The 57,671-nt window shown below is 46.4% G+C and carries 35 protein-coding genes (2 of these 35 only partly in view); 8 read left to right on the top strand and 27 right to left on the bottom strand.

Annotated features, from left to right (window positions below; all coding sequences use genetic code 11):
- The 3 genes from V8Z93_RS04780 to V8Z93_RS04770 form a co-directional block, all read right to left on the bottom strand.
- A protein-coding gene (locus V8Z93_RS04780) for a beta-L-arabinofuranosidase domain-containing protein (RefSeq protein WP_439432541.1) crosses the window boundary here: on the bottom strand, positions 1-1,281 show its 5' portion. Its footprint begins 1,104 nt before the window's first position; 1,281 of the gene's 2,385 nt are visible here — the first part of the coding sequence; its start codon is at positions 1,279-1,281; its stop codon lies beyond the left edge, outside the window.
- Between the two features lie 233 nt (positions 1,282-1,514).
- The gene (locus V8Z93_RS04775) at positions 1,515-4,037 is read right to left on the bottom strand and encodes a cellulase family glycosylhydrolase (RefSeq protein ID WP_439432540.1); all 2,523 of its coding nucleotides are present in this window, start codon (positions 4,035-4,037) and stop codon (positions 1,515-1,517) included.
- Positions 4,038-4,334: 297 nt separating this feature from the next.
- The gene (locus V8Z93_RS04770) at positions 4,335-5,588 is read right to left on the bottom strand and encodes a 6-bladed beta-propeller (RefSeq protein WP_439432539.1); all 1,254 of its coding nucleotides are present in this window, start codon (positions 5,586-5,588) and stop codon (positions 4,335-4,337) included.
- A 435-nt stretch (positions 5,589-6,023) separates the two neighbouring features.
- Between V8Z93_RS04770 and V8Z93_RS04765 the strand changes: the two genes are divergently transcribed.
- The 3 genes from V8Z93_RS04765 (at position 6,024) to V8Z93_RS04755 (ending at position 7,566) form a co-directional block, all read left to right on the top strand.
- On the top strand, positions 6,024-6,329 hold the full coding sequence (locus tag V8Z93_RS04765) for a hypothetical protein (RefSeq protein ID WP_439432538.1): 306 nt from the start codon (positions 6,024-6,026) through the stop codon (positions 6,327-6,329).
- A 555-nt stretch (positions 6,330-6,884) separates the two neighbouring features.
- On the top strand, positions 6,885-7,070 hold the full coding sequence (locus V8Z93_RS04760) for a type II toxin-antitoxin system HicA family toxin (RefSeq protein ID WP_439432537.1): 186 nt from the start codon (positions 6,885-6,887) through the stop codon (positions 7,068-7,070).
- Between the two features lie 97 nt (positions 7,071-7,167).
- Positions 7,168-7,566, top strand: coding sequence for a pilus assembly protein HicB (locus tag V8Z93_RS04755; protein WP_264958433.1), 399 nt, complete (start codon positions 7,168-7,170; stop codon positions 7,564-7,566).
- Positions 7,567-8,257: 691 nt separating this feature from the next.
- On the opposite strand, the gene xyl3A is transcribed toward V8Z93_RS04755, so the two are convergent.
- The 18 genes from xyl3A to V8Z93_RS04665 all read right to left on the bottom strand — a co-directional run bounded on the left by xyl3A (position 8,258) and on the right by V8Z93_RS04665 (position 43,059).
- Complete coding sequence (gene xyl3A, locus V8Z93_RS04750) at positions 8,258-10,864, bottom strand: xylan 1,4-beta-xylosidase (protein ID WP_439432536.1); 2,607 nt, start codon at positions 10,862-10,864, stop codon at positions 8,258-8,260.
- A gap of 50 nt (positions 10,865-10,914) precedes the next feature.
- Positions 10,915-12,405 carry a family 43 glycosylhydrolase gene (locus V8Z93_RS04745; protein ID WP_439432535.1) on the bottom strand — a complete coding sequence of 497 codons (1,491 nt, stop codon included), beginning with the start codon at positions 12,403-12,405 and terminating at the stop codon, positions 10,915-10,917.
- Positions 12,406-12,425: 20 nt separating this feature from the next.
- Positions 12,426-13,130 carry an acetylxylan esterase gene (locus tag V8Z93_RS04740; protein WP_439432534.1) on the bottom strand — a complete coding sequence of 235 codons (705 nt, stop codon included), beginning with the start codon at positions 13,128-13,130 and terminating at the stop codon, positions 12,426-12,428.
- Between the two features lie 12 nt (positions 13,131-13,142).
- Positions 13,143-15,662 carry a glycosyl hydrolase family 8 gene (locus tag V8Z93_RS04735; protein WP_439432533.1) on the bottom strand — a complete coding sequence of 840 codons (2,520 nt, stop codon included), beginning with the start codon at positions 15,660-15,662 and terminating at the stop codon, positions 13,143-13,145.
- Positions 15,663-15,778: 116 nt separating this feature from the next.
- A complete protein-coding gene (locus V8Z93_RS04730; protein ID WP_439432532.1) occupies positions 15,779-17,584 on the bottom strand; it encodes a RagB/SusD family nutrient uptake outer membrane protein in 1,806 nt (601 codons plus the stop codon).
- 18 nt (positions 17,585-17,602) lie between these two features.
- A complete protein-coding gene (locus V8Z93_RS04725; RefSeq protein WP_439432531.1) occupies positions 17,603-20,635 on the bottom strand; it encodes a SusC/RagA family TonB-linked outer membrane protein in 3,033 nt (1,010 codons plus the stop codon).
- 325 nt (positions 20,636-20,960) lie between these two features.
- The gene (locus V8Z93_RS04720) at positions 20,961-22,835 is read right to left on the bottom strand and encodes a sialate O-acetylesterase (RefSeq protein ID WP_439432824.1); all 1,875 of its coding nucleotides are present in this window, start codon (positions 22,833-22,835) and stop codon (positions 20,961-20,963) included.
- A 57-nt stretch (positions 22,836-22,892) separates the two neighbouring features.
- Positions 22,893-23,072 carry a hypothetical protein gene (locus tag V8Z93_RS04715; protein ID WP_439432530.1) on the bottom strand — a complete coding sequence of 60 codons (180 nt, stop codon included), beginning with the start codon at positions 23,070-23,072 and terminating at the stop codon, positions 22,893-22,895.
- A 43-nt stretch (positions 23,073-23,115) separates the two neighbouring features.
- A complete protein-coding gene (locus V8Z93_RS04710; protein ID WP_439432529.1) occupies positions 23,116-24,639 on the bottom strand; it encodes a hypothetical protein in 1,524 nt (507 codons plus the stop codon).
- A 288-nt stretch (positions 24,640-24,927) separates the two neighbouring features.
- Positions 24,928-27,162, bottom strand: a complete 2,235-nt coding sequence (locus V8Z93_RS04705) for a sialate O-acetylesterase (RefSeq protein ID WP_439432528.1) — start codon at positions 27,160-27,162, stop codon at positions 24,928-24,930.
- Positions 27,163-27,165: 3 nt separating this feature from the next.
- On the bottom strand, positions 27,166-28,092 hold the full coding sequence (locus V8Z93_RS04700; RefSeq protein WP_439432527.1) for a hypothetical protein: 927 nt from the start codon (positions 28,090-28,092) through the stop codon (positions 27,166-27,168).
- A gap of 387 nt (positions 28,093-28,479) precedes the next feature.
- The gene (locus V8Z93_RS04695) at positions 28,480-30,663 is read right to left on the bottom strand and encodes an endo-1,4-beta-xylanase (protein ID WP_439432526.1); all 2,184 of its coding nucleotides are present in this window, start codon (positions 30,661-30,663) and stop codon (positions 28,480-28,482) included.
- Positions 30,664-30,677: 14 nt separating this feature from the next.
- Positions 30,678-31,661: a DUF5627 domain-containing protein gene (locus V8Z93_RS04690; RefSeq protein WP_439432525.1), complete on the bottom strand. Its 984-nt coding sequence runs from the start codon at positions 31,659-31,661 to the stop codon at positions 30,678-30,680.
- A 33-nt stretch (positions 31,662-31,694) separates the two neighbouring features.
- On the bottom strand, positions 31,695-33,488 hold the full coding sequence (locus V8Z93_RS04685) for a RagB/SusD family nutrient uptake outer membrane protein (protein WP_439432524.1): 1,794 nt from the start codon (positions 33,486-33,488) through the stop codon (positions 31,695-31,697).
- A gap of 22 nt (positions 33,489-33,510) precedes the next feature.
- Positions 33,511-36,345 carry a SusC/RagA family TonB-linked outer membrane protein gene (locus V8Z93_RS04680; RefSeq protein ID WP_439432523.1) on the bottom strand — a complete coding sequence of 945 codons (2,835 nt, stop codon included), beginning with the start codon at positions 36,343-36,345 and terminating at the stop codon, positions 33,511-33,513.
- Positions 36,346-36,400: 55 nt separating this feature from the next.
- Positions 36,401-38,362, bottom strand: a complete 1,962-nt coding sequence (locus V8Z93_RS04675; RefSeq protein WP_439432522.1) for a RagB/SusD family nutrient uptake outer membrane protein — start codon at positions 38,360-38,362, stop codon at positions 36,401-36,403.
- A gap of 16 nt (positions 38,363-38,378) precedes the next feature.
- The gene (locus V8Z93_RS04670) at positions 38,379-41,534 is read right to left on the bottom strand and encodes a SusC/RagA family TonB-linked outer membrane protein (RefSeq protein WP_439432521.1); all 3,156 of its coding nucleotides are present in this window, start codon (positions 41,532-41,534) and stop codon (positions 38,379-38,381) included.
- 127 nt (positions 41,535-41,661) lie between these two features.
- Positions 41,662-43,059 (bottom strand): cellulase family glycosylhydrolase, encoded by a 1,398-nt coding sequence (locus tag V8Z93_RS04665; RefSeq protein WP_439432520.1) that lies wholly within the window; start codon positions 43,057-43,059, stop codon positions 41,662-41,664.
- Between the two features lie 533 nt (positions 43,060-43,592).
- On the opposite strand from V8Z93_RS04665, the gene V8Z93_RS04660 reads away from it, so the two are divergent.
- Both V8Z93_RS04660 and V8Z93_RS04655 read left to right on the top strand, forming a co-directional pair.
- Positions 43,593-47,681 carry a hybrid sensor histidine kinase/response regulator transcription factor gene (locus tag V8Z93_RS04660; RefSeq protein WP_439432519.1) on the top strand — a complete coding sequence of 1,363 codons (4,089 nt, stop codon included), beginning with the start codon at positions 43,593-43,595 and terminating at the stop codon, positions 47,679-47,681.
- A gap of 249 nt (positions 47,682-47,930) precedes the next feature.
- Entirely contained in the window at positions 47,931-49,601 is a 1,671-nt protein-coding gene (locus V8Z93_RS04655) for a glycoside hydrolase family 43 protein (RefSeq protein ID WP_203048926.1), read from the top strand.
- An 85-nt stretch (positions 49,602-49,686) separates the two neighbouring features.
- On the opposite strand, the gene V8Z93_RS04650 is transcribed toward V8Z93_RS04655, so the two are convergent.
- Positions 49,687-50,583: a bifunctional metallophosphatase/5'-nucleotidase gene (locus V8Z93_RS04650; protein ID WP_439432518.1), complete on the bottom strand. Its 897-nt coding sequence runs from the start codon at positions 50,581-50,583 to the stop codon at positions 49,687-49,689.
- Positions 50,584-50,602: 19 nt separating this feature from the next.
- Positions 50,603-51,340: a 5'-nucleotidase C-terminal domain-containing protein gene (locus V8Z93_RS04645; protein ID WP_439432823.1), complete on the bottom strand. Its 738-nt coding sequence runs from the start codon at positions 51,338-51,340 to the stop codon at positions 50,603-50,605.
- Positions 51,341-51,651: 311 nt separating this feature from the next.
- Between V8Z93_RS04645 and rplS the strand changes: the two genes are divergently transcribed.
- Entirely contained in the window at positions 51,652-52,017 is a 366-nt protein-coding gene (rplS, locus tag V8Z93_RS04640) for a 50S ribosomal protein L19 (protein WP_203040777.1), read from the top strand.
- 132 nt (positions 52,018-52,149) lie between these two features.
- Here the strand turns inward: rplS and V8Z93_RS04635 are convergent, their stop codons facing one another.
- Positions 52,150-52,410, bottom strand: coding sequence for a hypothetical protein (locus V8Z93_RS04635; protein WP_203040776.1), 261 nt, complete (start codon positions 52,408-52,410; stop codon positions 52,150-52,152).
- 197 nt (positions 52,411-52,607) lie between these two features.
- Here V8Z93_RS04635 and V8Z93_RS04630 point away from each other — a divergent pair, with 197 nt between their 5' ends.
- Both V8Z93_RS04630 and V8Z93_RS04625 read left to right on the top strand, forming a co-directional pair.
- Positions 52,608-53,792: a phosphoribosylaminoimidazolecarboxamide formyltransferase gene (locus V8Z93_RS04630; protein ID WP_203040775.1), complete on the top strand. Its 1,185-nt coding sequence runs from the start codon at positions 52,608-52,610 to the stop codon at positions 53,790-53,792.
- 21 nt (positions 53,793-53,813) lie between these two features.
- The gene (locus tag V8Z93_RS04625; protein ID WP_153086019.1) at positions 53,814-54,014 is read left to right on the top strand and encodes a hypothetical protein; all 201 of its coding nucleotides are present in this window, start codon (positions 53,814-53,816) and stop codon (positions 54,012-54,014) included.
- A 172-nt stretch (positions 54,015-54,186) separates the two neighbouring features.
- Here V8Z93_RS04625 and V8Z93_RS04620 read toward each other — a convergent pair whose 3' ends face one another.
- The 3 genes from V8Z93_RS04620 to obgE form a co-directional block, all read right to left on the bottom strand.
- Complete coding sequence (locus V8Z93_RS04620; RefSeq protein WP_439432517.1) at positions 54,187-55,401, bottom strand: peptidoglycan DD-metalloendopeptidase family protein; 1,215 nt, start codon at positions 55,399-55,401, stop codon at positions 54,187-54,189.
- A 425-nt stretch (positions 55,402-55,826) separates the two neighbouring features.
- On the bottom strand, positions 55,827-56,669 hold the full coding sequence (gene pgeF / locus V8Z93_RS04615) for a peptidoglycan editing factor PgeF (protein WP_439432516.1): 843 nt from the start codon (positions 56,667-56,669) through the stop codon (positions 55,827-55,829).
- A 19-nt stretch (positions 56,670-56,688) separates the two neighbouring features.
- Positions 56,689-57,671 carry the 3' portion of a GTPase ObgE gene (gene obgE / locus V8Z93_RS04610; protein WP_203048922.1) on the bottom strand. 178 nt of this gene lie beyond the right edge of the window, so 983 of the gene's 1,161 nt are visible here — the last part of the coding sequence; its start codon lies beyond the right edge, outside the window; its stop codon occupies positions 56,689-56,691.

Genomic DNA, 57,671 nt, shown 5'->3' with positions numbered 1-57,671 from the left:
GTTCTCCGCCTTCACACCCTTTTCGTGCGTCCAGACAAACTGTCCATACTTACCGTGGTCTTCCATTCCTGTTCCCACGCAGCACCACATCGCCTCATTAGGGGCAGAATAGTTGCGGTAATGGCGAGGACGGGCGGGAGTGAAATAGACATAGCCGCCATGTTGCGGATGCTGGGCAGAGAGGATATGGTTGAACATCGCAGTCTCGTAAAAGTCGCCATACATGCCATTAGGCTTTACTCGGTTCAAATCCTCGGTAAGCTTCAGCATATTATAAGTATTGCAAGACTCCGGTCCATCTATGTCGTTGATATAGTCGATGCAATTTTCCTTAGTCGGAAAGTGCTCACGCCTGCTGTTACCTCCCAAAGCCAGCGAACGCTGACGTGTCACAATTTCCCAGAAATACTCACTGGCATTGTGATACTGCACATCATGAGCCAACTCAGCGATGCGCTGATAGCCGATAACCTTCGGAATCTGCGTATTGGCATGCATATTGTCAAGGCAGTCCTTGCCGTTTTCCAGAGGAACAAGCAACATTCTGTGGGAGAAGCGGCGGGCACAATCCAGATATTTCTGCTCTCCGGTAATGGCGTATGCATCAGCAAGCACCTCGTTCATGCCTCCATGCTCGTTGCCGAGCATTTTCTCCATCTGTTCGTCGTTCAGATCATGCGTAATGTCCACAGCCCAATCGCAGAACTTCAGAAAGAGATTCTTTGCCTGTTCATTTCCGCAATAGAGCCATGCATCACGAAGACCTGCATACATCTTATGAATGTTATAGAAAGGTGCCCATGTTCCAAAGTAAGGTCCGAAATCGCCCTTACTGAAAGCCGTCCACATCTTGGCACTATTCGGAACACCACCTATATAGTTATGACACCAGGCTTCAGGACGCTGATTGTTGGCATCAAGCACCAGCTGGAGTTCGGATATCATATATTCCATGCGCTTGCGGCACTCCTCATTGCCTGTGGCTGCATTGATGGCAAGAGCCGACAGATAATGTCCGCCCACATGTCCGTCCAGTCCATCCCAGTTGGGATAAGAAGGTTTGCGAGGCTGCAAGCCTGCCTCCTTGCGATAAGGGGCAAGCATACGGTCGCAATCATATTTCAGGAGCACCTGCACGTTCAAGTCGCGAGCATGCTTCAATGGTCCGTCCAGAAGGGTGATGTCGCCCAGCGGGAACTCATCCTTATAAAGTTTATCTTGCGCCACAACACCCAAGGCAGGCGCAATACTCAGCAGAGCAATCATCAGTTGTTTCTTCATAATTTGATGTCAGTTGATTAAATTGTTATTTGTGGATGCAAAGTTAAGCCAAAAAACAGAATTCTACTTTTTCACATGTTTCAAATAGTTTAAATGAGGTAACACATAAGAAGAGGGTGCGTCATAATATGATTTAAATACTTGATATATACAGAAAAAAAACATCAATGAAACGTCTCGGTTTTAGTGCCGGGAAGTCTCATTGATGTATCATGGAAGTCTCACTTAATATTCTATCTCAAAACCACCTTCTTGCCATTATGGATATAGATACCCTTGGTTGGGTGTTCTACCCGCTGACCCTGAAGCGTGTACCAGCCGGAGTTCTCTTTGGTCTCCTGACCGCTGATATGCTCAGCACTCTCAACCTGCCCGATGCCCGTAGTGCCATCGTTCCAACCACCATCGATGCTTCTTGAACGAGAAGCACTGGCCATGGAAATCTTCAGATGACCTACCACTACCTCAAGCCATGAACCACTGCCACCCCAGCTGTTTGCCACAGGAGTGAAGCGGAAGTGATAGTAACCCGTGCGGGAAGCGGTGAATCGTACCTGACCACTATTGCTGCCATAAGTATTTGCACCGGTGTTCTTGTTCACATTCTTGGTACACTGGATAATCTGAGAACCCAGCACGTTGTTGCTCTCGTCGAGAACCTCACACTTCAGATAAGGAGACCCCGACCACGCCACGGCATTATAAGAGAATACATAGCTGCCCTGCTTCAACGAGAAGCCATAGCCCCAAGTAGAACCAAACTCAGCGTAGCCTGCCTTGCTGGCATCGCTCTGACGGATGTAAAGACCCGTAGAAAAATCACCACCGGCAAACTGGAAGATGCGTGGACCGCTGCCAGCTGCACCAGCCGCTTTCTGCTCTCCAGCATCAACAATCTTCCATCCGGCAGGAACCTGTCCCACGGCATTCAGTGCCAGCGGATTTCCCTTGAAGTAAAGAGCCACATTGCCTACCAGAGCCTCAACCCAGGCACCACCTGTGCCCTTGGCATCTGCCACAGGGGTGAAACGTACACGGTAATTGCCCTTAATCATGGAATAGAACGAGAGAGAAACCCTGGTGGTACCCGAGAGATAAGCACCCGCCTTGCCATTGGCATTGCCATTTGCCTTGACGATGGTAGAAGCAAGAACAGCATTCTGAGGGTCGAACACCTCTACCTTCATATATGGAGCACCCTTCCAGGCAGCCACATTGCAACTCAGCTCATACTCGCCATATACCAGAGGCAGGGTATAACCGTTGGTATTACCATATTCTATATAGCCAGCCTTATCGGCAGAAATACTTCTCACATAGAAAGCATTCTTGAAATCACCAGAGAAATTCATGATGCGTGGACCGCTCGACTTATTGCCGGCATAAACCTGGCTACCATTGTCTGCCACCGTCCAGCCCGAAGGAACGAATCCGCTGCCATCGCCCCATGACTTGATGATGTTCTCGCCCTGGGTATTGCCAGAAGTAGAAGAACCGGTAGAAGGCTGAGTATTCTGGTTAGAAGAAGACGTACCAGCAGACTTATGAGCATAGTCTTTCTTGGAATACTCGTAATACCAGTAGAAGCAGGTCTGACCGCAAGCCTCCGGATTAGCCTCCAATCCAGCCTTGATTTGACCAGTTTTCAGGAAGTTGTCAATATCAAGATAATCATCAGTACTGGTCAGCGTCATGCTGATGTTTCCGAAATGATCCATCACCTTCTTCCAGGCATTACCCCATTTGCTGGTAGTGGCAGTTCCCCATGAACCCAGGTTGCTGGCCACCCACTGTCCAAACTCATTATACTTACCTGCACCAGGTCTCTCCGGACTCCAGTCTATCTCAGAAACAAGAATCGGTTTATTCTTTACCACAGGCACCTGCTTCTGGAAATTATAGATGAAAGCATTGGAATCATAGTTCTTATCACTTGCCCCATACCATCCCGGATACACATGCACGGCATAGCCGAAGTTGCTGTCGGAAACAGGATAAGAGGCATAATTCTCATACTGGCTCTGATAACCAGTGCCAGGAATCCAGATAATACCCTTGAAGCCATTCTTACGAATCACATCAACCACTGGCTGGAAATAATCTCGCATGGCTGTGGCAGAACTCTGACCATACCTATTATATATATGAACAGGCTCGTTGGCAAGTTCCAGGGATACGATGCCGGAATTATTCTTCACCCAACTGTTGCTGGAAACAATGTTCCACACCGTTTTAAGATAATTCTGATAAGCATCGCCTACCTTCAAATCCTTAGGACATACGCCTGGAGGACGAATCACTACATACAAGCCATGATTGATGGCCTTCTGCGCAATAGGCAGATAAAGGGCATCAAGATACTTCTGCAAACGGGTAGCACTGAAACGCGATATATTAGCCTCTCCAGTATCAGAACCCGTTGACTTCTTGTTGGGATCATTGGTCCAGCCTGGTTCGAGATGAAGACGGAAGATATTACAATAAGTGCCTTTAGCAGGATTTTGGAGTGCTCCGAAAATCTTGTCGTAATAGCTAATGCATGGCTGAATATTGTTATCAGTACAAGTATTACCCCAACGGTATTTGTTGAAGTAAGGACTCGGTGTATCCATCACACCATGCAAAACCACTTTGTTGCCATAGGCATCATTCAACTGATTGCCATTCACATGAAGCGGCGAAACCACTCCAAACTGGGCGAACAGACATGACGGTAGCAACGCAGCCGCCAATATCGCCAAAAATCTCTTTTTCATTTGTTTTTAGGTTGAATTATAAAAGTTTAAAATTGTTATGATGCCGATGATTTTCACCGGCTTTTGTTATTTAAGTTGTTAAAACACCGCAAAAGTAGCGATTTATTCAATTCATAACTTTATTTCATGTAACAAATGCTTTGTGATGGCTATCATGTCGAATAATTATCTAAAAGTGTCTGTTTTATAAAACAGAAAAGATGCCCTCGCATCTTTTGCTAGGACATCTTTTCTGTAATCAAGGATTATCTGTCAATAGAGCATGCCAAACATCCATAACTTCTTATCTACAAAATCTTACTTCAATGTATATTTTACTATAAATCCATCTCCATTCTGTACATTGCCTTCAACATTACATCCCATCTGCTTCCAGCATTCCAGCATTGATGGCAAATCTTGCTTTTCTACATAAGCATAAAGCGATTGAGCATCTACATTTTTAATTAATGGGAAAATTTTCTTTTTGCCAGAGTACAAATTTATCTTTTTAAGTTCACCCGATGCCTTGTCATACAAGACAGAATACCAATCAGACAAGCGATTTCCCTTTTTGACATGAACAATGATAGCTTTGTCCACTTCCATTTTAGACACAAGAATTTCCTTGTCTGTATTCATCAAAAACAGATTCTTTTTATTCTCATTTGAGCCAAATGCCTCTAAGTCATTTTTAGTAAGCATATTTGAGCCTCCTTCGAACTTATATTTTCTCGAACATTCCATAGTCGTAGCGTCAAAAGTGTAAATATAGTCACTATAAATTGGAGGGACAAAAGTTACTGCAGAGCCTTTCCTCAGAAAGAAGCAATCGCTTTGCATATTTATTTTATCAATTTCATCCATCTCATAATCTATATTCTTCAAAATCTTAGACGAAGAGGAATCAAAAACTAACATACCTGTCGACTCACCGCTCACTGACGTAGGTATTAAGACGTGAAGATGTTTTGATAAATCGTAAATACGGTCAAACATTAAACCCGTATCTTTACTTTTCGCTAGTTTAGTCGGGAGTTTCACTTTTTTCAATAAGTTAAAATTCACATCATAGCACAACAAATGAGTAGGAGTCAATATCTCAATATTATTATTATATGGATTATAAGAATAACCCATAACTATGGAATATTCTTCGTGCCCATTACCTATCTTAGCCTCTGATGAAGACACAAACTTTCCTGTTTTGTCAAAAACAGTCAATATCTGTCTTGAATCAGATACAACATAATAATTATCAGAAATCTGCACACGGTCTACATTCCCCAAAAAGTTTCCCTCACGCATAGCTAAGGGAACTATCTCTATCTTAGAAAACAAATCAGAGACAGAACATTCCTTTACATTCCCGAGATTGATAACCGGACACACCTTTTCCTGCTGATGTTGGCAAGAGGACAATAATGAAAGATAGCTTATTACTATCACTGTACAAAACAGTCTAAAAAATACTTTTTTCATAACTTTTATATTTTGGATTTTACGCTGCAAATTTAAGGAAAGAAATCCAATCAGATCCATTATCTTGTTCACTTTTTGTTTGTTTATCATTATTTTCCATTATAAACAGCAAAGTAAACAAAAAGTAAATTTTCATAATTACGTAGCACAAATTGAAAAGACTTTATTTCATGTAACATAAACTTTAGATTTTAGCTAATAATTGCCTTATTAATATTGCCCAAGACTACAAGACTTTGGGCAACGATGAGAAATATTCCGCATTTATTAATCTCGCTAAAAATAAGATTTCAGCAACAAAAGATACTGTCAACTTAGCTCGCTTCATCATTGTCAAAGGTCAAATTGCCATTCAAGAAAGAAACAATAAAGAGCTAAAAACTTGAAACAAGAAACAACGAACTATCGAAATACCAGCTTACATCATCTGAGCATTGTATCAACAAACTGTCAAAGAATATAAAACTTGATGATGACAGATGGAACCAATTTAGAATGTCCGAATCATATTATAAATTGCACAAAATGATAAAAAACGGACTCGATCATTATACCAATTCAGAACAAAAACAAGCCCTTATAGATATCATGGCAACCATCGACAACTTGTTCAATGAATATGGCAAACGCCTTACTGCATTCCTTCCTGGTCTCAAAGACTCACAGTTGGAATTTGCTTATCTAATAAAAGCAGAAATAAACTTTTCCAACATAGCTATCTTGCTAAGAAAGAGTAAACCTAGCATCACAAAGATTAGCAAAAGTTTCGATGAATACCTTGAAAAGAATATGAAGGGATTGGATATCAAAACGTTCTTACATGACTTCTAAACTTTTTATACAGAAGTTTCGCATGTGACTTCCCCACATGCGAAACTTCAGAAAAATACGATCGTCTTATCTTCATCAATCATAAAGTTCATACCAATTACGGAGACTTAAAATCTCTTTTATGAAATATTGGAGTAGAAAAAAGAATGCTAAAAAAAGAAAAACACTGATTATCAGCTTAATATATGATTTTAACAGTTTTTTATTTTTCAGACCTTTTTTTTTATGCCATTATTTTACTGTAATGAAAGTATGTGAAATGAAGCCTTACTTTTGGCAATCACTATAGATAGGCATCGACCACATACGTGAAAAAAGTTTTTTAGCGAAAAAAGTCTCATAGTCTCATTTTTGTTAAAAAAATATAGTTTAAGCACTTGTTATATAAAGAATTAGCAACAATGAGACTTCTCGCTAGATGTTTTTTGCCCCCAAATGTTAAAGTTTAGTTAACGTAGCGGAAAAGCTACCTAAATATTTGGTATTTTATAGCTTTTTAGCTACCTTTGCAGTGTCATTCAGACAAAGAGTTCTTTAACATGTTTAATTACAACAATGAAACACAATCAATTGTACCATGAGTTGACTAAAGCGGGATGCTTTATCACTCGACATGGTGCCGAGCACGATGAATGGTTCAATCCCAAGAATGGGATGAAAATCAGAATTCCAAGACATGGTAGCCATGAGGTTAAGACAGGGTTGCTTAGACGCATTAAAAAGACGTTGCTCGGACAATAGTCCGGGCAACTGCCCTTACCTTAACCTTGCAATTGAGCGTGTGTGTGATAGACGTGTGGAGAACTCTTTTTGTAGGGAATTTAAACAAATAAGATATATGGCAAAGAATGTAGTGCTGATTTTAGAATATGGTGATGGCGGATACTCTTGTTACAATGATGAGCCATTGGGTAATTATGGTGTCATAGATGGCGATGGTGCGACCGCTGAGGAAGCCAAGGCCGACTTCATGAAGGCTCTTCAGGAATGTAGGGATGATGACCCTAACAACAAGGACTTGCAAGACTTAACGTTTACATATAAGTACGACGTGCAAGCTTTCTTCAAGGAGTTCTCCTTTCTCAACGCTACCGAGATTGCCAGACGTGCAGGCATCAACCCATCGCTCATGCGCCAGTATGTAAGTGGAGTCAAGACCGCTGGAGAGAAAACATACCAACGACTCAACGCCTGTATGGGTAATATTAAAGCGGATTTACAAGCAGCCGTCTTTTGATGGTTGTGTTTTCATAAAGTAATTAAATGAACTCTTTAAGCCCCTGGTGCGTGACGCATCGGGGGCTTTTTGTGCCCTTCGGTTGGTCTGCTTGTGCCCGTTACACGGGCATCCGTAGCCCACCAAGTGGGCATCGACAGCCCCTGTGCTGGGCAACCACTGCCCATAAGGCGGGCAACGAGTGCCCAAATATCGGACTCATTTTTGGGCAATATTCTTTTGATTCTTTGCGATATTTAAAATGCCTTTTTGCTATGCTTAAAATGACTTTTTCTGATGTTTAAACAGGTTAAACAGGTTTAAACAGGCTTTTCTTAACGTTTAAACAGGCTTTTCTTAACGTTCAAACTGGATTTTCGCATGCTTTGTATTATCTTTAATGATACTTCTATGATTTTTAATGATACTTCTATGATACTTCTTTCTACTTTTCGCAAGAAGTCTCATTAGTTATAAATGTCTTTATATCAACGATATAACGTGATATTTGCGGCTAAAAATGAGACTATGAGACTTTTTTCTAAAAAAAATATATACGTGTGCGTAAAGAAGGATTAATTGCACCCATAAAGAACAATATGGATGCTCTATTGATTGAGAACCCTTGATTACAGAAAGAGGGTGTGTCAAAAGTCCAAGACACACCCTCTTTCCATATTTACTCAGCTCCTTGATGATTTTCTCAAGTTACTTAATATTCAATAGAAACATCCAGTTTCTTCAAATCCTTATCAGCCGAACTGCTGCCGTAATAAACCTCATACTTTCCTGCCTTGGCACGAACGGTATTGGTTGCAGCATCGAAGAGTTCGAAGTTTCTGCTATCCAGCGTAATGACAGCCTCAGCAGTCTTTCCTGCCTTCACCTCCACTCTCTCGAAAGCCTTCAAGCTCTTCAATGGTCCTTCGGTATCGACAGGATCCTTCACATACACCTGCACCACCTCGGTTCCATCCTTCTTTCCTACATTGCTTACCGGTACCTTCAGCGTAATCTTTTCACCCTTCTTCAGGATAGAGTTGGAAAGTGTAGCATCACCCATACGGAAAGAAGTGTAGCTTAAACCATATCCGAATGGGAAGAGCGCATCGTTCATATAACGATAGGTTCTGCCCTTCATGCTGTAATCCTTGAAATCAGGCAACTGCTCAGAATTCTTATAGAACGTAATAGGCAACTTGCCGGCAGGATTGTACTCTCCGAAGAGTACACGAGCCACTGCCTCTCCACCTTCCTGACCAGGATACCAGGCCTGGAGAATGGCATCGCAACTCTCTGTCTCTGGAGTCAAGGCGATAGCCGAACCCGAACAGTTGACAAAGACAACCTTTTTGCCCGCCTCCTTCAAAGCCTTCAGGAAATTGCGCTGAACCTTAGGCAATTCGATGTTGGTGCGGTCACCACCCTTGAAGCCAGAAATCTCGATAGGCATTTCCTCACCTTCCAACTGTGGAGAGATGCCACCTACGAAGACTACTGTCTCGCAATCCTTCAACTGCTTGAGCGAAGCCTGATAGTCGATAGGATTCTCATGCCCGATATTGAACTTCATGTCCGCATTATAGTTAGGCATCTCGTGATAGCGAATCTCTATCTTATACTCCTTGCCCTTCTCGGCTTGGAACTCGATACGACTCTCGGTAGTGCGCCAGATAGAATGCTCTGCCTTCTTCTCACCATTCAGATAAACCTCGTAGTGACCGCAACCAGCCACGTCGAGCAACACCTTGTCTGTCTGCTTAGGACGGAACACGGTTTCATATTTTGCAGAGAAGCCCACCAGCTTCACATTAGGAGCGAAGGAGTGCTGACCATAGGTCGTTACCTGCACAGGATTCTTCTCCTGGGTGATGACAACAGGCTTGCCTTCCATCTTGCGATTGTTCCAGAAAGTGCCCTTAAAGCCCATCTTGCCATCCATGCTACACTGGTCGAAGTAAGAATTCAAAACTTGGTCGTTCACCAAGTCGCATCCATTAAAGGTGACAACCTGGTTTTTCTTCAAACGACTCCTGATACCATCCAGGATGGTAATTGTCTGTCGTGGAGTACCATTATAGTTTCCCCACATCATCGGTTCGTTATCCACATTCGGTCCGATGAAAGCAATCTTCTTTACTTTTTTATTGAGAGGCAAAACCTCATTCTTGTTTTGGAGCAGCGTCATGGTCTGCAGAGCCATATCGAGCGAGAGCTGGCGATGCGCCTTACTGCAAAGCACCGATACTGGAATCTTCGACCATGATACGATCTTGTTGTCATCCATCTCGCCCAAATCGAAACGACCTTCGAGCAGACGAATCACATGCTTATCAACTTCATCTTCAGTCAAGGCACCATACTTCACAGCCTCAGGCACAGACTTATATGCATAATTATATCCACACTCCACATCTGTACCAGCCAGCACGCCCTTGGTAGCCGCATTTCTGGCATTACTAGAAACTTTATGGCTGGACCAGAAATCAGTAACAGCGCCACAGTCGGAAACTACCAGGTACTTGAATCCCCACTCATCCCTGAGAATCTGCTGCAAAAGGCGGGTGTTGCCGCAGCATGGTTCATCATCCCAACGCTGATAGGCACACATCACCTCACGCACCTTTGCATCCTGCACCAGTGATTTGAAGGCAGGCATATAAGTTTCCCAAAGGTCGCGCGGTGTAACATCGGTAATATTGTCTGTATGGCGAGCCCATTCTGGTCCGCTATGAATTGCATAGTGCTTGGCACAAGCCCAGAGTTTGCGGTATTTCGTATCTTCAGGTCCCTGCAATCCGCGCACCACGGCACATCCCATCCTACTGGTAAGATAAGGATCCTCACCATAGGTTTCCTGTCCACGTCCCCAGCGAGGATCACGGAAGATATTCACGTTTGGAGTCCAGACAGATAAAGCATGGAAACGGGTTACATCTCCTCCCTTCTGCTGCAGTTCATTCCATTTGGCACGCATTTCATCAGATGTTGCATCAAAGATTCTATACACCATTCCGTCGTTAAACGATGCTGCCATTCCGATAGGTTCCGGAAAGACGGTTACATCTCCCATGTTCGCCACACCATGCAGCGCCTCGCTCCACCACTGGAATCTCTTGATTCCCAATCGTGGGATAGCCGGCGAATCATCCAGCATCAAAGAGGCTTTCTCTTCCAATGTGAGACGACCACATAAATCTACCGCTCTCTCATGAGCCGAGAGGGCTGGATTCTGATAAGGCAACTGCTGTGCTGAGGCATTGCCGGAGGACATAGTCAGCACAAACATCAAAGCTGCGTATATAACATTCTTGTTCATTGTAATTACTATTAAGCTATTAGTATATTAAATTGGAATTCATCATGAATTTATTGTTGTCTGAAATTCCATTTAGAATTGTCGCTGTTGAAATCGAAGGGAGCCAGACCTGGGGTACAGTCGCCGAGTGAAACCAATGCAAGTTTCTCTTCTGTGCCTGGCACAGCCTTCGGCATGATGCGATAGGTGCCATCGGTAAGCTGCTCGATGCGCCAAAGCTGGGCATCTTCACCCGTAAACTCAGGTTTGGCAATGACATCATGCAGAGCGGTTGCGGTAAGATAGCGAGTAGTGCCTTCTATGCAGATCTTATAATAAGGACCACCCAGATAACCACCCTTTCCAGCAGGCATGATACTCCACTTCTGATGAGGACGGAACATGTAATCGTTCATTCTCACCTTTACTTCTCCCTTAGGCCATTCTGCCTCTACCTCCTTCAAGGTCTGAGGTTCGATATTCTTCAGAGGCTTGGTCGGCTTGATCCAGAAAGGTTCGATATCACGTTGCATTCTCACGAAATCTACGGCAATCTCCAGGGCATAGCCTCTTCGTTCCGATTCTATCTCGTAGGTTCCGGCATGAAATTCATCACCAGCCACAGGCCAGTCGTTCTTCCACAACAAAGGACGGATAGCCAATACGCTTCGTCCTCCCTGTCTGAAATCAGACTCATAGTGGAACGACATCTTTTCTACACCTTCTTCCTCAATATAGCGTCCGAAGTGACCGGGACCCGTCTTCAGATTATTGGCAGCAATCACCATCTTTCCACCGCCCTGCAACATCTCTCTGCCCACATTATCTACGTATGGACCGGTTATCTTTCGCGAACGTCCCACCACGATATTGTAGGTAGAATTAGGACCATCGCAACAGGTGCCATGAGTGCCGAGAAGATAATACCAGCCGTTGCGGTAAATCAAATCGGTAGCTTCGCAGTCGATGGCGATATTGACGGGTTCGTTGCCTTCCATCCGCTTACCTGTCTTCGGATCAAGTTCTACCAGACGGATAAATCCGAAATAGGTACCATAGCTGAGCCAGAGTCTGCCGGTAGTAGGGTCGAGCAACAAGCCCGCATCAATGGCATCACAGTCTTCATCATCCAAAGAAGAAGCTACCACCACCGGTTCAGTATATTTGAAATCAGGCGATTTCGGATCGAGCGTTTTGTTCCACATCGTCAGGACATCACCGCGATGACTGCCTCCCAATCCACCACCCGTAGCACTGTAGGCTACAAGATAACGGTCGCCAATCTTCAACACATCAGGAGCCGCTCCTCTGCCGGGACGAACAGCACCACCCTGCCAGGTCCAGCCATCCTCCGACCAGATTCCGCCTTCACCCGTTCCAAAGGTATAATACTTTCCATCACACAGGGCAATGGTAGAAGGATCATGAATGAAAGGTTCGCCCACCTGGGCTTCTGCCTCGTAAGCAGATGAAGACAACAAGGCGACCAAAGCAGCGGCATAAAGTTTCTGCTGAGCAGCAACCGGGCTAAAATATCTGAAAAATATATTGTTCTGTTTCATAACTTTCTTTATTGATTGCACTACTTCACGTGAATAGACAGGTTTCTGACAGGCTTGCCTTGTCCGTCGATGAATCGGACACAGAAGTCACTCATGCCAGGACCATTGATGACCGCACCACGAAGGATATTCCTACCTTTCTTCAAGGTAAGCTTCTTAGAAACCACATCATCGCGAACCATTCTTCGGTCGCCTTCGAGCATCATCGCCTCCTCACCATTGAGCCACCACATGGAAGCACCATTCGAGCCAACAGACAAGCGGACGTCTTTCATCTCCTCAGGGCAATCGATAATGGTAACCGCCCAGAACAAGACACCATACTTGGACTTCTTAAACGAAGTAGCGAAACGGAAGAGCTTGACATTAAACAGTTTACTGTCCAGCGCATGCCATTTCAGTTTTTCCTTGCCCACCTTCACGAAGGCTCCATCCTTAGGAACTGTTTCCATCTGTTTAGGGAAATACTGCGTATGGAATATCTCCTTCAGATAAGAATCTGTAAAAACGACATTGCTCTTGACCAGCACAGAGATTGGCTCCAAGAGCAACCATCTCTGAATAAAGCCAGCCGCATTGGGCACGACGGGCTGCTTGCCGACAGGTCCGAAATAAGGATTAATGTCTACAGGTAATTCCTTATTTTGGGCATCCGCAGAGGAATGCCCAAAAAGGAATACACATAAACAAAACAATCTAACTATTTTATTGAAAAAAATGTTCATAGACTATTCTTTTTATTTTTGAGGTTCGATAATCTGATAACGGCCACTCAGATGCATGAAGGCGAAGAGACGCAACAGTCCGTCGTAGTAGCCATCAAAGAAGCCTTCTTTATCAGGCTCATGCTTGGCATTCCAGAAATGACTGACAAATTCCCTGCCCTTCACATGATTGCTGACCAATGAAGCCGCAGCCGAAGTGGCAACAAAACCGATGGAATGGCGGAGTGCCTTTGGAGCCGTACCTGCCGGCAGAATATCTTCTACCATCGTTCCATCTACATTATACTGGTCCAGGAAAGAATCAATGCCCTGACTATACAGGAAGTTCTGCAGCGTATTGGCATATTTCTGCTGCCACTCCTTATCCTTGCAAGCCCAGGAATAATCGAGCGCTATGTTCATAGGCACTCGCCATGAGTCATAACGGAAAGCATCACCCAGCAACTGACCAGTCTTCATCAGACTGCCATCATAGTTGCAATAGTCGGGGTTCAAGCCCGTCTTCTCATTGATGCACTTATGCAGGAACTCACGGCTTTTCTCAGCACACTCCTTCCAGAACTGGGAACGTCCGTCGTTAGCCCATTTCGCCCAAACCTCGTAAAAGGCAGGGAGATGGTAAGAAGGATCGGTAAACTTCCCACCCCAATGATCGGGCGTAAAGGTGATGAGCTGATGTTCGAGATTGATGAGCGGAGCTGTGCGGTCCATTCCCGCCTTCTGCATGCTGCAATCCAGAATATTCTGCGCTTCCTTCAGATAGTTGATGCCCGTATCATTGCCCCATCGGTTGGATGCAAAGATGAGCGAAGTTACGAAATAGAGTTCACCATCCGATGCGGCTCCCTGCGCATTTCTCGTTCCATCAGTCTTGCAACTCCATGCGAAATAGCCCTTATAAGGTCCTTCCTGATGCTGCATGTATTTCTTGCTCCATCGCCAGAGGCGGTCGAAGATGTCCTTCTTGTCAAACTGCACGGCAGCCATCATTCCATACGACATGCCCTCGGTTCGCACATCATTGTTCTTCACATCGCTGACATATCCCATGGAATCGCCCACTTCGAAATAAACCTTGTTCTTACCGTAGAACACATCATTGAACACTTCGTTCACCTTCCTGTCAATATCAGTCTGCTTATAGCCCATTTCGGCAAAGAGATTGCGATACTGGTGAGTTTCAAAAGCTCCCTTTTCCCAAGGCAACGCATCAAAGCCCAGCCAGTCTACCTCAACATCGGCTCCACTCTGCAAGGATACATGGAGATCATGAACGCCCTGAGGAGCATGGAGCACCTGGGCACGGACATTCTTCCAAGCTGCCGACTTCGGAATCTTCACCTTAGCGATGATATTTCCCTTCTTGCCATCGGCTCTGACTACGAGCACACCGCCCTTAACCGACTTGGCACGAACGGTGATTTCCGCCACCTTCTCATTACCGAAATCCACCTTATTATATATAAGAGCTGTATTCGATTTAGAGAAGAAAGTCTTCCATCCGGCAAAAAAGTTGTTTTTATCCAGATATTCAATACCGATTCCCTTGCCTTGCAGCGCAGAATAACGGTCAATCTGAATATGCGAACGTGCCTTCGTCAATCCCACACCTCTTAGTGTAGGTATCACCTTCTGTATCGTTCCGTCAGGATTGAAGTTCAGAGAGTCGATTCGCACCGAGCGGTTCTTGTCAAACTTAGGCGAATAGTCATTATGATGATAGAAGAGATACCACTGTCCCTGATATTCCACGATGCTATGATGATTGGTCCAGCACTTCGTAGGCGACTCATCCATGATGATGCCCTTGAATGTGAAAGGTCCCATCGGATGGTCAGCCATGGCATAAGCCAGTGTTTCCGTGCCATCCTTTTCACGTACCCAAGGGAAGGTGAAATAATACTTGCCGTTACGCTCGAAGGCAAATGGTCCTTCCTTGAATCCCTCAGGCAACCCCTCTACCAGTTTGGGTTCCGAGGCAAGTTCCGTCATGTTTGGTTTCAGCTTAGCCATGTGCAAACCAGCTCCCGCCCAGTAGATATAAGCCTGTCCGTCCTTATCTATCAACACACAAGGATCTATGCCATGAACCCCCTCTATGGGTTTCCACATCGGCATAAATGGTCCTTCCGGATGGTCGGCAACCGCCACACCTATTCCGAATCCCTTCTCCTCCCCTTTCGGAGCGGCAGGGAAATAAAAGTAATACTTCCCGTCTTTCTCCACACAATCTGGAGCCCACATCGTATAGCTTCCGTCTTGTACCCAAGGTACTTTGTCCTGCGAAACGATGACTCCATGATCCTGCCACTCTGTAAGATTGGTAGAAGAGAAAACGTGATAATCTGCCATGCAGAACCATTCCTTCAGTTTCTCGATAGGACTCGGAATGTCATGAGAAGGATAAAGATATACCTTCCCGTTGAATACGCGAGCCGTAGGATCAGCAGAATACTGTCCGCTGATAATCGGGTTCTGAGCCGAAGCTCCTGTCGATAACGCCAGCATCAAGGCACACATCCATGTTTTCATACGCAAATTCCTTTAAAGAAGAAAAAAGGGGGTGCTTCTTTTCAAAACACCCCCTAATTATCAAACTAATCTATAGTTCTTTAAACTTAAAACGTTTTATTTACAAAACAACTTCATTATTCCCAACCAGGGTTCTGAACCAGGTTAGGGTTCATGTTCTTCACTGTTTGTGGATAAGGGAAGTAATCATGTTTTCCCTCTTGGTAACCAACAGTGAAACCTGCATCCTTTGCTGCATGAGAAGAAACTGTATAGAAGCGGCTATTTGCCTCTGTACCATGCTCCCAGTACAACTTCTCGTCAGAAGCCTGAGGTGCGCGGAACAACTTGTCAAAGAGGTGAGGTACATCAGAACCCGCATTCTTGATGCGATTGATGGCAGTGGCATCCCTCCATCTCTTGATGTCGAACCAACGGCAACCTTCCATCCACAACTCGTATGATTTCTCCTTCTTCAGCACATCCATATCTACGGTTTGGCTGATGGTCTGGGAACCTGCACGCTCCTGAATCATATTAATATACTTCTTGGCCTCACCCTGATCGCCAGTCTGGAGACAAGCCTCAGCATAGTTCAAAAGAACCTCGGCATAACGCATCACGAGATAGTTGTTCAAACGGACGTTGGCATCATATTTCTTACCATCAGAGTCAGCTGCACGCATCACTGTCTTGAATGCCAACCAAGTAGAGTTACCATAAAGTCCCTGAACCTGATCCTTAATACCAACAGCCGTGCTTACCTTCTTCTGCTCAACCGTCAGATTGTTTAGCGAATCATTAGCATACTTCATTTTATAAACAGCATCATCAATGTGCTTCAAGGTTGCCTTGAAACGGTAAGAGTCGCCATCGTTCTTATGGAACTCATCACCAAACCACTGAGGTACACCTAAGCCACCCCAACCATCGATGCCACTATATACAGACTGAGGAGAAACTACGAAGTTACCAGCACGCCAGTTCATTGCATTAGACTCCATCCAGCTAGAACGCTGAATCATACCGCTCCATTTACCCTTACCCGCATTGTACTCGAAGTTGATTTCGAAGACCTTTTCCTCGTTGCCATCACCCTCAATATGGAAGTTGTCCATATACTTGTCGCCTGGAACAAGGGCATACTTGTCTGAGTCGATAACCTTCTTGAGGGCAATTTTAGCCTTGTCATACTTGCCAGCGAAGAGGTAAGCCTTACCAGCCAATGCATTAGCAAAGCCCTTGGTTACCTTTACAGCTCCATCCTTGTCTCCCTTGCTCTTGCGCTCATCAAGATCGGCCGCAGCTGCCTCACATTCAGAAGCAACCCACTCTATCAACTGTTCGTGGGTCATAGGATTCTCAGGATCCTTATCGCTGTTGTATGGAAGCGCATCAGCTGTCAACTGCTTTAAGACGAATGGAGGAGTGCCCCATAAGTTTGCCAACAAGAAGTAGTCGTAAGCACGAAGCACACGAGCCTCAGCCACACAACGCTTCTTGACTGGTGTATCTGGATTAGCAAACTTGTTAACGACCAAGTTGCAAGTATACACTGAAGAATAGAGACCTGAGTACATCAACTTTGGAACCAAGGCATCAGTATCATAGCGGAACTCATTGAGGCAACCAGCGTCCTCATGGTCTCCATAGTTACCACTGGCATAGTAAACATCATCACCACACATGTTCAGAATCAACTTGTGAGGAGTATAGATACCCAAACTTCCCTGGACGTCTGGCTGACGTCCTACTACATTACACATAAAGCCTTCGTATGCTGCCACCAAAGCAGCCTCTGCATCGGCATCAGTCTTATAGAACTGTTCCTCATAAGTAGTACCCTTCTGCTCAATATCGAGCTGACTCTCACAGGAAGTAAAAGATACTGTTCCTGTCAACGCAAGGGCTAATATACTAGAATATAATAAATACTTTTTCATTGCTGTATCATTTAATAATTAGAATGTTACATTGATACCAAATACCATCTTCTTAGAAGTAGGATAAGTACCATTATCAAAACCACGCGACTGAGCGCTGTTCATAGAAGCTGTCTCAGGATCGGCTCCAGGATACTTGGTGATTGTGAAGAAGTCATCCAAAGAGCAGTAAACACGCACACCATTCAGACCAATCTTGCTCGTAATGAGACGTGGCAATGTGTAACCCAACTGAATCTGCTTAATCTTGAAGTAAGAACCGCTGAAGACAGCTGCGCTAGAACTGAAGAATGTCCAGTCAGTTGCCACCTTCTTCATATCAGGATACTTGGCGTTGGTATTACTCTCTGTCCAAGAATTCTTCCAATATTCATCGATACCATTCAAGAGTGGTCGGTCGGCCGATACCATCAAGTTGTAAATCTTGTTGCCAGCAGAGCCTGTTCCAAATACGGTGAGGTCAAAGCCCTTGTACTCAGCATTGAGGGTGATACCGTAAGTAAACTTAGGAATACCCACACCCAAATCCTGCTTATCATTATCTGTAGGCGCATTGGTGGTATTACCATTCTTGTCATAATACAACGCACTTCCATCCTCAGCTACACCTGCATACTTGTAACCACGGAAGTACCAGATAGAGTGCCCCACCTCGAATGTTGGCTTCAAACGGCTGTTGAAGCCATCGATACCTATACCCTCGATACGGCTGATGGATGAAGAAAGATCCTTTACCTCATTCTTCAAGGTAGAACCGTTGACTGAAACAGAGTACTTGAAATCACGGATATGATCTCTCCAACCCAACTCGAAGTCGAAACCTGTGTTAAGCACCTTACCAGAGTTGATGATATACTTGCTTACACCAATTTCCGGAAGAAGATTTATCTCTACCAAGAGGTCCTTGGTGTTCTTGCGATACCAGTCGAGAGAGAATGTCAAACGGTCGTTCAAGAAACGGGCATCAAGACCCAAGTCTACCTGTTCTGAAGTCTCCCAAGTCAAATCTGGGTTAGCAAGACCTGTTGGCTTAGAACCATAAGACAACTTACCATCACCGCTAGATGGATTGTACTGATAGAAGCTCTGGTTCATGGCAATAGGAGAAGTATACGGGTAGTTGCTCAATACATTGACATTACCATTCTTACCCCAAGATCCACGAAGCTTCAAGAAAGAGATGGCATCACGACTGATGTTGTCCTTGAAGAACTTCTCATTGCTGATAGTCCAACCAGCAGATACTGATGGGAAGTTACCCCAACGAGCATCCTTTGAAAGCTTAGATGAATCGAATGCATCACGACGGAAGTTGAACTGCAAGAAATAACGATTATCGTAGCTATAAGACAAACGACCGAAGTATGAAAGTTCCGTAGCGTCGTTAGGAGCATTGCCTACGCTCTTTGTAGCATCAGCGAGCAAATAGTCGATGTAACGATAGTTAGGAGCATAGTTTGAAAGAATATTCGTACCCTCAGAACCAATAGTAGCATTGTCCCAATGATTCTTGGTGAACGACATACCCACCATGGCTCCTACTGTATGCTTGCCAAATGTATTCAAATAGTTTGCAAAGTTCTCCCACTGATAGTAAAGACCATTGTTGGTATGAGCCTCTATCTTGTACTGTGAGGAGTTAGAGAGGGAATTGATGTAATATGGCTGCTCATAGTTGTGGTAGTTGCTCTGCGTGATGCGGTAACCCAAACGAGATGTATAGGTAAAGCCCTTGAATGGCTTGATGTTGGCAGCAACGGTACCACGTACATTGATACCCTGGTTGTAAGAGCCTACACGGTCGCGCTGTGCCAATGGGTTACCAGTAGCATCCTCCACATAGTGAGATGTACCATAGAAATCATTATTATGGTCAGCATCTCTCATCACAGGGGCGCCATTCTGATAAGCGTTATAAACATTGGTTGGCAACTTAGCAGGGTCGCTTACGTAGCAAGGTGTCAATGGATCTACAGAAACTACAGAGTTCAACACAGAACCATAACCTTTGTTCACACCCTTGGTCTTCCACTTCTCGAAAGAGGTGTTTGTCGAGATGTTCAACCACTTATATACATCGTAGTCTGCATTAATCTGACCTGTAAAACGCTTGTAAATATCCTTGTCTCCCTTGACGATACCATTGTTATTGAGGATATTCAAGTTGGCAAGGAAACGACCCTTACCATTGCTAGCCTGGATGGTAAGGCTGTGCTGATGAGCCAAACTATTTTCAAAAGCCTCATCATACCAGTCGGTGTTCTCTCCATTGTATCCCTCAGCCTTCAACTTATCATCCGTCAAGTCGCCCAAGTACTTATGGTATGAAATATACTCTGGAGCGTCGAAGAGCTTAGCCTTTCTACCAATAGACTGGATGGTAAACTTGCTGCTATAAGAAATCTCAGCCTTACCGCCATTGGCAGCACCCGTCTTGGTTGTGATGATAACGACACCATTACCTGCCTGCGCACCATAGATGGCAGCAGAAGCGGCATCCTTCAATACCTCTATGCTCTGAATCATAGATGGATCAAGATACTGGATGTTATCCACCTTCAGACCATCGACGATGAGCAACGGACTGATATTTCCACTATTGGAAGAATAACCACGCACACGGATATCGGCAGCCTCACCTGGACCACCCGAGTTGATAATCTGTACACCGGCAGCCTTACCCTGGAGGGCAGCACCGGCATCGGTAGCTGACAAGCCCTTGATGTCATCGCTCTTGATAGATGCAACTGCACCTGTCAGGTCGCTCTTCTTCTGAACGCCATAACCGATGACAACGACATCATTCAGAACTTTAGCATCATCCTTCAAGGTAATGGTAAGCGTTTTACCAGCCTGAGCTTTCACGGTCTTAGGCTCCATACCCACATAGGTAATAGTCAATGTTGCATCAGGTGCAGCATCAATGGTAAACTTACCATCCAAATCAGTAATCACACCCAGCTTGCTGCCTGCAGCTTTCACTGTAGCACCAATGACAGGTTCACCACTTGGATCTGTAACTACTCCTTTTACAATACTCTGAGCCGACATTCCTGCAGGGAATAAACAGAGAAAGGATAGCAATGCTAACGGCTTTTCAATCTTTCTTAAGTTCCTCATAAGAGAATAGATTAAAATTGTTATTTTATTAGTTCATGATTGTACGTGTTCAGTAAAAACTTACTTTTTGCAAAGCACGCTGCAAAATTAATAACTATTTCGCATAATGACTTTCTTTTATGTTACAATTACTTTGCGAAACATAAAAAAAAGCAAAAAGAAACATAAGATATTAGAAATATAACAAAAAGAAATCCCGAAACTGCCAGGCAGTGTCGGGATTTCTTTTATATGATCTTATTGATTTCCTGTCTTGTTACTTGAACAGATGTGGCACAAATTCCTTCAGGCAGCGGCGCCAGGTGAGCCACTCATGATGAGTACCAGGTGAAACATAGACATCAAGCTTGATGCCCAGGTCCTTCAATTCCTTCGCCATCTTCTCCGTGCCGAAGTTCTCTTCAGAACCGCAGCCCATGAACATATAGTTTATCTGGCTGTTGAACTTCGCTGCATCGGCAAAGACACCGTTGAAGCAGGTCTTGACATCCACACCGAAAAGTGCTCCGCTGAAGGTTCCCAGGGCTGAGAACTTATCCAAGTTCGGCAACACGGTGTTGAAAGTCTGGCAACCGCCCCATGACAAACCAGCCATCGCACGATGCTCTCTGTCGGTATAGGTGCGGAACTTCTTATCTACCATCGGAATCAGATCTTTGATGATGACATCGTAGAAAGATTCTCCATAATGCTTGCGCTCCTCATCTACATCCTTGCCAGGACGTGGCACGAAAGGCTGCTTCACATCGCCGCTCTCCATCACCACAATCATAGGTTCTGCCTTGCCTTCGGCAATGAGATTGTCCATGATGTGCTGCATATAGCCCTGATGGCTCCAGCCCGTCTCGTCCTCACCCATTCCGTGCTGCAGATAGAGCACAGGATAGCGCTTGTTCTGATTGGTTTCATATTCTGCAGGCGTATAAACCATGGCTCTGCGGAACTTGCCCTGAGATGCAGCATAGTAAGATACCGAACGAACCTGACCCTGTGCTACTCCCTGCTGAGGACGATAGTAGTTACCTTCGGCTCCCTCAGGAACCTCCAGACCACTCGCCTCTCGGCAGCAGCCGAAATAAGTTTCGCTTGCAGGATCTACTACCTGTACACCATCCACGTTCAGGAAATAATAGTGGAAGCCCACTACCAATGGGTCTGAAACACCATACCAGTCGCCGTCGAAATCCTTCTTCATCGGATACTTCTTTCCGCAGATATCGAAGATAACCTGCTTTGCCTCCGGTGCATGGAGCTTGACGTAGGCACGGCGGTCTTTATCCACACGTGGATAATTGGCATCCGGAATGATGCCGAGCAGCGAGAGCATCATGTTGGCATAACGCTTACCCATGGTGCGATAGCTTTCGGCAATGAAATGCAGGCCATCGCCACGCTGCGGACATCCCTTGGAAGAGATGACGTGGGCAGTAGGGATGGTCTTGGCGATATCATCCACAATGGCGATATGCTGCCAGCAGCTGCCGCCCTGGTCTTTCTGAACGGTTTCGCCCACGAGCAAAGGTACATCTTCTGCCTTCAGATTCAAATCTTTCAGAATATCATTATATACAGTCTTTACACGGTTAGGCCAGTTGGCATCGCCATTGTTGGTTTCACCCTGATGCAGCAGGATTCCCTTGATGACTCCCTGCTTCTGGGCTATCTTGGCAAGCTCGATGAGTCGGGCGTATGGATTGCCGTTATACTGCGATGCGAAGTTCTTCATCCAGTCTGGCTGCTTCTTCAGATAAGCCTTATAGGTACGCTTATCGAAGAGGTCGATGCTGGCACCGCCCACCGCCACGGTGATGGTACCCACCTTGATGCTGTCGGGCAGATTGTCCACCATCTTTCTTCCGAAATAATCTACAGGAGTGAGGCCAGTGGTTGGTCTTGCCTGAGGAGGGACAGCGGTATGCCACTGTCCTTTCTTCCATCCTGCTTTTTCATCATCCACGGCATACATTGCCATGAATCTAGGATTCACTCCTGTTCGGTCGATGTCTTCAATGGCGGCATTACCCTCCATGTTCGACTGTCCGAAACAGAGATAAATCTGAAAGTTAGGGTCGGGCTTATCCTGCGCCTTCGCCCCGTTTTTCTGTGCCATCATCGTCATCGGAAGGCACATCATCAGCATTGATGCTACGAATGATAATCTGTTCATTATATTATATAGATTAATCTGTTACTCTTCTATAGCGTCTTCGTCCCAGAGGCTGAATCTGCGCATTTCAAGCGCCTGAGATGATGGTCCTTCAATCTCTGTAGTGCCCAAGGTAGTGGAAACCTTATTACTAGCTGCCAGGATAGCAGACTCCAACATAACTTCTGTTACTTCAATTGATGGTTTGATATATTTCTTCATTTGATTCTAAATTTAAAAGATTAATTATAAAACGATATTTCAATTACTTGATAACGAACTTCTTACCATTCTTGATAACAAGGCCCTTATAGTCTTTACCGACAACCTGTCCGGCAAGATTATAGACAGTAGCATCTGCCTTCTCTGCCTTATTCTCTACAGAAGAAATGCCAGTGGTCTCGCCGAAGTTAGTGCCAAGACTAAAGAATGCAGCCTTTGCAGAAGTACCCTTTACCTCCAGATAGCAGCGCTTGGCTGGAATCTTAGAATCCTTCTTAACAGGGTAGAATGCAGTTAAGCCATCTACTGTAGACAAAGCATAAAGAGTTGCAGCACCAGAAGTAGCAGAAGTGCCGTCAGAAGCCTTCAGGTCGGTAACTACAGAAGACCAGCCAGTTGCTTTATCCAAAGCATATTCTTTATCAGCTTCACCTTTGAGCAACACAGCAACACCTGCAGGAACAACACCTGGAATCTCTGTAAATTCTACGCCATCCTTAGCCTCATTCAACTTGACAGCATAAGCTTTCAAGCCAAGTTCTGCATAATTAACCGGATAATAAGCAGCATAAGTAGCAAATGAAGATGAAGGAATGGTCAGAGACTCCTGCTTTACTCCTTCTGCTTCGATTTTAAGATTCTTGATAGAAACAGTGCCGGCATATTTACCCAAATTCAACAACAAGCGCTTAGCACCTTCACCACTACACATAGTTGAAACATCTACCTTCTTGTAATCTGTGGTTAAATCAATTGCAGGGAATTCGCCACAACCTTTATATCCATTAGGATTCTGTAAACCTGCAGCAATAGAACCATCCACAGATCCCTTCACTTCCATTGACAATTTGATATTTGCCCCCTTTGGGAAAACATTCTCGAAGTTAACCTGTGCATCCCATGGATTGGTTGTTGCTCCGTGACTGATTACGCAAGCACCATCAACAATCTCTGATTTAAAGCCGATGCCCCAACCACCAGCAGCAGCAGCAGTAGCATAATCAACTGAAGCCAAATCAAAAGTATAACGAGTAGTTGCCTTTTCACTATGAACAACTTCTATAGATTTAACGTTGATAGTACCGACAAAATCTCCACTCTGCATCAGAATAAATCCATTTCCTTCATAATCACTTGTACAAGGCAATGTATAAGTGGCATACTGATCTGTAAATTCTACTCTCGTTCCTGAACTACCCCAAGTACCCATGGCTACTGTTGCGTGACCAGCAGCAGAACCCTTCATGACAATCTTGATAGAATAATCAGTGCCCTTCAAAAGAGGAACATTACTACCTATCATATATTGAATATCATAAAAGTGTTCTGCTACAGTTTCATTCTTGACAGTCAAACCATCCTCTTTAGATACAGAAATGTCATTTTTTTTCTTTATTTCATCAGCACACCACATATTGTAAGCTTTCTGCGAAGTCCAATCAAAAGTATAATCTACAACATCTTCTGTAGCAGCCTGTTCTGCCATTACAGCAGGAGCTGCCATTAATACTTTTGGTGCGGAAGCAAAAACTAAGATTGCCGCTACCATAAATGATAATTTTTTCATTTCGTTAAGTTTTTAAAATTTATAATTGTTTATTATTCAAGATTTGCAAGTTTTGTCCCACACGCCCTGAAAGGGCAGAAGCCCCTAGCCCAGGGCATCGCCCTGGGTAATTACGGACGCAAACCTGTCGCCCTGTAAGGGCAAAAGCTTCAAAACTCCAGACAAAACATAAAGCTTTTGCCCTTACAGGGCGTCTTGCTGATTGCCATCATACCCAGGGCGATGCCCTGGGCTAGGAGCTTTTGGGCCTTCAGCCCGTACTTGAACCACATGCGAAAGTTCAGTTTATTATCTAATCACGATTTTCTTTCCACCATGAATATAGATGCCCTTGGTAGGACGAATAACCTTCACACCTTGGAGAGTGTAGTAAGCCTTATCCGCAGATTTCATCATGGTTGCCACAGCTGGCTTCTCGATGCCTGTTGATGCATAGGCATCGTTGGCAAGAGAATAGCTTGGACCATTCCAGTTGGTGCTCCATCCCTGAATATGCTTTGCAGAGAAATCGGCGTTGGCAATGAGGTTTTCTGATGTTCCTTCCTTCACCAGTACCAGGTCATCAATATCGAGTGTACCACCGTATTTACCGAACACAAACTGGAAGGTATCCAGAGCAAAGTTGGCTGTGAAATTCCAGGTCAGCGTCTTCCAGTCACCAGCCTCTACAGGATAGGCTGCCAGATACTGCACATCATCGCTTCCACCCCACTGGTTCTTGTTGTTGCTTGCATTCCAGATAGGCCAGAATGCCAGCTCAGCGCAATCAGCAGAAGTTCTCACCTTCATGGTCAGCGTATACTTGGCATCCTTCTCCAAAGCCTTTGGCAAGGTGTAGATAGCCTGACGGTCCCAGAGGTTCTCGCCCGCTGTACTCTCGTAACGGATGTAATAGTTGCGGTTTTCCACAGGCACTACACCCAGAAGTTCGAGCATCACATCGGCATAACGCTTACCAAACATACGATAGCCCTCTGCAGTAAAATGAAGCTTATCGCTCTGCAGCGGACAATCCTTTGATGATACCACATGAGCTGTAGGAATCGTAGCTGCGATATTGTCGATGATGGCATTATGTCCCCAGCAGGCTGCGCCCTGGTCTTTCTGTCCCAACTCGCCCACGAGCAATGGCACATTCTTGGCATCAAGTCCCAGGTCGGCAAGAATATTCTCATAAATCTTCTTTACCTTAGAAGGCCAGGTAGGATCGCAATTATTGGTCTCCCCTTGGTGCAGCAGGATGCCCTTGATGACACCCTTCTGCTGAGCTATCTTGGCGAGTTCAATGAGGCGTGCGTATGGATTGCCGCCATATTCCTTGGCATAGTTGCGGAGCCAATCGGCAACTTCAGCACTCTGAAGATATTCCTGATACTTATCCTTATCGAAAAGATCGATGCTGGCACCACCCACGGCTACGGTAATCGTACCCACCTTCACTTCTTCGGGAAGATTCTCTACCATCTTTCTGCCGAAATAATCTACTACCGACAGTCGGGTTCCAGGACGTGCCTGAGGCGGAACGGCTGTATGCCAGAGTCCCATGGTCCAGCCAGCCTGCGCATTATCCAGGGTGTACATTGCCAAGAATCTTGGGTTTACTCCCGTCTTGTCCTGCGCTTCGATGGCGGCATTACCCTCCATGTTCGACTGTCCGAAGCAGAGATAAATCTGAAAGTTTGGGTCGGGAGCGGAAGCCTGATTCAGCTGATGGCGCTTGAAGAAGGTCCAGAGTTCCTTGGTAGAGTTCACACCGTTTGCTTCGTTGGAATGCCAGTGGCCCTTGCCGTCGATGGCAATCAGGTTCACCTCTACTCCCTCGTTCACATTATTATATATAGTACGTGTAGCTTTGGGACCTGTGCTGCCGGCAGGATAAGGACGGATTACCTGCGGATTGCTTACATCGCAACCTTCGTAGGCAGCCCACTTCTTTACATATTCCTCAATGCTAGGATAGCCGCCAGCCATGTGAGAAGGGTCGCCCGTATATTTGAACACGTCATCGCCCGTACCATGGATATGCATGATAGACACCTTGCGGTTTGCCTTAGGCTGCTTGCCGATATCCACACCACTAACCGGTCCGAAAGCGGCAATCTTATCGCCCAAGGTTTCCAGGCAGTGATAGCCCAGCCAGCTACCCATGGAGAAGCCCGAGAGATAGATGCGGTTCTTGTCAACATTGTGCTTCAGCTCCATATCCTTCATGATAGCCTCCACAAACTTCACATCACCCGTACCGCCGGTATCCCACATTCTGTTATTACCCAGCGGATAGGTAACAATAAAACCCTCGGTATCGGCCAGCGCATTCCATTGCGTCTGTTTCTGCTGATACTCTGGGTCTTGATTCATACCATGAAGAGAAATCACCAAGGCTGGTGATTTCTCTACATTCTTTGGTACATAAGTGAGGGTCTTGCGAATAGAAGTCCCCACTTTCACCTCTTCCCAGGTCTGTGCCGCCATCTGGAGGCACAGAACCATGAGGAGAGATGCGAGCATTGAAAGTCGCTTCATCTGTTACTTGATAACCATCTTTTTACCATTCTTGATTACGATGCCCTTGTAGCCCTTGGCTACCTGCTGACCTGCAAGGTTGAATGCCTTGCCATCCTGCAGCTTGACGCTCTCGATGTTAGAGATGCCTGTGGTTGTATTAATCAACCAGGCACCGAGCACAGAAACCTGGGCAGGATTCTTGTCAGGGTCGGTATATTGGATACCCATATTCTTGATGACAGCACCTTCCTTGGTGGTGAAGGTAGTCTCGTCACTGTCGTTGAATGAAGGCCACTCAGAACCTTCCTCGTAATCTACACACATTTGGACATTTGGAGTTGGCTCTGCCAATTTCACTTTCACGGTTACATCGCTCTTGCCAGCCAAACCGTTGATGGCGAGCTGCTGCCACTGAGAATTAAAAGATACCACACCCTTATAAGAAACGGTGTTATTTGTACCAGCCCAACCTGTAAAGGTGGCATCAACCTTCTTTTCTGTACCATCAGCAGCAACCAGAATCATCTTCTTCACCTTCAGGTTCACTTCCTCAGCATCTGTATGCTGCACGGATACACCTACGATGTAAGGATGCTCAGCATCGAAAGCAAGTTCAAACTTCTTGGTTTCTCCATCACCCACAGCTCTTCCGTAGGCAGGAGTTGGATCGCCTTCGGCATCAGCAGAAGCCTTCCAAGTATAGTTTACCTGGCAGTTGGCAGGAAGCGGCTCTTCGAACTCGAGGATATACTTAGGATAATCTGCAGAGTTGACGTTGCAGGCAAACTCTGCTGCACCCCACTGCTTGGAGATAGTGAAGTCATAAACATCAGCATCGCCGGCAAAACCTGCATTCCAACCACCACCCAAAACAAGAGGAGTCTCTGTCTGAGCATTCACACTTACAGCCATCAGGGCTGCTGCCATCAAAGTAAAAATCTTTTTCATACGTTTTTGATTTTAAGTTTATTGATAATAATTGTTCATTCTGGGAATGAGAAATGATTCTCATTTCCGCTTGCAAAAGTAACAGAAAAGGCTGAAAAAGACCTTGCGTGGTGTAACAAATACTTTGTGAGAAGCACCAAATAGGTTTGATAGTCAACATTATAACGAAAATGACACACCATCAAAACTGTTTGAAGAGGAGAAGATGTACAGGGCAGCCATGAAGCCAACCGCCATTTTAAGCAAAAAGGTCGGTCGTGTCTTCACGACACAACCGACCTATCACGACTAACATCATTTCGGTTAATCCTTTATATGATAAAACCTAAACTAATGTTTCTTTATATTAGATGGCGTGAGCCATAGGATAGGCTCACACCACAAATATTACTTAGCATCATTCCAGTACTCAGGAGCACCAAGACCAGCAGCGAAGCCACCATAGGTGTGCTTGCGGTAGTAGTCCTTGTCCCAAAGACCAGTAGGAGCACCAGCACGCCATCCGCTATTAGCAGGAGAGTCAGTAGGACACCACTGACAGATACCCCACTGCTGAGCCTCAGGGATGATTTCGAAGTACTTCTTGATGACGAACTCATAAAGCTCACGCATCTGCTTGTGCTGCTCCTCAGTCATATCGTTGGTGTTTACGCTCTTGCCAGTTTCATCAACGTATGCCATATCCAACTCAGAGATACGAACCAACTTGCCAGACTCAGCCATCAACTTCAACATGTTGACAATAGCATTCTTCTTTGACTCCTGAGTCTGAGGATTACCATAGCAAGAGATGTGCATCTGGCTACCGATACCATCAATCTTGGTAACACCATCAGCCTCCCAATCCTTGATCCACTGAATCAAGCTCTTGAGTTTACCATTATGATCCCAATCACTCTCCAAGTTATAGTCATTGATGAAGAGCTTCAAATCCTCAGGGTTGCCATTGTGGGCAGCAAAGCCTTCACGAGCAGCCTTTACTGCTGTGCGAACATAGTCGAGGTCGCCGAGGTAATCCTGCCAGTAGAAGCTGTTAGGAATATCATTGTCTGGGGCTGTACCACGAGTTGCAGACTGAAGGTCATACTTACCATCGCCATCTTTATCTGCTCCAGAAAGAGCCTCGTTGACAACGTCCCAAGCCTTTACCTTGCCATCGCAAGCTTCCATCATACCATCTATCCACTTGTTCATAGCCAAAGTCAAAGTATCTTTCTTCTCTTGATCAGTCAAAGGAATTGTATTGGACTTCTTCAACCAATACACTTGGAAGTCATCGATATAAAGAGTACCTGCATACTTACCAATGTTCAGTAACAAGCGCTTAGCGTTGTCGCCATTACATGTAGCAGCTACATCCACCTCTTTCCAATCGGTAGTAACCTTGATTGAAGGGAAGTCGCCACAGCCTTTATAACCATCAGGATTTTGGAATCCGCCACCAAATGAACCAGCAACAGAACCCTTAATCTTCATCTTCAAATGATAAGAAATACCATTCTCGAACACGAATCCTGGCTCATAATTGACTTGAGCATTCCAAGCATTCTCCTTTGCAGCGTTGTTACCAACCTCACAAACTCCATTTACGATTGTAGGAAGATTATCCATACCCCAACCACCGAGGTTGTTATCGTCATCGAAGGTAAGATGACCAACCGTAATAGGAATCTCCATGACTGGAGCCTCAGAGTGAGTGATGGTGACAGACTTCCAGTAAATCTTACCAGCAAAATCACCATGCTGGAACATAAGACCATTGTTGTCCATGGTAGGAGTAACATTCAGCAGAATCTCCTTGTAACCAGCATTAGCAGGAATCTTAAAGGTCTTCTCGGCTCCACCACCCCAATCGCCTATCTTGAAGTGAATGTTGGCATCCTCGTCTCCTTCTGCCTTGCAGACAATCTTCACGGTATACTCCTGACCTGTCTTAAGTGCTATACCGTTTACCAGCCAATACTGAAGGGCATAGAAAGGATCTATTTTAGCAGGGTTGGTAATAACCATGGCACCATCCTTGTTCCACTCCGTTGTAACAGTAGCAGGAGAACCGGTCCAACTATATGCCGTAAGGGTGGAACAATCCAAGGCATAATCCTCTTTTTCCACCTTGGCATCTGGATCCACCTTCATTTCCTTGTCGGCAATCAAACCATTCAGATACTTCAATGGCTGCTGCGAGTGCCATGCCAATGTATGACCATATACCGAAAGACCTGCATCAGTGGCATAATCCACGTATGTACGCACCTTTTCGAAGTCCATGCTTCCATCATTAGCCACACAAGAAGCCATCTTCATGGCATTACCTGCCACAGTCTCATTGAAGTTGCTATTGGTCAAAGCATATACTAACTCTTGTTTGTTATACTCATCAACCGTAGTTCCAATACCGAGATGGAAGTTTGGCTTGTCAGCAATGTAATCCTTGAGAGCATCATACTTTTCCAAATAGCCATATTCAGCCAACTTATCAGGACGCACCGTCTCGAAGTTCTGGTCGAAGTGGTCTGCACATGAGGCCAAAAGCATGGCCCCAAATGCAGATATTATTATTTGTCTTTTCATAACTTATACGATCATTAATTGTTATAGGTAAATGAGAACTCCTCCTTGGTTACTCCACTACGCCACCAAACGAGTTTCTCGTTGAGATTCTTCTTAACGCCGCCAGCGAAAGTAATCTCAGCATTGAGTTCCATCAAGTCACGATACTTGTTGTTCCAAGACAGCAAGGCATCGTCAGCCCAAGAACCAGTACCCGTTGCAGTAACACCATCGGTGAGAGAAGTGATGGTACACTTCTCATTGGCATCGAAGGTGAGCAGGAGGTCTGCCTTGTAGATGGTACTGCCCTCCTGGAACTCTACTGAATAAACAGAGCTGTTCAGGGTGCGGGTAGTAATCTGAACCGTTGAAGCCTTCTCGATATTATCGGTACTTGTATTGTGATTGGTCAACCACCAACCGCTATACTTGTTCTGATACTTCACGCAATACATCACATAATCCTGTGGAGCCTTCTCCCAAATAGAAGCATTGGTTCGAGAGCCTGTTTTTCCCTCTTTTAATGTTCCAGTGGCGATTCTGTCGAAACCAGTCTGATTCTGCATAACCAAAGGAATCACGTATGTATTCTTTACAGCATCAGGGTCATTGAAGAAAGCATCAGTGAGCTGCACCTCTGTACCTCCCCACATACCTCCATTGAAATTGAAAGTAGTGGTTGCGAGCTGATAATACTCAGCAGGCATAGCCTTCACAGGAGTTCCATCGGCAAATGTCAAGTGATCACACAAGCTGTTGTCAACGGCAACATTAACCGCTGCCTTTCTGCCATTGTATGAGCCTCCGAAGGTAGCCAAGATTTTGCACTTGTGCGCCTTGTCCAATGTTGTATCATACTCATCATCACCCAGCACAATGGTACGAATTGGCGATTGATAAGCAAAGTAAGTAGTAGTTCCACCCTCGTAATCATCGAAAGTCTGGTCTCCATTCTCACATGCTGTGAAAGAAGCCATCAGTCCTAAGAGGACAGCTACCATTTTGATATAACGTTTCATAATCATTAGTCTTATTTTAATATTAGTCGTTTATTATTTCCATCCCTCGTTCTGCTTGAGATTACTATATTTCAAAATCTCAGAATAAGGAATAGGACCATAGAACATATAGTCATCATACTTACGTTCCTCTGCATCGAAGGTCTTATAGACGAAAGCACCAGTTGCCTCGTCTGTTGTGATGTTGATACCCTTGGCAGCCTCATTGAGATTAGCCTTCCAGCGACGCAAGTCCCAGAAACGATGATTCTCGAAGCAGAGTTCCAGGCGACGCTCATTGCGAATCAACTCACGCATTTTCTCCTTGCTCTGTGCGCACTCTTCCAAGTATGGGTCTTCACCAAACTCACCAATGCCTGCACGCTCACGGATAGCCTTGATGACATCGTAAGCAGAATAGTTGGCTCCACCGACATTAGCCTTTGGTCCCTGAGCCTCATTGGCAGCCTCTGCATAGTCAAGCAAAATCTCGGTAGAACGGATACGAGCGTTCAAATGCTTCTGCTTGGTGGTTGAGTTAGGGTTGAGGTTGATGTCTGAGCGGAGCAACTTACGGAGATAGTAACCCGTCTTGGTAGATTTACCATTCTCCTTGTTAAGACCATCAGTTGTCTTCGAGTCAGCAGCAGAGTTAACCACACCATCAGTTGAGCCAATCTTATCGCCATTCACCAAAATGTAAGCCTTCAGACGAGGGTCACGGTCAGCATAAGGATCATTGGCATTATACCCAGAGTTTGTATCTGTGATAGGATAGCCATTCGCCATTGGGAAGGCATCCACCAAATTCTGGGTAGGGTTTACACGACCCTTTCCATAGAGGGTAGAAGGATAGTTGTCACTCTCCAATGTGTTGTTCTCATCGATGTTACCACGCCAGATGATTTCCTTAGGATTGTCAGCAGTAGCTCCCAATCCATCAATCAAGCTTTTGTTGTCGAACCACTTCCAACCATCAGGGTCACAAGCATTCAAACCACCAAAGTTTTTCAAGCAATCAGCAGCAAGCTTGGCTGCCTCCTCGTATGTGAAGGCACCAGCTGAAGCATAAGCTGGAGAAGCTGCCATGATGGCAACCTGAGCCTTGAAGGCTGAAATGATTCTGCCATCAATCTTGCCACGGTGATTGGTACCGAAAGCACGATTATACTCTGCATTGGTAGCACCTTGCTGTGCATACTTGGCAGGGACATTCTCCTCTTCCACATCACCATACTGCTCTGGGAGATACTTCAAAGCCTCATCGAAGTCAGACATAATCTGATCAATGCACTCCTTGAAAGTGTTACGAGGCAAGTTGAAATCGGAAGCGGAGGTCTCTGATGCGAGATGGATAGGCACACCCATCAACTGACCATCTACCATACCTGCATGAGCACGGAGCAAGTAGAACAGGTGCAAGCCACGCAAAGCGTAAGCATTGCCCTTATAGTTGTCGGCATACATCTTGTTGAGCACCTCACTAGAGTAAGCCCACTCCACCTTATCACAGTTCTCCAACATCAAGTTACAGTACTGGATGGCGTGATAACGACCATCCCACTGTGAAACTGGGTTCATATTAGCAGCCCAAGAACCTGTAGCCATCTTCTTATAGTTGTCTGAGTTGTCGTTGGTGACAGCATCATCTGTAGCCACATCAGTAGATGGAGAGGTGCTATATGGCAAAGCCAAGTAAGCGTTGTCAAGAATGCCACGAGCGAACTCAGGATTCTTATACATCTCGCTGATATCTTGGTTATTTTCCAAGGCAGGTTCAAACAGGTCGTCACAAGAAGTGAGCGATATTGCCACTGCGCTTATCAATAATAATCTTGATAATTTCATAATTTTACTCATTTATTAATCATTAGAATGATACCTTAGCACCGATGCTATAGAAGCGATTCAAAGGTGCTGCACCTGAATTGTTAACATTCATCTCCAGTATCTTGCGCTCCTTGGCGATGGTCAGCAAGCTGTTACCATTTACAAAGAGTTGGAGACCGCGAACGAAGCTCTTCATGAACATTGACTTAGGGAAGTCGTATGTGAGCTGTACCTTCTGCAAGTCGAAGCGGTCAGTAGAGTACATCCAGAAGTCTGAAGTCTGGTAGTTATTGGTACCAGCCTCTGTTGTCAGACGTGGATAGGTAGCTGTAGCCGCTGTCTCAGGAGTCCATCTGCCACGCATCTCCGCTGTGTACTTGGCATCACCGCCCACCCAGTAGTAAGTAGAGTTCTTCACAGCCTTGGCTCCGAAGTTGCCTGTACCGAGCAAGAAGAGGGTGAAGTTCTTGTACTTCAATGTTACGTTGATACCGAGTGTGGTAGGAGTTCCATACCAACCGCCCTTGCCCAAGTATACTTGATCTTTGCTGTCGATGACATTATCACCATTCTGATCCTTGTACTTCAAGTCTCCAGGACGGATAGTACCACCGATAATCTGCTTAGGAGAATGGGCGATATCGTCATCATCCTTGAAGAAGCCTTCACACTCATAGCCCCAGATGGCATCCAATGGCTGTCCCTGGCGATACTGATAGGCATCTGCATACTGAGAATCATCACGCTTGGTAGCCTCTGTGGTATAATAAGTAAGGTTAGCACCTACGCCAAAACCAAACTCCCCAAGCTGCTTCTTGTAGTTAACACCCAAGTCGAAACCAGAACGCTTATCCTCATTGTAGTTCATATATGGTACGAATGAAGACTCTGGATAGTAGCTAAAGAGATAGCTTGGCATCTGGTTGCGAGCCTCGATGATACCATTGGTCAACTTAGAGAGGAAGTAAGAAGCATCGAAACTCAAAGACTTATCGAGCACCTCGGCATGGATTGTTGCAGAGAACTCCTTGCGATGCAAGTAATTGAACTCATCATTTCCACCTCGCTTAGCCTGAACTGCTGCATGGCCAGAACTACCATTCCAGTCCCACCAGCCACCATTCTGATAGGTGCCCTGGTACATATAGTATTTGTCGATACCCAAGTCGGTCTTCATATCTGTATAGCTTGCGCTGAGAGTCAAGTCATCGAAGAACGAATTCTCCATAAACTTCTCCTTAGACAAGCGCCAGCCCAATGTTGCAGATGGCGAAAGTCCCAAACGATTGGCAGATGGTAACTTAGCAGACCAAGGGGTTGCCAAAGCGAAATCGGCATAATACTTATGGTCAAAGTTATAAGAGAGCTGCAAACCCATATTGGCATTGCTCACCTTATGATACTCACCCGACTTAGTCTGCTGATAACCATTAGCCACCAACATGGCACTCACGTTATGCACATCGTTGAAGGTGCGGTCGTAATCGAAGTGAGCATTGAATGCGATGGTCTGGTTATCTGTGGAACCAGAGATATTCTGCACACCCGATTTCTTATCCACCGTGCCATTGTTGTTAAGACCTACGATGACATCCTTGCCATTAAAGTTAGCCCATGTAGGCTGGAAGGTAGCGTAAGTATTATTGAATGATGTGGTGTAGAGCGTAGCATAGTCGATAGCCATCATTGTATGGAAACTTAAGCCCTTGAGTACAGATGAGAGGTCGAAGTTAAGACCTACATCAAACTGGAACTGACGGCTATGATATACATTGGTACCAGAAGCATAGATATCACCAAAGACATTGCTCTGATCCAAGTTGGATCCACCCAAGAAATACTTGCCGTCGATGAGGTTGCTTGTAGCACCGATCATGTTCAATGCCGACTTAGCACTAGGGTCTATCATATCGACAGGAATCAGCGGAGCCACACGGTTAGGACGGAAGGTACGAGCCAACTCCCAGTACTTATAGCTATTGTTAGCCGACTTAGAGCTGTAATAGGTAGCATTGGCATTGACGTATGCACTGATGGTTTTGCTCAACTCGATGTCCACGTTACCTCTCACGTTAAAGCGATCGGTATAGTCATTCTTTGCCTCGCCAAAGTTCAGGTTATCACCTGTGCGATAATAGCTTACATTAGCATAGAATTGCGCACGCTGATTACCACCTTCTATCTCGGCAGATACCTCAGAACGATTGAAAGCCTTCTTGATATAATCAGAAGAATAGAAATCTACGCTTGGATATCTATAAGGATTCGTTCCCGACGCATAGTTATAAATAGCTTCTGGCGAATAAGGGAGGTTGTTTGCATTACCGCCATCATTCAGGAAAGCCTCATTGTAAAGACTCATGTACTCAGCCGAACCGAGATACTCAGGATAAGCCTTGGCAACATTCCATCCGGTATTGGCATTCACCTTCACGCTCAATCCATCATTTACACGACCACGCTTTGTGGTAATCAAGATGACACCATTGGCAGCACGGCTTCCATAGAGCACCGAAGCCTGCGCACCCTTGAGGAAAGAGATGTTCTCAATCTCATCAGGACGTACATTGTCGGCAGCACGAGGCACACCATCAATGAGCACAAGTGCATTAGAATAGCCCCAAAGGCTGTTGCCATTGTAACCTGACACATAGCCTTGCATATTGTCAAGGCTGTAGGTATTATAGTTCTTCTCTGTCAAATCTCTGACATTGACGGTGCTAACACCACCAAGCACGTCACTCTTCTGGGCTTTCTTGAAAGCCACATTGACCAATGCGCTGTCTGCTGTCTCCTGTGCAGTTGCAGGCAACTGTGCAAGGAGAGCCGTCACTACTGTCAAGGCAGAGTATATTGTTTTCTTATTATTTTTCATATTATGATATGATTATTTCGAAGTTTATGTTTAGAAAAAACACTGACCTAACGAATTACCATCCAGGGTTCTGTCCAAACTCAGGATACAGATACACATCATCTTGCTTGAGAGGCAAGAGATAATGCTTCTCTGAGTAATCACGAGTCAAGATAGTCTTTTCGCTCCAACCGGTAACCTCAGCATCACGAGGGTCGTTCTTGGTGAAGTCATAATTGCCTACACGCTTAAACTCCTGCGAGGTCTTGATGTTGTATGGATACTCGGTGAGGAGCAACCAACGCTGCAAGTCGTTCCAACGGAAGCCCTCGAAAGCAAGCTCTACGGCACGTTCACGACGAACCTCATCCATAAACTTCTTCTGGTCGGCAACAAATTTATCTGCCACATGGCCAGCTTCTACGCGATCTCTAAGTACATTGATGGCATCAACAGCGGTAAGATTGCACTTGCTGCTCTTGTAGTTGGCACCTTGTGCGGCTGCACCTGCCTCTGCATACATCAAGTAGATATCGGCAAGACGCATGTAAGGCAAGTCACATTGCAAAGCACTACCCCAGTTATACATTCCATCATACTTATTAGCCTGATGAGGAACTAACTTCTGGCAATAGTAGCCTGTGCGGCATCCCTGAGAAGCTGAACTACGCAATTTACTGCCTGTATACATCTGTATGTACTTGAACTGATAGTCATCATCATCCTTAGCAATTGTCGTATTGATATACTGGAAGCCATCGAACACGATGTCATGATAGAAACGTGGGTCACGGTTCTTGAATGGATGTGAAGGATCGAAACCAGAATCTGGGTCATCCAGAGGAAGACCATTTGCCATACCATAATAGTTTACATAGTTGGCTGTAGGCTGGTGAATCAAAGCGTCATGCTCCACGATACCATTCATCTTGACACCCCAAAGCTTGGTGAAGTTCCAGTTTGATGAATTCTCGCCAATATATGGACCGCGCAAGATAGCCTCTGTAGAACCTGGCTGTTTCCAGTTTTTACCCGTTGTATAGAAGATTTCTGAGAAATTGGATTTTGAGCCATCCTCTGCCACATGGTTATAAATGTCAGAATACTTGTACTCTGCCAAGGCATAAGGAGTCTTGCCAGAGTTAACCTGTGCAAGTGCCTCACCTAAAGCATCAGCTGCCTGCGCAGCAAGCTCTACATTATACTTATAGGTATCGCCATTCTTGGAAGCACCAACCTCCGCCTTAAGGTTGTTCAATGGAGAGGCTGCCCAAAGCAGCACCTTACCCATATAACCCAAGGCACAAACCTTTGTGATACGGAGATCGTTCTTGCCCAAGGTTTTCTTTCCGACAGTTGTCTTATCCCAATCATTAGGTAGAAGGTCGGCAGCGGCTCTGAAATCTTCGGCACACTTCTTGGCACACTCCTGGAAAGTGAGGCGAGGCAATGTCAAAGTCTGACCACCATCCAATACGGTGTCTACGTATGGCATACCGCCAAAGAAAGCTATCAACTCCTCGTGCCACCATGCACGGAAGAACAACAACTGTCCCTTGATGATGTTCTTCTCCTCTTGAGTGCAATCGGTCATCTTGTCAAGATTGGCAAGACCGAGGTTGCACTTACGGATGCAATACCAGGCATGCTCTAAAGAATGCGCAAATTTATTGGTTGAAGTCGGATCAAGGTACTCACCAGGATTTCCAGAAGAAGGTCTGTGCAAGAAACTTTGATTATTGCTATACCAGTTACGGTAGTCGCCTAAATCAAAATGAGCAGTCACATGACCATCTCCCAAGCCAGTATTCATGATTTCATCTTCACCCCAGTTGAATGAGGTACAATACATATTCGACTCCTTACTTGGAATACAGTTGTACATTTGCTCCACATATCCCTGGAAATTGGTGAAATTCTTGAACGCTTGGTCTGAACTCACATTAGAGTCCGGAGTCTTGTCCAGATAATCTGTACAAGAAGCGAATCCACAGACGAGACCCAGCGCACAAAAAAGTTTTACTATATTATGTTTCATTTTATTTTATGCTTGTTTAAAGATTAAACTTGACACCGAAGTTCACACGCTTCATCGTAGGGTATGCACCAAAGGCACCACCATTACTTGAGAAGTTTGACTCGCGGTCGTCTGGCATTCTGGTCCAAAGCCAAAGGTTGTTACCACTTACATAGACCTTGAGGTTGTTCAAACCAAGTTTCTTGATCCATCCACCATTCCATGTGTAAGCAAGCTCCACATTCTTCAGACGGATGTAGGAACCATCACAGAGATACTGTGTGCCATAGTAGGCAGAATTGCTCATTGGCTTGGAGTTGAAGCGAGGTGTGAGCACATCCGCATTGTTGTGGTCGTTGCTCCACCATGTACCTTGGTCGTAAACGTTGTTAACCAACTCCTGAGAGAAGCTAATCATCGTTACATCACGAGTCACATTGGTTACACCATAGAACTGTGCGAAGCAGCTGAAGCCCTTGTACTCGAAACCAACAGTGGCATTGTATGTATTCTGTGGACTGCTTGTATAACCATAAGGCACAATATCGTTCACATTATCTACCTTACCATCACCATTGAAATCGACGATGTAGTAATCACCAGGAAGACGATTGCCATCGTTAGAATCCATCTTAGGAGAACCATAAAGTTCGTCATAGTTTTGAATGAATCCCTTATCCAAATAGGTATAGGTTTGACCTATAGAGTGGCCTGCCTGCTTACGATAAGATGGAAGAAGTGCTGCATCATCCTTGATCTTGATGGTATTGGTAGCGTGGGTCATGTTGAAGTTAGCCCAAAGGCGCATCTTGTTAGCAAAAACCTTGTTAAACTTCAACTCCAACTCATAACCGCTTGTTGTCACCTTACCTAAATTGGCAGCTGGAGCGGTCTGTCCAAAATATGATGGCATAGAACGAGAGCTACCAAGCACAAGGATGTCGGTACGAGTATCATGGAAGAAATCCACGGCACCTGTAATCAAGCCGCCCAAGAAACCATAATCAAGACCGAAGTTCACCTTCTTCACTTTCTCCCAGTGTACGTTCTCATTGCCTACGGATGACTCACGATACCAAGTATAGATGGATTCCTTATCGCTCACGGTAGTTCCCATATTGGTCTTGCCGCCATATGCCCACTGACTCATATAGAGGAAGCGGTCACCTACGTTATCATCACCTATCTCACCATAAGATGCACGGAGTTTCATCATATCCACAATCTTGTGCTCACGAAGATACTTCATGAATGGCTCTTCGGAAATCATCCAGCCAAGGGCACCAGAACTGAAGAATGCGAAACGGTTGTCTGGAGAGAACTTCTCTGAACCATTATAAGCACCATTGTACTCGAAGAAGTAACGAGAGTTCCAATCGTATGTGGTACGGAACACCCAGTCCTCACGATAAGAAGGTATCATGGCACCCACGGCATATTCCTGACGACCAAAAAGACCCATAGCACTCACGCTATGCTTACCAAAGGTGCGTGCCCAGTTGAGCTGTGCCTGATAGTTGAGGTTACGCTGAGTCGCATTGTTGTTGACCTCACCCCCGCTGATGGTCCACTTGTTACCCACTGTATAGTCGAACTTATCATAAGACTCGTATGCTTTCTTGTAAGAAACAGCACCAGTCTCTGGGTCAATCCACTTGAGCTGTGGTTCATGGTTCATATCATTGATACCACGATTCTTCTCCACAAAGGTATTGTCCCAAGAAATCATACCACGAGCAGAAAGACCCTTGGTAATGAAATCAAGTTTCTGTTCCAACACGAAGTCGGTGGTGATGCGAGTGGTTGTGGTATTCATCGTACCTCCGAGAGATACCTGCTGAGCAGAGTTGGTTACATTGGTAGAACCTGGCAAATATCCCCATGAGCCATCACTATACTTAGGCATGAAGGCATCAGGAGCGATATTGTAAGCACCAGACCACTGCTGGCTTACCTGCCATTCACTATATCCATCGCTACTGTTTACCCAAGGAGCCTTGCGTACGCCATTGGAACCTGCGAGGTTTACCTTGAACAAAGTAGTCTTCGTAATAGAGAAATCAAGATTAGAACGAACGTTCACACGATTGTAGTTATAACCTGTATTATAATTACGACCATTGCCGAAGTTCTTGTAAAGGTCACCCTCTGACACGAAATCTATACCTGCGAAATACTTCACAAACTTGGTACCACCCGCTACATTGACATTGGCATTGTAAGACATGGTATAGTCTTTGAACAAATACTTCTGCCAATCTATATTTGGATAACGCTCCTGCTGCTCAAGGGTAGTCTGATTGCGATAGTTCTCTATGAAACTCATTGGTTTCATATAGTCGAAGCTACTTGGAGAGATGTTCAACTCATGCTCGATGGCAGTGTTTCTTGCCACAAGAGCATCATAAGAATCGTACTTATCAGGAAGCTTAGAAGGAATCTTCATCACGGCATTAGCAGTAACGCTAATCTGTGCCTTTCCTTCAGAACCACGCTTGGTGGTAATCAGGATAACACCATTCGCACCCTTCACACCGTAAACGGCGGTGGCAGAAGCATCCTTCAATACTGAGATGGTAGCCACAGACTGCATGTCAACGCTCGACATAGGGCGCTCGATACCATCCACCAACACGAGAGGAGAAGAGTTGTTCCAGGAAGAAGCACCACGAATCTGAATCTGAGGTTCCTCCTCACCCGGCATACCGCTAGATGCAGTAGTTACAACACCAGGAAGGTTACCAGTCAGGGCAGCACCGATATCGCTGATACCAGCCGCACGCTCCAACACCTTACCCGTGGTCTGGGTGATGGCACCTACGACAGAAGCCTTCTTCTGCTGACCATAACCAACGACTACGACTTCGCCGATGGCGTTGTCATCTTCAAGGGTGATTTTGAACTCTCTCTTCTTGCCCACCTTCACTTCCTTGGTCTTCATACCTACGTATGTAAATACGAGGGTAGAATTTTCAGAAGGAACACTGATACTGAAGTTACCATCAATATCAGAAACTGCTCCAACGCCGGCATTTCCTTTCACTTTTACAGTGGCACCGATCAGCGGCTCACCTGTACCGTCAACAAGATTACCCTTGACCTGGATCTTCTGTGCCTGAGCATTCAGGCTGCAGAAAGCTCCCACCAAGCATAAGGCTGCTGTCCGTTTCATTGTTAAGACTTGTTCAATCATGTTCTATTCATTTTTGATTTATGCTTAATTATTTTATGTTCACGTTATTTTTCTTTCAGTTTCACGGGTGCAAAGATACTTGTTTCAGTTCAGATGCACTTTGTCTCTTGTAACAGATACTTTGCCGTTAATAACATACTTTGTAAGAACGTGCTTTTCCGTCCTTTAACAATTGTTTCACTACATAAATGCCTTTTTCAGGTTTATTCACTTTTACACCAGCTATATTATAATAATAGGTGGCGATAACCTCAGCATCGTTCACTTTCTGCTCAATTCCCGTATCCGTCTGTTTCATGTACCATTCCTTGTACCAGTTCATGCAGGCATAGCCGCAGCACTCTTCAAAGAGATTGTGCTTCTTGGCATTCTGGAAGCCCGGTATTACCTTGCCGGTCTTCAGATACTCGTCTATGTCGTAATACTCCTGCGGATGGGTGATGGTCATACCGATGTTGCCGAAATGGTCGTGAACTGCCTTCCATGCCAATCCCCATTTCGAGGTTGATGCTGTTGCCCAGCTTCCCAGGTTAGGCTGCGTCCACTGTCCCCACTCATTGTAGTGACCTTCATTCGCCTTGTCCGGATCTTCCGGACTCCAGTCTATCTCCGTTACCATGATAGGCTTCGTCTCTACCATCGGCACCTGACTCTTGAAGTTACGGATAAAGGTATTGTGATTGCAATTCTTATCAGTCATGTTGCCATACCATCCGGAATAGACATGCACGGCATAGGAGAAATTATCCTCGCTGTCTTTGACAGGATACTTGGCGTAGTTCTGATACTGGCTCTGATAACCCGCACCCGGCACCCAGATGATGCCTTTGAAACCTTGTTGGCGAATCACATCTACTACCGGCTGGAAGTAATCGCGTAATGCTTTATCCGAATTAGAGCCATCACTCAGATGAACCCTCACCGGCTCGTTGGCAAGTTCAATGGAGATCAATCCCGAATTCTGCTGAATATACGCATCGGCAGCAAAGGCCTTCCATACCGACTTGAGATAGCGGTTGTACTTATCGCCAACACTAATGTCTTGTGGACAGACTCCCGGTGGACGAACGATGACATAAAGCCCATGAGCAATGGCATCCTTGATCAATGGAATATAAAGCTTCTGGAGAAACAGGCGATAACGCGCCATGTTGAAGGCAGAGATATCGGCCTCGTTCGCTGCCTTCTTCGATGGATCATTGGTCCAGCAAGGATCCATGTGCAGACGGAACACGGTGCAATAGGCTCCCTGATTCTTGTCGGTGATGGCAGCAAACTGCTTGGAGAAATATTCCAGGCAAGGCTTGATGTCGGCTTCCGAATAGTTAGCCTTCCACTGTTGCCATCGCCAGCCGTTGAAGTAGCGGTTGGGGGTATCCATTACACCATGCAAGACTACGGTCTTGCCATTGGCATCAACCAGATTCTTGCCTTCTACTCGCAGAGCCGGCAGATTGTCTGCCGCATTCCCCACCATTGCAAACATCGCAAGAGCCAGGGACATGAAAAAATTCTTTCTGTTCATGTTATCTTATTTTTAGATTTTATCACTTTTCCAAATTGTCAATTAATTGTTAAGCCCGAAAAACAATCTCAGTTACCTTAAAAGAGAATGGCGCGTATCCCTACGCACCATTCCTAGAAAACCAATTAATCATGATCTTTTCAATCATAATATGTTCATTTAAAATTGAACTCAAATGCTATAAACCTATATTAAACTAACTAAAACCATTCTAACTAAAATCATTCAAAAAACTGCTGTTTCGCATATATCACAATAAACCTAACCTAATGCCAATGCAAAATTGGCTCTGTTTGACGGGGCAAAGGTATGAAAAAATCGGGAAACAGGCTTTATCCTGCGTAACCGATAGTTTATGAGGAGTTTAGTCGTGTAACATATACTTTCCGTCATGTAACATCAACCGATAATGAACGCCAAAAGGCATATTATTTGTTTCCTGCAATCAAAAAAAGAAAGAATTATTGGGATATTCCAACTAAAAATCGTACTTTTGCAAGCAGAAAATAACACTCTAAATATAAACAAGGAACATGAAAACTATAAGCCAATTAATCATCACGATGATGATTTGCCTCTTCTCCATCCAGGCATGGGCACAGAGCGGCAAACTCTTTAACACAGACAATCAGCTCTCGAGTAACTTCGCCACGCAGGTGTTCCAGGACAAGAGCGGATTCATCTGGATAGCCACCCGCAACGGTTTGAACACCTACGATGGTTACCACATCACCGTAATAAAGAAGGATATGTCAAATTTTTTAGGTCTCAACAGCAACTACATCAATAGCATTGCTCAAGACGAGAAGGAACATATCCTGCTAGGTACCAACAACTCTCTATTGGAATTTACGGGAAGCGAATTCCTAAAAATCCCTATGCTCGATTCCAAAGGCGAAGAACTCGCCACCTACGTAAAGCAGGTATATCCCCTGAAGAATAAAGACGTAGCCGTGGCTACATCCGGTTATGGCATCATGCTCAAAAAGCAGGATGAACAAAAATGCCATGCCATGAAGGGAGAGGTGGAAAAACTGAAATATATCCTCAAACTCCTGGAAGACAAACGGGGCAGACTCTGGATCATCACCGAAGACGGAAAACTCTACCGCAAGGAAACTAACGGCAAAGTCACCTCCCACTTTGCCGGTACCGAAGGCGTGGACGCACAGGATATCCTGCAGGATGCCCTGGGCAACATCTATCTCGCCAGCAAGAACCAGGGCGTATATCTGCTCAGGGCAGGAAGCAACGTCTTTACCCGAATCAGCAGCATCGGAAACCTGCCCATCGAGAACATCTATATCAGCCGCAACAACAAACTCTATATCGGCTGCGACGGACTGGGCATCTATGTATATGACCCTCAGACCGGATTCCTGCAGGATAACCCGCTCTTCAGCCGACTGGTGAACCTGGCCAAGAGCAAGATAACCAGCATCATAGAAGACAATCAGGGCAACATCTGGGTGAGCATGCTGCAGAAAGGCGTGTTCATGCAGCGCAACATACAGAACGACTTCAACTACATGGGCTTCCGCCTGGGCAACCTCAACGTGATTGGCGAGAACTGCGTTACCAGCCTCAGCATCAACCAGGGCAACCAGGTGTGGGTGGGTACCGACAAGGATGGCCTATACCTATTTAATATAGCAACCCGCAGCGTAGAGGGGCATTTCCTGAACCAGAACACCGTGCTCACCCTCTGTAAGGACCAGCAGGGCAGAACCTGGGTGGGAACCTATACCGACGGTCTGGGCTATATGGATGCAGCCGGAAGCTTCCACCCCGTTGATTTGGGCATCAGCAAGTCGGTGGGCATCTTCGATATCAAGCAAGACCCACAGGGCAACATCTGGATAGCCACCATGGGCGAAGGTCTCTTCTGCCTGCAGAAAGACGGAAGCCGAAGGAACTACAAGGCTAAATATGGTGCAGATAACAACCTCAAGGTCAACAGTCTGCCCAACAATTACCTCGTCAAGATGGCCTTATCAAAGGATGGCAACCACGTGTATATAGCCACCTCTGTGGGACTGGCGTGCCTCGACCGCAAGCGAAACAGCTGGGTTTCCACCTTCAAGGGCATCAACTGCCTGAACAAAAACAGTTTTTCGCACTGCGTGTTTGTAGATAGCAAAGACCACGTATGGTATGGCACCGAGGATGGAGCCTTCTGCTTCGACTTCAGGAAAGGCATCAAGCCAAAACTGTATTCCACAGCCAACGGACTCACCGACAACAGCGTGGCAAGCATTACCGAGGACTACCAGGGCAATATATGGTTAGGAACCATCAAGGGACTCAACAAACTGGCTCTCAAGAGCGGAACAATCACCAAGTTCTATGCCGAAAGCGGACTGCAGAGCAACGAGTTCAGCGACGCTTCCGTATGCACCACACAGGATGGAAAAACCATCCTGATGGGCGGTTCGGGCGGACTCAACTGGTTCCAGGCAGACCAAGTAAGACAGCACCCATGGCAGGCAAAGGTAGTTATCTCGGGTTTCATCTTGAACAACAAGATGGTGACTCCAGGCATGAAGTCGGGCAGCTATACCATCACGGACAACTGGTCAACCTTGTCCCGTGATTTCCAGCTTTCTCACGAAGACAACACCTTTACCCTGCAGCTCTCTACCCTCACCTATAATGATGTGGAGCAGATAAGCTATGTGTACAGCATCAACGGCGATGCCTGGCGCACCGTGCCAGCCGGACAGAACGAACTTGCCTTCTCTCACATGGCTCCAGGCAGATACAAATACCGCATCAAGGCCATCTGCAATGGCTACGAAACACCGGTGAAGGAGTTCACCATCACCATTCACCCAGCCTGGTATGCCAGCATCTGGGCAAAGCTCTTCTATCTGCTGCTCCTCATAGCAGCCATCATGCTCTACCTGCGCCACCGCAAGCACCAGATGGAAGACCAGCTCATCCTGCAGCAGCACATCCACGCAGAAGAGATGGGCGAGGCGAAGATCAAGTTCTTCATGAACATCAGTCATGAAATCCGTACGCCGCTCACGCTCATCATCACGCCGCTGCTCTCGCTCATCAAGGAAGACAAGGAGCCTCACCGACAGGGCATCTACGAGATTATCCGAAAGAACTCGGAACGTATCCTCCACCTCATCAACCAGATGATGGACCTGAGAAAGATAGACAAGGGACAGATGGTGATGCGCATGTGCCAGACCGACATGGTGGGGTTCATCAACGAGGAATACGAACTCTTCAAGCAGCAGGCTCTGGCCAAGAACATCGACTTCGAATATCAGCACGACAGCGAAGAACTGCCCGTATGGATAGACCGAAACAACTTCGACAAGGTAATTATCAACATCCTTTCGAACGCCTTCAAGTTCACCCCTACGGCAGGCCACATCCTGCTCTCGCTCACCCACACCGACCACCATGCCTACATCAGCATCAAGGACAGCGGCATCGGCATCCCGAAGGATAAGTTGGAAACCATCTTCCAGCGCTTCTACCAGAGTCCTTCCGACCCTAACGACCGCAACATAGGCACAGGCATCGGTCTCGACCTCACCCGCTCGCTCGTGGAACTGCACTACGGCTCCATCTCTGCCCGCAACAACGAGGGCGAGAAGGGAAGCAAGTTTGAGCACGGCAGCGAGTTCATCATCCGCATTCCGCTGGGCAAGGACCATCTGAAACCCGAAGAACTCATCGACGAAGAAGAGGTGAAGGAAAAACAGAACCTGGAACTTGCCGAGGTGAAACAGCTGGAACAGGAGGTGAAGGAGACGGAAAATGCCGAAAAATCCGAAAGCGCAGCCGTAACAACGGATATGCAGGGCAAGCTGCCAGCCTCAGCAAGGGGAAACAAGGCTGAAATCGTGATTGTGGAAGACGAGGAGGATATCCAAGACTATCTGAAGGCACAGCTCGCCAGCGACTTCAAGATACGCACCTATCCTAACGGCAAGGTGGCACTGAACGAGATTCTAAAGAACAAGCCAGACCTCATCATCAGTGACGTGATGATGCCGGAAATGGACGGAACCACCCTCTGCACCAAACTGAAGGCAAATATCAATACCAACGATGTGCCTATCATCCTGCTCACCGCCAAGAGCCGAGAAGAAGACCAGCTAGAAGGTTTGCAGACCGGAGCAGATGCCTACATTCTGAAACCATTCAACATGGAGATCCTGCGCCGCACCATCATCAACCTGCTCACCATGCGCCGCACGCTGAAAAATAAGTTTACGGGCAAAGAGAGTCAGGAGGAGAAGGTGGAACAAAGGAAGATTCAGACTCCAGATGATGCACTGATGCAGCGCGTGATGGAGGTGATTAACGAGAACATCAGCGATTCCGACCTGAGTGTAGACATGATAGCCCAGAAGGTGGGCATCAGCCGAGTGCACCTGCATCGCAAGATGAAGGAGCTGACCAACCAGACTCCACACAGTTTCATCCGCAACATCCGACTGCAGCAGGCAGCCAAGTTGCTGAAGGATGGCAAGCAGAGCATCACCGACGTAATGTACATCTGCGGTTTCTCCAATTCCGCAAGCTTCAGCACCATGTTCAAGAATCTCTACGGCTGCTCGCCTAGAGAATACATGCAGAATGCCACAAAGGAGTAGAAACATTCCTAAAAGGATAGATAAAAATTATATGTAACAATACAGACTGGCCACGAAACATAGCGAAAAGTTTTGGTTACATTTCAAAAAGAAAGATTATAAAGAAAGCAGTAACTTTGCAGCGGAAAATCCAAAGGCTTATCACCCTCTTGGTTTTCCGCTGCTTTGTTTTTATCAAAAGAACAGAAAATCAGCAGCTTTTGAAATATAATCTTTGAAATATATAATCTTTAAAAATTAACGGACATAATGAAGAAATTAGCAATCTTATCGCTTTCGATGATGCTTGCTGCCGGAGCTCAGGCGCAGAACGCTCAGTTCGACTACTTCAAGTATGCAGGCAACGATGCACGATTTAACGTGCCCATCGACAAGACTCATCAGTATTACAACCCTGTGCTGGCAGGTTTCTATCCTGACCCATCGCTCTGCCGCGTGGGCGACACCTATTATCTGGTGAACTCATCCTTCACCTTCTTCCCAGGTGTGCCTCTCTCTACCAGCAAGGATCTGGTAAACTGGACTCCTGCCGGACATGTGCTCACCCGCCAATCACAGGTACCTCTGAAGGGACAGCATGTATCAGGCGGTATCTTCGCACCAGCCATCAGCTACAACAAGAAGAACAAGACCTTCTATATGATCACCACCAACGTGGGTGCCGGCAACTTCTTCGTCAAGTCAAAGGACCCATCCAAGGGCTGGAGCGAGCCTATCTATCTGAAGAAGATTGACGGCATCGACCCTAGCTTCTTCTTCGATGACAACGGCAAGGGCTACATCGTGCACAACGGTCCGGTGGTAGGCGGTGCCGACTATGAGGGCCAGCGTGCTATCCGCTGCTTCGAATTCGACGTGAAGGGCGACAGCATCAAGGGCGACTTCAAGGAGATTCTTCGTGGCGGAACCCATGTTGAGGCTCGTCCTATCTGGATTGAGGGTCCACACCTCTTCAAGAAGGGCAAGTTCTATTATCTGATGTGTGCAGAAGGCGGTACAGGCGGATGGCACAGCGAGGTAATCCTGCGTGCCAAGAATCCGATGGGTCCATGGGAGGAATGCCCTAACAACCCTATCCTCACCCAGCGCACAGGCTTGGATCCAAACCGCAAGGACCCTGTATCAAGTGCCGGCCATGCCGACATCGTAGAAGATGGCAAGGGCAACTGGTGGGCAGTGTTCCTGGCTTGCCGCCCTTACGAGGAAGATATGTACAACACTGGTCGCGACACCTATCTCCTGCCGGTAACATGGAAAAACGGATGGCCAGAGATTCTCGCCAAGAACACCCCTATTTCTACAGTAGGCGAAAAGGCAGGTTTGAAGCCAGCCGCAAAGAATGAGTTCTCGGGCAACTTCAGCTATGTGGATAACTTCGATGCAGCCGACAACGGTGTTGGTCTGAAGGATTTGAACCCACGCTGGATGTTCCTCCGCGACTTTACAGATTGCTATAAGGTAGAAAACGGCAAGCTGAACATGAATCTGCTGCCAGGCAATATCTACAAGCGTGAACCGATGTCTGCCATCTGGGCACGTCAGCAGCACGGCACCTTCTCTGCCGAGACAGAAATCAACTTCACTCCTCGCAACGACAAGGAGATAGCAGGTTTGGCGCTTCTCCAGAAGGAAGACCACAACTTCGTGTTGGGCAAGACCATGAAGAAGGGCAAGCTGATGATTACCCTGACCCGTGCCGAGAAGAACAACGTCACCATCGCCTCAGCCCCAATCAAGGCAGGCAAGCTGAAGCTGAAGGTAGAAGGTCACGACAGATATTATGATTTCTATTATGCTGAGGAAGGCGGCAGCTGGCAGCTGCTTGCCAAGGGCGTGGATGCCTCTAACCTGAGCACCCAGAAGAGCGGCGGCTTCCTCGGAGCCTGCATCGGACTCTATGCTTCTTCTAACAAGGAATAACAGTTTTCCTGATAAGATATAAAAAAACAAAAAGACTCCCCGTGCTTTTCGGGGAGTCTTTTTGTTTTTTGTCTTTGTATAAGTTTTATTTATTCTTCACAATATCCAATGTCATCTTGCCTACCCAGATGGCACTCTTGCCGTTCTGGTCTACAGGCACTGGCTTGCCATCGAGATTGTTCAGATATTCCAGCTGCTTGAAGTAGGTGTGGCTATGACCGCCCAATATCAGGTCGATGTCGCGGGTGGCTGGGGCTACCTCGGAATCATCGATGCCATCTATCTTCCAGCCCAGATGGGAAATGCAGATGATGACATCACACTTCTCCTTCTTCTTCAATATCTCCGTCATCTCCTTCGTCTTGGCGATGGGGTCGAGATATTTGATACAGCCATAGTTGGCTTCGGTAACCAAGCCGGCTAGTTCCGGACCCAGTCCGAAGACACCTATCTTCAGCCCCTTGCGCTTCAACACCACGTAAGGCTTTACGATGGAAGCCAGTTCGGTGCCCGCGAAATCGTAGTTGGAGCAGACGATAGGGAACTTCGCCATCTTGAAGATGCGAACCATGTTGTCGATGCCGAAATCAAACTCGTGATTGCCGATGGTGGCGGCATCATATTTCATCTCGTTCATCAACCCTACCTCTACATCGCCCTTGAAGAGTGAATAATAAGGGGATCCCTGCGAGAAATCGCCACTGTCGAAGAGCAGCAGGTCGGGATTCGCCTTGCGTTCCTGCTTGATCATGGCTACGCGGCGGAGATAGCCGCCACGGTTTGCCATCGCCGTATCGGCAAGATTGGGATTGATGGGCATCACGCACGAATGGGTATCATTGGTATGGAGCACCACGAGCTGCTTAACTACCTTTGCCTCTTTCTGGGCTTTAGCCTGCTTTGGAGCTTTAGCCTGCGCTGCGGCTGGCTGCATCATGAAGGATGCCAGGAGCATCCCTATATATAATAATGTATGTTTCATTTCTGTACTTATTTATCAACTATAAACTATCAACTACACAGCGCCCTTCTATCTTGGATTCCACCACCTTGCCCTGCGCCTTCATTTCGCGGAAGTAGTTCATGATGATGTAACGCACGTTGTTCTCCTTCTGCTTAGGGGCGAATACGTCGGTGCCGCTCTTGAAGGCTACCAACTGGTCGTTGCCTTCGGCCAGATAATCGAGGGTGGCGATGCGATAGCTCTTCTCCGGGTCTATAGGTTCGCCGTTCAGGGTGGCGCTCTTCAGTTTGCCATCCTTGGTGATAACCATTCTCACGGCATGGCTCAGTCCCTCTCCGCCACGATGGGCAATCTGCTGGAAGAGTTCGAGCACCTTGTCGCCCTTGAGGGTGAGGAAACAGATTTTGTTCTCAAAAGGAGCCATATCGTTTACATCGCCCACGGTGATCTTTCCCTTGGCAAGATTGCTTCGGATGCCGCCCATATTGTATACCGAGAAGACGGGCTTCTCGTCAAACTGACTGCCACCCCATACCAGGATATCGCTGAGCAGGTTACTGAGTTCGCTCTCGGGGCGATGGCGCGTCATATCGTGTGCAATGCTGCCCACCACAGGCCCCATGATGCTATCCACCTTGTGCTTGTAAGGTGCGATGAACGCAGCCGCCTCAGCATCGGGCTGGGCATCCCAACGCTTGTCGATAAGGATGCGAGTGCGTTCCACCTTCGCAACCTTGAATTTCTGAGCAAAAGCAGGACTTGCCATCAGCAGCATCACCGTTGATGCAAGTGCCACCTTCATACCGTTCTTTTTCTTCATATTTATTGTTATCTTAATGTTTCGGAGTGCAAAAATACAAAATAAATCTGTGAAATCCGTGAAATCTGTGGGAAAAGACGCTGACAAGAAAGAAAAATAGTTAAATCTGCGAGAAAAAAGAAAGAAAGTGGCTGAAAATTTGCAAGATACGAGAAAAAGTCGTAACTTTGCACCCGCTTTTCGGCGTAACCGCTGTTGTCTGGGTAGAAGTGTTGCTCGGCCATGTTGCGTTGGAACGACAAACAATTTTTAATTTTATACAAAAAATGGATTTGATTAAAGTTGCTGAAGAAGCATTTGCAACCGGCAAGAAGTTCCCTGAGTTCAAGGCAGGTGATACTATCACAGTCGCTTACAAAATCGTCGAGGGTACAAAGGAGCGTATCCAGCTCTATCGTGGTGTTGTTATCAAGATCTCTGGTCATGGTGACAAGAAGCGTTTCACAGTTCGCAAGATGTCTGGTACTGTAGGTGTTGAGCGTATCTTCCCTATCGAGTCACCAGCTATCGATTCTATCGAGGTGAACAAGCACGGTAAGGTACGTCGCGCTAAGTTGTATTACTTGCGTAAGCTCACCGGTAAGAAGGCTCGTATCGCTGAGAAGAAGACCATCACAAAGGGCGCCGAGTAATTTTTTCTTGGTTACCTATTAAAAATTAGAATTAGAAGAAAAAGGGCATCCGGTCTCACGACTGGATGCCCTTTCCTTTACTTAAAAACCACACTTTAATGCCTAATATCTTTTTAATCTATGATCTTCTATCTATTCCCCGGCGCTATAGTTCACCAACCCGTCGTCGGTGCCGTGCAATGCGCCCTGGAAATCAGCCCAACTCTGGAAGCCGGCAAGCAATGCCAGACGGTTGAGCGTCTGAATAGATGGTTTCTCCTTTCCTTTCAAAATATCCCACACCTTGTGCAGCACTTTCGCCTTATGGGGCTCCTCCTTCTTATCGTGCTCAACGTGTGCCTTGCCGAGCTTCTTCTCCAAAGCTGCGGCGAGGATTTTCAAATCATTCTTCATTCTGATTTTCCCTTCCTCAAAATTTCAATTTCTCAAATTCACAAACTCTTTTTATCTAACTGGGCGCAAAAATACATATTATTTTTGAATTGGAGTAATGTTTGGAAGATTATTTTTGAATTTCCCACAAAAAAAATGGGATTCTCATATTTTTTTTGTAATTTTGCACCAAATTCTAAATACATTTCTTAATTAAGATGAAAGAATTAGCACTTAAGTACGGATGTAATCCGAATCAGAAGCCTTCGCGCATCTATATGGATGACGGAAGGGAACTGCCTATCGAAGTTATCAACGGCCGACCTGGCTACATCAACTTCCTGGATGCTTTCAACTCTTGGCAATTGGTCAAGGAACTGAAGGCTGCTACAGGTATGCCTGCTGCCGCTAGTTTCAAACACGTTTCTCCTGCCGGTGCTGCCATCGGCTTGCCGCTGAGCGACACCTTGAAGAAGATCTACTTCGTGGACGACGTGAAGTTTGAGCTCTCTCCGCTGGCTTGTGCCTACGCTCGTGCACGCGGTGCCGACCGCATGTGCTCTTACGGTGACTTCGTTGCCCTGAGCGATGTATGCGACGAGGCTACAGCCCTGCTCATCAAGCGTGAAGTGAGCGACGGCGTGATTGCTCCAGGCTATACTCCTGAGGCTATCGAGGTGCTGAAGGAGAAGCGCAAGGGTACTTACTGCGTTATCAAGATTGACCCTGACTACGTGCCTGCTCCTATCGAGCACAAGCAGGTGTTTGGTGTTACCTTTGAGCAGGGACGCAATGAGGTGAAGCTCGACGACCCAGCTCTCTTCGAGGATATCCCTACCAAGAACAAGACTTTCACCGATGAGGCTAAGCGCGACCTGATTATCTCGCTCATCACCTTGAAGTATACACAGAGTAACTCTGTATGCTACGTGAAGGATGGTCAGGCCATCGGTATCGGTGCCGGTCAGCAGAGCCGTATCCACTGCACCCGTCTTGCCGGTTCCAAGGCTGATGAGTGGTGGTTGCGCCAGTGTCCTAAGGTGATGAACCTGCCTTTCAAGGAGAAGATTCGCCGTGCCGACCGCGACAACACCATCAACGTCTATATCTCTGACGAGTGGGAGGATGTATTGCAGGATGGCGTTTGGGAGCAGTTCTTCACAGAGAAGCCTGAGCCATTGACCCGCGAGGAGAAGAAGGCGTGGATTGCGCAGAACAAGGGTGTGAGCGTTGGTAGCGATGCTTTCTTCCCATTCGGCGACAACATCGAGCGTGCTCACAAGAGCGGTGTGGAATACATAGCAGAAGCAGGCGGTAGCATCCGTGACGATAATGTTATCGACACTTGCGACAAGTACGGCATCGCCATGGCGTTTACTCACGTTCGCCTCTTCCATCATTAATTTATATAATATAAAAGGTATATGAGCGAAATTGACGATATTATCATGGGCGGTATGGTCTTCAAAGGCGGCGGCGGACCTAAGAAGGACGACGACGACAAGGTGAAGACCAAAGCCAAGAAGAAAAAGTATATTACGGGTGCTCACGGCAGCGGCTCTGCCCGTCAGAAGGCAAAGTATCGCCAACAAAGAGCCAACCGTAAATCGCAGAAGAAAAAATAATAAGAAGGAAAAATATAATTAGCCTTAAGGGTAAATATATTTAGCCTTAAGGGAAAATAAATTTAGCCTTAAGGGAAAATATAAGAGGGTGTGTCATGGGACTTATGACACACCCTCTTTCCTTTATTTTGCAGCAAGTGAAATCATGATAAGATATTGCTGCTTTTACCAATCAGTTCTTGACGCTCTTTACGCCCTTTCCCTTGGTAAGATGCAAGGTAACGGCTTTCAGCTTATGGTTGCTGTGGTCGAAGATGATGGCCGGGTCGAGGCGCTTGCCGCCGAAAGACACCTCGAAATGGAGATGCTCTGTGGTGGCCCTGCCAGTGCGGCCCGTAAGACCGATTACCTGTCCTGCCTTCACCTTATCACCCTTCTTCACCATGTTCTTGCTCTGATGGCTATAGAGCGTTTCCAAACCATAGGCATGCTTGATGCGGATGCAGTTGCCATAGCCGTAGTAAGGTCCCGAGGCAACCACCTCGCCATCGAAGGCGGCATAAATCTCGTCGTTAGGCTTGGTCTTCAAATCCACACCCGAGTGACGGCGAGCACCTCCGTATGGACTGATGACACGGGCATCAGGCAATGGATATGCCCATGCCTTCTCCTCTATCTTCTCCAAATCGAGACGGAAGGTGTTAGTGATGGTAAACGGGTCGTACACCTCGTCGGGGTCGAGAGTCATGGCATGATCGCCACGGCTTCTTCCCGATTTCTTATTTGTTTCCTTATCGTTTCTATCATTCTTATCGTTTCTAGAAACGGAGGAATCCTTGCCGCCTATCACCGTGATGTTGATGCGGCTTCCTATCTTGCGGAACTGCACGGTCTGTCGGCGGAGCTTATGGCTCTTCAGTTCGATGATGGTTTCCGGGTTGATGCGTGCACCATTCACCATGATGGAGAAATCGCAGTAGGTCTCACCCTCCTTGGTACCCACGATGGCGATGGTTTGTCCGGCATCCACATGCTGTCCCACCTTCATCAGGTTCTCGGCATTGTTGGCATACACGGTTTCCAGACCATTGTCGTGACGGATGACGATGACATTACCCATCGACTCGGTTTTGCGCGAGAGTCGCACATAACCATCAAACATCGCCTTGACGGCGTCGCCCTTCGAGGTTTCGATGCGCATCACGCTATTGCCATTGGTAAGGCTAGCCTTGCCCACAGGAAGCGGGAAGGAATATTCCTTGGCACGGAATATCTCAAAGTCAACATTGAAAGCTTGACTCTGGGCAAAGAGGCCTGGCGTTGCGATGCTCACCTGCTGTTGCTCGGCGGCAGTAAACTCATTTTTGGCGGGCATGAAACTGCTCAGGGATAGCATCAGCATGCCCGAGACGGCTACAAGCCCCAATCTCTGTCTTAATCTACTCATTATCTCTATCTTTTGTCGTTATCTTTATTTTTCTAAATCTCTAAATTAACTATAAATTATTAACTGTAAACTATTAACAGTAAGCTATTAACTGCAAATTGAAAAACATCCACTTCTCCCTCTTCGTTCATAGAAAAGACAGAAATGGATGTTATCATGAAAATCTTATTTATTGAAGTTTCGCAAGTGGTTTAAGTACGGGCTGAAGGCCCAAAAGCTCCTAGCCCAGGGCATCGCCCTGGGTATAATAGCAATCAACAAGGCGCCCTGTAAGGGCAAAAGCTTTGTAAATTGCCTGATTCTTTTGAAGCTTTTGCCCTTACAGGGCGACAAACTTGCGTCCATGATTACCCAGGGCGCTGCCCTGGGCTAGGAGCTTCTGCCCTTTCAGGGCGTGTGGAGCTCACTTGCGAAACTTGAGTTATTTATTTCTCCAGGAGGATGGCAGTATAGATTCTGCCGCTCTCTGTGCCCAACTTGCGAGCAGAGAAATACTCGTCGCTATGCTGGAAGGTACAGATGCCGCAATCCTGGATATTCTCTTCGGCTACCCCGCAATGCAGAAGAATCTGCTTGTTGCAGAGCGGAAGATTGAGGTGCCACTTCAGCGGCTGAACGATGTTGCCCTCGGCAGCCAGACGTTCACGCTCTGCTGGGTCGGCAGAGAAGGCTGCATTAGGACGCTGCTCGGCAATCTCCTCCATCGGGAAGGCAGCCTGCTCGAAAGCCTCATACACCTCATCGCCCACCTCGAAACTGTCGATCGAGATGCCCGGACCTATCACAGCCTTCAGCTTCTTAGGGTCGGTATGATAGGTGAACGCCATCTCCTGGATGGTTTTGTGAACGATGCGTGCCAGAGTGCCACGCCATCCGGCATGGATGGCTGCCACGGCATGATGCTCCTCATCATAAAGAAGCACCGGGATGCAATCGGCAGTGGATACGCCTATGCACACACCTGCCTGATTCGTCATCACGGCATCAACTCCCTCGAGAATCATCTTGCGGATATTCTCGGGCATGCTGAAATATTCTCCGGCTATCTGGCGCACCTCTACCCCATGCACCTGATGGGGCATGATGATGTGACCAGGCTCTACGCCCAGTTCGGCAGCCAGACGCCTGCGGTTTTCAGCCACATGCTCGGCATTGTCGCCGCAATACTCATTGATATTGAATTCGCTGTAGTTGCCCTGGCTCACTCCGCCCTTGCGGGTGGTAGAGAAAGCCTTGACACCTGAAGCTATGCTATATACTTTGAACATTGAACTTTGAACTTTATGATTACTCATATTCGAAATCATCGAGGTCATCTACGTCCTCAATTTCATCCTCATCGATGTATTCCACGATGTCCTCACCCTCATCGGCAAGTTCCTGCTGGAAGCGTGACATATCCTTGTCACGATGCACGAGGGTATCCTCGGCAGTAATCTCCTGCAGTTTGTTGCTCTCGGAATTCAGCTCCTTCCAGAGCACATCCTTGAGTTCCTGGATTCCCTGTCCGGTGACGGAAGAGATGAATACCACCGGCAGATCGGTAGGCAGCGTTTCGCGGAGCATCTCGATAAGCTCATCATCGAGAAGGTCGCACTTGGTGATGGCGAGCACACGGTGCTTGTCGAGCATCTCAGGGTTGAAGTTCTTCAGCTCGCCCAGCAGCACCTCGTATTCCTTCTTGATATCGTCGGTATCGCCGGGAACCATGAAGAGGAGCAGCGAGTTGCGCTCTATGTGGCGCAGGAATCGCAAACCTAATCCCTTTCCTTCGCTCGCACCCTCGATGATGCCAGGAATATCAGCCATGACAAAGCTCTGGTGGTCGCGGTAGTCCACGATGCCCAGCGATGGCTCGAGCGTAGTAAATGGATAGTTGGCAATCTTTGGGCGCGCACTGGATACGGCGCTGAGCAGGGTTGACTTTCCGGCGTTAGGGAAACCCACGAGACCCACATCGGCAAGGAGCTTCAGCTCCATGATGATGGTCATCTCCTGCATAGGCTCACCTGGCTGCGCATAGCGTGGAGCCTGGTTGGTTGAGGTACGGAACTGGAAGTTGCCCAATCCGCCGCGGCCGCCCTTGAGGAGCAGCACCTCCTGTCCGTCGTAAGCCACATCGCAAACGAACTTTCCGGTTTCGGCATTATAAACCACGGTACCGCAAGGCACATCGATATAGATGTCCTTTCCGTCGGTGCCATGACACTTGTCACGTCCTCCATTGCCACCATGCTCGGCGAAGAAGTGGCGCTGATACTTCAGGTGCA

It is taken from the genome of Segatella copri, assembly GCF_051861805.1.
Classification (GTDB): domain Bacteria; phylum Bacteroidota; class Bacteroidia; order Bacteroidales; family Bacteroidaceae; genus Prevotella; species Prevotella copri_M.
This window is presented reverse-complemented; position numbering and strand designations above follow the sequence as displayed.

Bases quoted from the DNA above. Each gene is read 5' to 3' on its own strand.
- V8Z93_RS04710 (WP_439432529.1), bottom strand. From the start codon at position 24,639: ATGAAAAAATTATCATTTATGGTAGCGGCAATCTTAGTTTTTGCTTCC.
- rplS (WP_203040777.1), top strand. From the start codon at position 51,652: ATGGATTTGATTAAAGTTGCTGAAGAAGCATTTGCAACCGGCAAGAAG.
- V8Z93_RS04740 (WP_439432534.1), bottom strand. From the start codon at position 13,130: ATGAACATTTTTTTCAATAAAATAGTTAGATTGTTTTGTTTATGTGTA.
- V8Z93_RS04705 (WP_439432528.1), bottom strand. From the start codon at position 27,162: ATGAAGCGACTTTCAATGCTCGCATCTCTCCTCATGGTTCTGTGCCTC.
- V8Z93_RS04635 (WP_203040776.1), bottom strand. From the start codon at position 52,410: ATGAAGAATGATTTGAAAATCCTCGCCGCAGCTTTGGAGAAGAAGCTC.
- V8Z93_RS04690 (WP_439432525.1), bottom strand. From the start codon at position 31,661: ATGAAACGTTATATCAAAATGGTAGCTGTCCTCTTAGGACTGATGGCT.
- V8Z93_RS04755 (WP_264958433.1), top strand. From the start codon at position 7,168: ATGGCAAAGAATGTAGTGCTGATTTTAGAATATGGTGATGGCGGATAC.
- V8Z93_RS04745 (WP_439432535.1), bottom strand. From the start codon at position 12,405: ATGAAACAGAACAATATATTTTTCAGATATTTTAGCCCGGTTGCTGCT.
- V8Z93_RS04715 (WP_439432530.1), bottom strand. From the start codon at position 23,072: ATGAAGAAATATATCAAACCATCAATTGAAGTAACAGAAGTTATGTTG.
- V8Z93_RS04680 (WP_439432523.1), bottom strand. From the start codon at position 36,345: ATGAAAAATAATAAGAAAACAATATACTCTGCCTTGACAGTAGTGACG.
- V8Z93_RS04720 (WP_439432824.1), bottom strand. From the start codon at position 22,835: ATGTGCCTTCCGATGACGATGATGGCACAGAAAAACGGGGCGAAGGCG.
- V8Z93_RS04620 (WP_439432517.1), bottom strand. From the start codon at position 55,401: ATGAGTAGATTAAGACAGAGATTGGGGCTTGTAGCCGTCTCGGGCATG.
- V8Z93_RS04655 (WP_203048926.1), top strand. From the start codon at position 47,931: ATGAAGAAATTAGCAATCTTATCGCTTTCGATGATGCTTGCTGCCGGA.
- pgeF (WP_439432516.1), bottom strand. From the start codon at position 56,669: ATGTTCAAAGTATATAGCATAGCTTCAGGTGTCAAGGCTTTCTCTACC.
- xyl3A (WP_439432536.1), bottom strand. From the start codon at position 10,864: ATGAACAAGAATGTTATATACGCAGCTTTGATGTTTGTGCTGACTATG.
- V8Z93_RS04730 (WP_439432532.1), bottom strand. From the start codon at position 17,584: ATGAAAAAGTATTTATTATATTCTAGTATATTAGCCCTTGCGTTGACA.
- V8Z93_RS04660 (WP_439432519.1), top strand. From the start codon at position 43,593: ATGAAAACTATAAGCCAATTAATCATCACGATGATGATTTGCCTCTTC.
- V8Z93_RS04765 (WP_439432538.1), top strand. From the start codon at position 6,024: ATGATAAAAAACGGACTCGATCATTATACCAATTCAGAACAAAAACAA.
- V8Z93_RS04760 (WP_439432537.1), top strand. From the start codon at position 6,885: ATGAAACACAATCAATTGTACCATGAGTTGACTAAAGCGGGATGCTTT.
- V8Z93_RS04700 (WP_439432527.1), bottom strand. From the start codon at position 28,092: ATGAAAAAGATTTTTACTTTGATGGCAGCAGCCCTGATGGCTGTAAGT.
- V8Z93_RS04725 (WP_439432531.1), bottom strand. From the start codon at position 20,635: ATGTCGGCTCAGAGTATTGTAAAAGGAGTAGTTACAGATCCAAGTGGT.
- V8Z93_RS04645 (WP_439432823.1), bottom strand. From the start codon at position 51,340: ATGCTGCTGATGGCAAGTCCTGCTTTTGCTCAGAAATTCAAGGTTGCG.
- V8Z93_RS04630 (WP_203040775.1), top strand. From the start codon at position 52,608: ATGAAAGAATTAGCACTTAAGTACGGATGTAATCCGAATCAGAAGCCT.
- V8Z93_RS04735 (WP_439432533.1), bottom strand. From the start codon at position 15,662: ATGAAAACATGGATGTGTGCCTTGATGCTGGCGTTATCGACAGGAGCT.
- V8Z93_RS04625 (WP_153086019.1), top strand. From the start codon at position 53,814: ATGAGCGAAATTGACGATATTATCATGGGCGGTATGGTCTTCAAAGGC.
- V8Z93_RS04775 (WP_439432540.1), bottom strand. From the start codon at position 4,037: ATGAAAAAGAGATTTTTGGCGATATTGGCGGCTGCGTTGCTACCGTCA.
- V8Z93_RS04675 (WP_439432522.1), bottom strand. From the start codon at position 38,362: ATGAAACATAATATAGTAAAACTTTTTTGTGCGCTGGGTCTCGTCTGT.
- V8Z93_RS04695 (WP_439432526.1), bottom strand. From the start codon at position 30,663: ATGAAAAGACAAATAATAATATCTGCATTTGGGGCCATGCTTTTGGCC.
- V8Z93_RS04770 (WP_439432539.1), bottom strand. From the start codon at position 5,588: ATGATAAACAAACAAAAAGTGAACAAGATAATGGATCTGATTGGATTT.
- V8Z93_RS04685 (WP_439432524.1), bottom strand. From the start codon at position 33,488: ATGAAATTATCAAGATTATTATTGATAAGCGCAGTGGCAATATCGCTC.
- V8Z93_RS04665 (WP_439432520.1), bottom strand. From the start codon at position 43,059: ATGAACAGAAAGAATTTTTTCATGTCCCTGGCTCTTGCGATGTTTGCA.
- V8Z93_RS04650 (WP_439432518.1), bottom strand. From the start codon at position 50,583: ATGAAACATACATTATTATATATAGGGATGCTCCTGGCATCCTTCATG.
- V8Z93_RS04670 (WP_439432521.1), bottom strand. From the start codon at position 41,534: ATGATTGAACAAGTCTTAACAATGAAACGGACAGCAGCCTTATGCTTG.